The organism is Streptomyces sp. NPDC096013, assembly GCF_044763565.1.
In the GTDB taxonomy this organism is placed as follows: Bacteria; Actinomycetota; Actinomycetes; order Streptomycetales; family Streptomycetaceae; genus Streptomyces.
Genome location: NZ_JBIWGK010000010.1, coordinates 298,650 through 339,576 on the forward strand (window position 1 = coordinate 298,650; position 40,927 = coordinate 339,576).

Below are 40,927 nucleotides of genomic sequence, written 5' to 3' on the forward strand. Positions count from 1 at the left end.
GGGAACTGGGGGCCTTTCTTTTTTAGTGAGGGGCCTATGCAGACGAAGCTGATGACGGTGGATGACGTGGCCGACTGCCTGACAAACCCCGGTCGTGGGTGTACGGCAATTGGCGGCGGGAGAAGATCCCGTTTCGCAAGGTTGGCCAGGCACTCAGATGCAGGCTGAATGACCTATGAAGATGATTGATTCGATTTTCGCGACGTGCCGTGAACCGTGGACATACCCCCGTGGCCACGTCCCGAGCGAAGAACCCTGTTCTTGTTGACGCGCCCAGAGTCGCGACCAACTGAGCCGACCGGACTCGTCATTGTCGAAGGCGTTGAGTCGCTGACTCCGGCGATCCTCGCCGCGTGCAACGACGACAACCCGTATCAGGGATCGTGGGTAGCGCGCTCCGCGCGGGCTCCATGGCGTTGACTCGTCACGGGGCTCGCGCGGGCCGTCTCATGAGAGTGTGGGGAGCTGTGGCCGCAACGCGAATCACCTTCGAAGCCCTTCCGCCTGCCGCGCTTTCGGCGGTTGAGAAGCTAACCGGTCCAGTACTCAAGACCGAGACCGTAAGCCAGGGATTCAACAGCGAACTCGCCGCGCGTGTATTCACCGACTCCGGGTCGTGCTTCGTCAAAGGACTTCGCACTGACCACAGGTGGATTTGGACTCAGCGCCGCGAAGCTGAGGTGAACCCGTTCCTTCACGGAATCGCCCCCGGCTTGCTCTGGCAGATCGAAGAAGCTGGTTGGGTACTCCTCGGGTTCGAGAACCTGCAAGGCCGCCACGCCGACTACACGGCCGGATCACCAGACCTGCCGAAGGTTGCCGACTTGCTTCGCCGACTCGGCCAAGCCACCTGCCCCGAAATCCAGTTGAGGCAGGCAGAGCAACGTCTTCAGGTGTACGCGGCCAAACCGTCAGACCTTGATTACTTCGCCGGTCACTCACTGCTTCACACAGACCTGAACGACCACAACGTCATCGTCAACGACTCCGCGTATCTCGTCGACTGGGCATGGGCAACGCGTGGAGCCGCATGGCTTGACGCCGGGTATTGGGTCGTGTGGCTCATGGCTGCCGGACGCCACGAACCGGAGTCGGCGGAACAGTGGGCTCGTGAGATCCCCTCTTGGCGCGTCGCTCCCACGGAGGGAGTTACCGCCTTCGCTCAGGCGACCGCGAACGTGTGGGAAGAAATCGCCGGGGATGACCCGGACGAATGGACAGGGCGCATGCTCCGAGCGTCCCGTCTCTGGGCCAGGTTCCGACAGCGGAGCTAGCCTCTCAACTGCCCTGTCCTGGACATCCTGGGTAACCCCCTGCCGGAGGGGGTGTTAGCACAGGTCCAAGCCATATCACCTGTAGAGCACCCAGATCTACGAGGGCACGAACCAGGTCCAGCGCATCGTGATGGCGCGGAACCTGCCGTAGCGGCATGTGAGCCGGCATGGCGAAGGGGGCCCTTGTCCAAGGGCCCCCTTCGCCATGCGACCGGTCGGGTCAGTTGCCCGAGACCGTCACCTTCTGGTCGTTGTTCAGCTCGTTCACCAGTGTCTTCACCTTCGCCTTGTCCCAGACGAGGTTGCCGCCGACCGAGCCGGAGATCGGCATGTTCATGGAGGTGCCGTCGCCGCCGCTGACGCCCTTCATGGCCCAGAACATGGACGCGAGGTCCCACAGGGACATGCCCTTGTCGACCGAGAGGGAGTCGAGGCCTGCGCCCAGCGTCGGGTAGAGCTTGAAGGGGTTCATGAGGGTGCCCGGGGTGGCCACCTGGTGGGCCAGGGCCGACAGGAACTTCTGCTGGTTCTTCGTGCGCTGGAGGTCGGACGCCGCGAACGCGTGCCGGGTGCGGACGAAGGCCAGGGCCTCCTCGCCGTTCAGGGTCTGCTTGCCGGCCTTGAAGTTCGCGCCCGAGTACGAGTCCTTGAAGCCCTTGTCGATGTCGATGGTGACCCCGCCGACCGCGTCCACGATGTCCGCGAAGCCGTTGAAGCCGATCTCGACGTAGTGGTCGATGTGCAGGCCCATGTTGTACTCGACGGTCCGCACGAGCAGCGTCGGGCCGTCCTCCGCGTACGCCGCGTTGAGCTTCGTCTGCCGGCCCGTGTTCTGGTACGTCTTGCCCGAGGTCGAGCCCACGTACGACGGGATCGTGACGTTCGAGTCGCGGGGCAGCGAGATCAGGGTGTCGCCGCTGCTGCCCACGTGCAGGATCATCATCGAGTCCGTGCGCTTGCCCTCGGCGGAGCCGGTGTGCAGCTTCTTCTTCTCGGCCGCGCTCAGCCCCTCGCGGCTGTCGGACCCGACGATCAGGTAGTTCGTGCCGTCGCCGCCCGACGGCCGGTCGATCACCTTCGACAGGTCGACGTCCCGGTTCAGCTTGGAGTCGGCCCAGAAGTACGTGCCCACGGTCGTCACGATCAGCACGGTGACCACGGTGATCGCGGTCCACTTGATCCGCCGGCGCCAGTTCGGCGCGCGCCGCGGACCGCGCCCGCCGTCCGGCCCCTCCGGACCGCCGGGGCCGCCACCGCCGTAGACCTGGCCGGTGTTGTAGCCGCTGTCGTACCCGTTGTCGTAGCCGCCCTGGCCGTTCTGGTCGTCATAGCCCTGGCCGCCCGTGTACGACGGCTGCGGCGGGACTCCGGCGCCGTACGGCGGGGCCTGCGGGCCGCGTCGTACCTGGCGCATCACACGTGCGCTCTCCGGCTGTGCGTTCGCGCTCCCGCGTCCGTACTCATTGCCGCGGTTGCCGCCGGACCATCCCTCGGGCCAATCGTTCATGGGGCCCAGTGTGCAGGTTGCGGCCATGTCCTTTACAAGGGTCGTAGGAAAATCAGGGCACTGCTGTTGCGAAGCCAACACAAAGTCCGCAGATGTCGCCCCGGCATAAGGTGAGGACCATGACAGACCTGCCGGGCAAGCCGACGTCCGCCTCCCGGACCACCCTCAGCCACATCATGACCAACGCGGACACGAACCTTCTGGGGACCGTGCACGGCGGGGTCATCATGAAGCTGGTCGACGACGCGGCGGGCGCCGTCGCCGGCCGGCACAGCGGTGGTCCGGCCGTGACCGCGTCGATGGACGAGATGGCGTTTCTGGAACCGGTCCGCGTCGGCGACCTCGTCCATGTGAAGGCGCAGGTCAACTGGACCGGCCGCAGCTCCATGGAGGTCGGCGTGCGGGTCCTGGCCGAGCGTTGGAACGAGTCGACCCCAGCCACCCAGGTCGGCTCCGCCTACCTCGTCTTCGCCGCCGTGGACGCCGACGGCAAGCCCCGCGCGGTACCCCCGGTCCTCCCTGAGACGGAGCGCGACGAGCGCCGCTACCAGGAGGCCCAGATCCGCCGCACCCACCGCCTGGCCCGCCGCCGCGCGATCATGGAACTGCGCGAGAAGCGGGCCGCGGAGGGCCTCGACGACTGAGATCCGCCCCTCGGGGCTGTTACAGAACGCCCCACTTCATCAAGAAGGCCCCGTCCCGCTACGAACACCCCACCTCGTCCCCGGACACCACCCCGAACTCACCCTGCTGCGCATCCGTCGCCCGCACCCGCGTGACCTGCTTGAAGTCACTCCCGGCGATCACCTTCAGCACCGGCCCCTGCCCTGTCACCGCGCGCAGCTCGCTCCCGGGGAGCGCCGCCGCGAGCGACTTCGCGGACCGGTCCCAGCGGGGGTCGTAGGACACCACCGTGCGTCGTACGGCGTGGTCGGCCGCGCTCGTCGGCAACCGCGTCGTACGGAAGCCGGTCGCCGCCAGCGCCGCGTCCACGCGCTTGCCGAGACCGCCGGTCGCCGTGCCGTTCTCCACCTGGACCTGGATCTGCTGCGGGGCCACGTCCACCTTCACGGAGTTGGCGCGCGCCGGCTTGTGCACCGCCAGGGGCTTGTCGTCCCGCAGGGCCTGGAAGAGCTTCGCCGCCTTCGCCTGGTCCCATTTCAGGGTGGAGCCGATGCCCTTCACGACGAAGCCCATCTGTCCGATCGGCACGGTGGTGAACTCGGAGGACGACGGGGAGAAGTTGCGCATCGCCCGGCCCAGGTCGAGCAGTTCGTCGGTGCCGAATCCCTTGTCCGCGCGGACCGAGCCGAGCACCGCGCGGGTCACGTCACGGAACTTCAGCGGGTTCAGCAGCACCCCGGACGAGGTGGCCTGGTCGATCAGCGCCGCCAGGAAACGCTGCTGGCGCTTCATCCGGCCGAGGTCGGAGGCCCCGTCGACGTGCCGCGAGCGGACGTACTGGAGGGCCTGCCCGCCCATCAGGGTGTGCGTGCCGGCGGGCAGGTCGAGACCCGTGTACGAGTCCTTCAGGGGCTCGGCGGTGCAGATCCTGACCCCGCCCAGCACGTCGACCGTCTTCATGAAGCTGGTGAAGTCGACCTCCAGATAGTGGTCGATCTTCACGTGCGTCATGGACTCGACGGTCCGCACGGTGAGGCTGGGGCCGCCCTCCGCGTACGCCGCGTTGAGCTTGATGGGGTGCGGGCCGTGCTGCTCGCCGGTGGTCTGGTCGGTGTGCGGGGGCGTCTCGGCGTAGGAGTCGCGGGGCAGGCTGACGACGCTGGCGTGCTCCCGGTCCTCCGAGATGTGCACGATCATGATGGTGTCGGTGCAGTGACAGGGCGCGCCGCCCAGGTGGTACTGGCGCCGCTCCGTCTCGGTGATCTTGTCGCGGCCGTCGGTGCCGACGAGCAGGACATTCATGCCGTTGCCCGCGCGCGGCCGGTTCTTCATGTCCTTGAAGGGGTCGACGCGGGCGATGTCCGCGTCGAGGCTGGTGACGACCGCGTGCCCGATCCCGGCGGAGGCGAGCACGACCACGGACAGCGTGGTCGCCGCCCGCATGGCCCAGCGCGGCTTCTTCGGTCGTACGGGGGGCCGTGGGGGCCGCCGCGGTGGACGGGCGGCGGGGGAGCGGCGAGGCGGCGTGGGCATGGGGGACACCTCCGCGAGGGCCGTACGTGGGATCGTGAGCACCGTAGGCCGATACGATCTGATACCACCGCAGCCGCCCGGGCGGGGCGCGTCCGTGTCCCCCGTTCGCGGTAACGTGAGCCCCCTATGAACGCCATTCCCGACGTGCGACTCCCCGCCGTTTCTGTGATCATGCCCGTCCTCGACGAGGAACGGCATCTGCGCGGAGCCGTCCAAGCGATCCTCGCGCAGGAGTACGCCGGCGAGATGGAGGTCGTCATCGCCCTCGGTCCCTCCAAGGACCGCACGGACGAGATCGCGGCCCAGCTCGTCTCGGAAGACCCGCGCGTGCACACCGTCCCGAACCCCACCGGCCGCACGCCCGCCGCCCTCAACGCCGCGATCAAGGCCTCCCGCCATCCGATCGTCGTCCGCGTCGACGGCCACGGCATCCTCTCGCCGAACTACATCGCCACCGCCGTACGCCTCCTGGAGGAGACCGGCGCGCAGAACGTCGGCGGCATCATGCACGCCGAGGGCGAGAACGCCTGGGAGGACGCGGTCGCCGCCGCGATGACCTCGAAGATCGGCGTGGGCAACGCGGCCTTCCACACGGGAGGCGAGGCGGGCTCCGCCGAGACGGTCTACCTCGGGGTGTTCCGCCGCGAGGCCCTTGAGCAACAGGGCGGCTACAACGAGGAGTTCATCCGCGCCCAGGACTGGGAGCTGAACTTCCGCATCCGCGAGGCCGGCGGCCTGATCTGGTTCTCACCGGAGCTGCGGGTGTCGTACCGCCCCCGCCCGTCGGTGAAGGCGCTTGCCAAGCAGTACAAGGACTACGGCCGCTGGCGGCACGTCGTCGCCCGCTACCACGAGGGCTCCATCAACCTCCGCTACCTCGCCCCGCCGACCGCCGTCTGCGCGATAGCGGCCGGCATCGTGGTGGGCGCGGCCCTCACCCCCTGGGGCTTCCTGGTCCCCGGCGGCTACCTCGCGGCGATCGCCCTCGGCTCCCTCCCCGCGGGCAAGGGCCTCTCGCTCAAGGCCCGCCTCCAGATCCCGGTGGCCCTCGCCACCATGCACATGTCCTGGGGCTACGGCTTCCTCACCAGCCCCAAGTCCCTTGCCCGCAGGGTGATCGCGTCCCGGCGGCCCGCGGTGCTCAGCCCGTCCAGCAGCTGAGCACCGCCGCACACGACGACCCGGACTACCAGACGTAGTTCGGGTCGACGTGCATGCAGGCCGTGGTGTCGGAGCCGTTGAGGGCGTCCGCCGACGCCGGGGTCCTGTCGTCCGCCGCCGCGGCCTTGTACTTGGTGCCGTCGGCCCAGTCCGCGCCGACGACCAGGGTGACCCCGGAGACGCTGGTGGACTTCTTCACCGCGCTCGTCGGGATGCCGAGGGCCTTGGCGACCCGCTGGGCGTCGCCCTCCAGGTCGGCGCTCGGATAGCGGATCACCGTCTTGGCCTCGCTGGGGGCCGAAGAGGAGTCGGCCACCGCCTCCTTGAAGCCCTTGCCGACGAGGAGCGCGGCCACCGAGGTCGCCCGCCCGCGCACCGCGCCCGTCGCGTCGGTGCGGGTGCCGTTCTCCACCTGTACGGCGATCTTGTCGTCGGCGGCGGCCGGATCGGTGGACGCCTTCGCCGCCGCGGCCTTCTTCTTGTCCTTGCCGTCCAGCGCGATGTCCTCGCGGACCAGCCGGAACAGCTGCTCGGCGTCGGCCGGCTTGGGCACCACCCGACCGCTGCTGCCCGCGTACTCCCACGGCATCGTCGTCATGGTGATGCGGTTCGTCGGAACCTTCCTCAGTTCCTTGCTCAGGTCGTACAGCTTGGCGACCGTCCCCAGGCCGTTGTCGACCGTGATCGCCTTCGTGGCCGTCTCGGCGAGGCCGCGCAGCTCCGTCGGGTTGCTCAGCGTCGCGTTCTCCCGCAGCTGCCGGACCATCGAGTTCATGTACTGGTGCTGCGCCTTGGTGCGGGCGATGTCGGTGTCGTCCTCGAAGCCGTAGCGCGTACGCAGCCACTGCAAGGCCTGCTGGCCCTTCACGGACGTCGTGCCCTTCTTCAGCTTCAGGCCGGAGCCCTTGCCTGCGGAGGTGTGCGAGTAGATGTTGGCGTCCACGCAGACCGGCACCCCGCCGATCGCGTCCGCCATCGACACGACACCCGCGAAGTCGACCATCATGAAGTGGTCGATGTGGATGTCGGTCAGCTTCTCCCAGGTCGCCACCGTGCAGCCGGGTCCGCCGCGGCCCAGTGAGTCGTTCGTGATGACGTCCGTCTCGGCCGCGTAGGTCTTGCCTGTGTGCGGGTCCGTGCACTTGGGGATGTCCGTCAGGGTGTCGCGCGGCATGCTCACCACCGACATGTTGGAACGGTCCGCCGAGACGTGCAGCAGCATCTGTACGTCGGCGCGGGGCGCGGTGTTGAACGTGTCCTTCGCGCCGCCGAGCTTCTGGTTCTCCGCGGAGTCCCGCGCGTCCGAACCGATCAGCAGGATGTTCAGCGGCTTCTGTCCGGCCGCGTTGGCCCGGGACTCGGCCGCCCTGTCCTTCTCGTCCCCGAGGTTCAGGGGGTCTTTCTTTATGTTGTGGTTGAGGTGCTGGTAGTACAGGTATCCGGCGCCGGCCGTCCCGAGTATGACCACCGCGAGCACGATCGCCGACCACCGCAACGCCCGTCGCCTACGGCCCTTGCGTCTGCCGCCGTCCCCGCCCCCGTCCGACGCGCCCGCGCCCTTCCCGGCCTCCGGTCTTCTGCCGTCCGCCGGCGTGAGCGACATCGTGTCCTCGACGGCCGGCACCTCCCCACGCACGCTGCTCTGCGTCACGTCCCCACCCCTCCCACCCCGCGCCCTGACACACGGGTCCGCCCCGCGTCCTGTTAGACGCGGAACGGACCCGTGTGGTCACTTACTTGGCGCACTCAACCTTGTCCGCCGTGGACTTCTGTACCCCCTCCGGCGTCGAACCCGCGGTCGAGGTGAGGGGGACGCCGGCTCCCTTGAAGTCCTTGCCCAGGGTCAGCGTCATCGCCGGCAGCCCCTGGGAGTTCTGCACACTCTTGCCCGGCTTCATCGCGGACCCCGAGAGACCCATGATGTCGGCGAGCCTGCGAGCCTGGTCCGCCTGGTCGGGCGCGTACTCAAGGGTCGTCTTCGCGAGCACCGCCGGAGCGTTGCCCGCGTTCTCGGACTTGAGCACGCCCTCATCATTCTGCAGCCACGTGAGAGTTTCCTGTGCGCTGCCGGCGTCGGCCCCTCCGTTGAGGATCCGCACCCGCACCGCGGAGGCGGCGGACTTGGTGCCCTTGAGGCGGGCGGCCACGGCGGCCTTCTCCTTCGCGGCCTGCTGCTTGACGGCGGTGAACGAGGTGTCGCTCTTGATCAGCGAGAAGACCTGCGGGGCGGTCGAGTTGTTGAGGACGACCGTCACCGGGGTCTTCTCCGCCGGGTTGTCGACGACCGGCACGGTGGTGAAGGTCAGGTTCTTCGGGTTGAGCTTGCCCAGCTCCAGACCGAGGTCCTTCAGCTTGCCGATGGAGTCGAGGTTGTCGTCGACGGTCAGCGCCTTGGTGCCGGTCTCCGCCAGCTTCAGCATCTTCGCGGGATTGGTGAGCGTGGAGTTGGACTTCAGCTTCCGCATCAGCGCGCTCAGGAACTGCTGCTGGAGCGTGATCCGGCTCAGGTCGCCGCCGAAGCCGACCGAGTGCCGGGTGCGCACGAACGCCAGTGCCTGCTCGCCGGAGATGTTGTGCGTGCCCTTGGACAGCTTCAGGTGCGAGTCGGAGTCGTCGATGTCCTTGGCCAGACAGACCTCGACGCCGCCGACCGCGTCCGTGAGCGTCTTCACTGCGTTGAAGTCGGCCACCATGAAGTCGTCGGGCTGGATGCCGGTCAGCTCGGTGACCGTCCGCAGTGTGCAGCTCGGCGTCCGGCCGTCCTGTCCGAGGCTCGTGTTGAAGCGGACGCTCGTCGTCCCCGGGATGACCTTCGACGAGCCGTCCGACTGGGTCGTAGGACAGTCCGGGACGTCGGTGATCAGGTCGCGGGGGATGCTGAGCGCCGTCGCGTTGGAGCGGTCCTTGGAGACGTGCAGCAGGATCGTGGTGTCCGCGTGGCCGACGCTGCCGGCGTCGCCGTAGCCCTCGTTGCCCGCGCCGGTGCGCTTGTCGGTGCCGATCACCAGCAGGTTGATGGCCTTGCCCTTGCTGAAGCCACCGGTGCTCGCGCCGTCGTCGGAGACGGCCGTGATGTTGTCGTTGAGGTGCTTGATGTAGAGGTAGCCGGCCGCGGAGACGGCGACCAGCACGAAGGCCAGCCCGCCGCCGGTCCACATCAGGACCTTCTTGCCCTTGGCCTTCTTCACCGGGCGGCGACCGCGCCGGGCCGGTGGCTCCTCGGGCGCGCCCCGCCGTCTGCGCGGCGGCGGCACCTCGCGCCCCGGACTCTTCGGGACCGTCTCCCGCTCCGGCGCCGCCACACTGCGGTTCTGCGCAGTGGCTCTACGGGGCCCCGGCACCGCTGACTGCGGTGTGGAAGGAGTCAGTCGCAGTTCGTATTCACCAGTGTTCGGATTGAGTACCCACTGGTCTGCGGGGTCGATGTTGTCCGCCCGCCCACGGCCTTGCGCGTCCACGGTTTACCGAATCCTCCGTCGGGGCCACGCGGCGCCTTCCCCCTCCAGGCGCTCGGGTCTCGTACAACCGGTGCGCAAGCACACCGGGGCGCTCACACTATCCGTCCAGTTGAGCGGCAAGTGACTGCGGTGACAAATTCCACGTCCCTACAACCGGTCAATCCGTCCTATTTTTCGGAACAAAAGTTCGTCGAGCCGGTGATCGCCTTACCCGCAGGTGTCCTCGGCGGCGGTGTTCCCGCGGAACGTCGGCGCGGGCGTGGCCCCCGAACCCGGCGCCGTAATACGGGCGTTTGCGGCGGAATCCCGCGGACCCTCCGACGGGTCCGCACGCGTCACCGCGACGGCCCGGTCCGCCCGCAGCAGGGCGAACAGCTTTTCGGCCTCGGGTTCCACGAGCTGGTCGCGATTGGCGTTGTAGACGTACGACTCCCGGGGAACGGTGAGGAACCGCACATGTTCGGTGGGGATGTTCCGCACGCCGCGCACCAGTTCGTACAGACCGCGCAGAGACGCCAGCCCCGGATCGGTCGTCAGCGACGACGTCGCCGCGTCCAGCACGGGATACAGCTTCGCCGGATTGAACAGCACGTCGTCGCTCCGCACCTTGTTGACGAGCGCGCCCAGGAACCCCTGCTGACGGTCCATCCGATCGGTGTCACTGCCGTTCCCGAGCGACTTCCGCGCCCGCACGTACCCGAGCGCCTGCTCGCCGTCGAGCGTCACCCGCCCGGCAGGCAGCTTCAACCGGGCCGCCTTGTCCCGGACCGGCCTCTTGAGGCAGACCTGCACCCCGTCGACGGCGTCGACCATGTCCTTGAACCCATGGAAGTCCACCACCATGTGATGGTCGATCCGCACGTTCGTCAGCTTCTCCACGGTCCGGATCGTGCATCCCGAACCCCCCACCTGGAACGCGTAGTTGAACATCGCGAACATCGGCTCGGTCCGCGTCCCGTCCGGCCGCAGACACCCCGGTACGTCCACCATCAGGTCCCGCGGCAACGACACGGCGGTGGCGCTGCGCCGGTCGGCCGCCAGATGCAACAGGATCGTCGTGTCCGACCGCTCGGTCCCCGAGTCCCGCCCGTACTCCGCGTTCCCGTCCCCTGACCGCGAGTCGGACCCGATCAGCAGGATGTTCTGCGCGCCCTTCACCAGGGCGGTGGGCCGCTCCTTCTCGTACCGGGCGAGCTCGGCGGCGGCGGCGTTGTCGGCCGTGATGTTCGAGTCGAGCTTCGCGTAGAGCCCCCAGCCGACCCCGGCGGCCCCCACCAGCAGCACGGCGACCCCGCCCGCGCCCCACCGCACCCATCGGCGCCGCCGCCGCCGGATGAGCCCCGCCCCGGACGCGGAGGCCCCCGCACCCGGCCCGAGAACGCCTCCTGCGGTGTCGTCCAACACGTGCGGTTCCACCCCTCATGGTCGTAAGAGCGTGTGGTCCTGCGTGTGCCTCTGCGTGTGGTTCTGCTCTTACGACCATGGCGTGGATGGGGTGGGGAGGCGGCCGTTGCTGACCCGTTCGGGTGACCCCCGCCGCCCCCTCAGAGGCGCGAGACGGTCACCCGCTCACTCTCGACCCGCTTGGCCAGGACCCCTTCGCCCGCCTGATCGAGATTCCGGCACAACACCACGGACCCCCCGGAGGCGAGCGGCCCGAACAGCCCCGCGCTCAACCCCTCCCACGAGTCGTACGGCAGCCCCGACAGCACCCGGCCCCCCGCATCGGCACCTTCGTCGGCGAGAGCCCGCTCGACCACCTCCGCCCCCGTGAGCTCCCGCCCACCGACGGCCAACGCCGGCTCCCCGGGGTCCACCGGCGAGAACGGCACAAACCGGTCCCCCTGCCCCGGCACCTCGACGGCGTAGTCCACGAACCCGGCCGGAGTCTGCGGAAACCTCCCCCCGAGCGGCCGCAACGCCAGCGCGACCCGCTCCCCGCCACAGGCCCGAGCCGCCTCCAACGACTCCGGCCCGCTCACCACCACGTCGGCGACGCCGGGGTCGCCCCCCACGTCGGCGACAACCCCCACGGACGAACACGCCAGCAGCCACACCGCCGTCTGCCAGTGCGCCGGCAACAACAAGGAGACCCGGTCACCGGGCCCCGCCCCGAGATCCCCTTGAAGGAGGTTCGCGGTCTTGGCCACCCAATTGGCGAAGGTGGCCACGGACAATTCGACCCGTTCTCCCGTGGCGTCGTCGTAGAAGGTCACCAGGGGGCGGCCGGGGTCCGCGGCGAGCGCGGAACGCAGCAGGTCGGCAGGGGTGCGATCGATGGCGTTCACCCGCGCAAGCGTACGGGGGCGCCGGTCGGCGTCCACTCCCGCACCGGACGCCGGACCACCGGTTCGGACGAACCGCAGCCGACGGTCCGTCAATTCCCGGATGGACAGATATGTATGACTATGTCCAGGATCAGGGGCATGCGTGGATTCCTTGCTTCCTCGATCGGCGTCACCTGCGCGGCCACACTGGCCCTCCCGCTCACCCTGCCCGCGTCCGCGGCACCGTCCGCGGCACAGGCACCGGCCCCCGCGACGCAGTCGACGAGCGGCGCGAGATCCGCGGCGACGACCGGCGACCGGGCCCTCCCCGCCCTCCCCGGCAGCACCCAGTCACTGCCCCTCGCCCCCCGCGTCGGCGACCGCACCTTCGGCGCCGCCCCCGAACAGGGCCTGACCCGCGGCGATGTGCACCGCTTCTCCCTCGTCGGCGTCATCTGGGACGACCCCGACACCGAACTGCGCGGCAGCGTCCAGGTCCGCACCCGGTCCACCGCCACCGGCGCCTGGTCCGGCTGGCAGGACGTCGACACCCACAACGACGACCACGGCGCCGACCCCGGCACGCCCGAACGCACCTCCGGCCACGTCCACGGCTCCACCGCCCCGCTGTGGGTGGGCGACTCGGACGGAGTGGACGTACGCGTAAGAGCGGACAGGGCGGCGACACGGACCGTAGGGAAGACGGACGAACAACCGTCTCCACTCCCCGCCGGCCTGCACCTGGAACTGGTCGACCCGGGCGCCGCGGAACCCCCGCCCGCGGGCGCGCCGACGACCACGAACCGAGTCGCGGCCCCCCGAACCGCCACCGAACTCCCGGCCCTCACCAAGCAGGCCACCGAACGCGAACTGGTCGGCCTGGGCCGCAAGGCGGAGCCGTACATCGGGCCGCGCCCGCGCATCGTCACCCGGCACGGCTGGGGCGCCGACGAGGAGCTGCGGGAGCAGGGGTTCGTGTACACGAAGCAGGTCAAGGCGGCTTTCGTGCACCACACCGCCACGGGCAACAACTACCGCTGCTCGCAAGCGCCTTCCGTCATTCGCGGTATCTACCGCTACCACGTCGAGAGCAGCGGCTGGCGTGACATCGGCTACAACTTCCTCATCGACAAGTGCGGAACCATCTACGAGGGCCGGGCCGGGGGAGTGGCGAAGGCCGTCCTGGGCGCCCACACCCTCGGTTTCAACACCAACAGCACGGGGATCGCGGTCCTCGGAACCTTCGGCAGCACCAAACCGTCCTCGGCGGCGGTGACCGCCATCGCCCGTCTCACCGCATGGAAGCTCGGACTCTACGGCGGCAATCCGCGCGGCAAGACATACCTGAAGTCCGGTGGTGGCAATCTCTACCGAAAAGGAAAGAACGTACGACTCAATGTGATCTCCGGCCATCGGGACGGGTTCGCCACGGACTGCCCAGGAAGGCAGCTCTACGGCAAGCTCGGCTCGGCCCGCTCCACATCGGCCCGGTACCAGGGCCGCTGACCGGGGCAGGGGGTGCCGGGGAAGGGTCTGCGGGACAGGTGCACGGTCCGCATACACTGGCCGGCCGAAAAAACAGTTCGGCCGGTCCCGGCAGGAAGCAGAGACGACAGGTGACAGAAGCGATCCTCCTGGTCGGCGGCAAGGGCACCCGGTTGCGCCCGCTCACGGTGCACACCCCCAAGCCGATGGTCAGGGCGGCGGGGGTGCCGTTCCTCACGCATCAGCTGGCGCGAGCGAGAGCGGCGGGCGTCGACCACATCGTCCTGGCCACTTCCTATCTGGCGGAGGTGTTCGAACCGCACTTCGGTGACGGTTCGTCCCTGGGCCTCCACATCGAGTACGTCACGGAGGACGAGCCCCTCGGCACGGGCGGCGCCATCCGCAACGTCGCCTCGCGGCTCCACTCCGGCCCCGAGGACCCGGTCCTGATCTTCAACGGCGACATCCTCACCGGCCTGAACATCCGAGCCCTGGTCGACACCCACGAGACGACGGGCGCGGACGTCTCCCTCCACCTCACGAAGGTCACGGACCCGCGCGCGTACGGCCTGGTCCCCACGGACGGGACGGGCCGCGTCCTGGCCTTCCTTGAGAAGCCCCAGACCCCCGAGGAGATCGTCACCGACCAGATCAACGCGGGCGCGTACGTCTTCCGCCGCTCGGTCATCGACACGATCCCGACGGGCCGCCCGGTCTCGGTGGAACGCGAGACCTTCCCCGACCTGCTCTCGGCAGGAGCCCACCTCCAGGGCCTGGTGGACTCGACGTACTGGCTGGACCTCGGCACCCCGGCGGCCTTCGTCCGAGGCTCCGCGGACCTGGTCCTCGGCCGAGCCCCGTCCCCCGCGATCCCGGGCCGCTGCGGAGACCGCCTGGTCCTCCCCACCGCCCGCGTCGCCCCCGACGCCAAACTGACAGGCGGCACGGTGGTCGGCGAGGGCGCGTTCGTCGCCGAGGGCGCGAGAGTCTTCGGCTCGACCATCCTCCCCGGCGCGATCATCGAACCCGGCGCGGTCATCACCGACTCCCTCATCGGCACCCGAGCCCGCGTCGGCGAACGCTCCGTCCTCACCGGCACGGTGATCGGCGACGGCGCGATCATCGGCGCCGACAACGAACTCCGCGACGGAATGCGGGTCTGGTGCGATGCGCGGATTCCGGCGGGGGCGGTGCGGTTCTCTTCTGATCAGTGAGGGGGTGCCGGGGCGGGGGCCGGGGGAGGCTGCCGGGCGTAGTGGGCTGGGTGGACCGGGGCGGTAGTGCGGCGCTTGTTGGCGTGCCGGGTGGGGCGGCGGTGCGGTTCTTTGCCGGGAGCGGTGGGGTGCCGATGGCCCTTTCCTGCGTGCCGGGACGGTAGCGCGGTGCTTCTTTGCGTGCCGGGTCGAGTAGCCGTGCGGTTCTTGGCCTGAGGGGTCGGGTGCCGGGGCGCTTTCCCGTGTGCCGGGCCGGTGGCGTTGCACTTCGTGCCGTGCCGGGTCGGGGTGGCCGTGGGTTTCTGCGTTTGCCGAGTCGGTGGTGCGCTTCTTGGCCACCGACTCGGGCGCCGGTGCACACCTTGGCGTTGCGGGTCGGGCGCCGGTGCACTCGTTGGCGTTCCGGGCGGGCTCCGCTGCGCTCCTTGGCGTACCGGGTCGGCAGGTCGTGTGTTTCCAGGTCCATCGAGTCGGGCGTCGGTGTACTTCCAGGCCCACCGAGTCGGTAGTACGGCACTTCTTGGCCAACCCAATCGGGTGGTGGGTGGGCACAGGCCTGGGGGTCTGGGGGCGGAGCCCCCAGGGACGGTGACCGGAGCCCCGGCAACCAAAGCCCCCGGTAACCGAAGCCCACCCCCGCCGACCGAGACCCCGGGCAACCAACGCCCCCGGAACCTCACGACGCCCCCGGAATTTCACAACGCCCCGATGTCACCCCGAGGCATCTTCGGCGCCCGCCTCGCCGGCGTACGCCCGCTCAACAAGATCAACCGCGCCGCCCGATGCCGCTGCCCCGCATACGGCTCCAGCAACGACAACATCACCGAGTCATCCGCGTCCCGGTCCCCGGCCAACGCCCACCCCACGATCCCCGGCAGATGCAGATCCCCCACGGTCACCGCATCCGCCGCCCCATGACTCCGCTGCACGGTCTCCGCGGACGTCCACACCCCCACCCCCGGCACGACCTCCAGCCGAGCCCGCGCATCCTCCGCGGACATCGCCCCCGCCTGCTCCAGCCGCGCAGCGACCCGTACGGCCCGCAGAATCGTGGACGCCCGTTTGTCGTCGACCCCGGCCCGATGCCACTCCCAGGACGGAATCAGCGCCCACGCCCGCGGCGCCGGCATCACCCACATCCGCCCGTTCACGGGCCCGGGCGCCGGCACCCCGAACTTCCGTACGAGCAACCGCCAGGCCCGATACGCCTCGTCGGTGGTCACCTTCTGCTCCAGCACCGACGGAATCAACGACTCCAGCACCAGCCCGGTCCGCGTCAGCCGCAACCCCGGCCGCCGATGCCGAGTGACCGCCAGCAGCCGGTGCCGTGGCACGAACGCGTCAGGATCATCGGCGGCGCCCAGCATCTCCGGCAACCGTTCCAACAGCCACTTCGCCCCCGGCCCCCAGGCCTCCCCGCGCACCGCACCCCCGTGCGCGGACACCCGCAGGGTCCCCGGCCCGACCGGCGTGAGACTGGCCCGCCAGACGGCCCCGTCCGCCGTAGCCCGAAACGTGGGGTCCCCGGGCCCCCGCCGCAACGGCCCCAGCACCAGCCCGAGATCAAGCACCCCGTCAGGCACCCACTCCCGAACCAGCCCGCCTTCGGCACCTTGCCGAGGCACACCCGCGGGCACGACAACTTCCCCACCCCGCACAGTCGTACGAGTGGGCCCAGGGGAAAAACGTCCGGCCACAGTGATCTTCCAGTGGTGATGCGAGCTACCTGAAGGGTGCCAGGAGCCTAGAGGCAAGAGGCCCTTCAGGGGGCGGGGACTGTGTCACTCATGCGGCGCCGGGGCTGTGTCCTCATGCGGCGCCACGCGGGGCTGCGTCACTCATGCACCTCCGCCGCGCGGGCGCGACCAGCCCCTCCCACCCGCACTCGCATACGACGTCCCCCACACCGGCGATTCACCGCACCTCAATGAACGCCCCCGCATCCCGCTCGCCCCGAGCCGCAGGCGAAGCGGCCGGATGCCCCACAGCCACCGCCCCCATCGGATCCCACTCCGGCGGCAAGCCCAACACCTCCCGCACGACATCCCGGCAGAACATCGTCGAGGACACCCACGCCGACCCCAACCGCTCCCCGGCCAGCGCCACGAGGAAGTTCTGCACCCCCGCCCCGGCGGCCACCACGAACATCTCCCGCTCCGCCCCGTCCCGCCGCGCGTCCCCATACGTGTGCGACCCGTCCATGACGAGACACGGCACCACGAGATACGGCGCCCCGCGCAGCACGTCCCCCCGCCGCACCCGCTTCACGATGGACTCCTCGGACTTCCCGTCCCGCCGCAGATCCGCGATCCACGCGTCCCGCATCGCATCGAGCAACGAGGTCCGGGACTCGGCCGACTCCAGCAGCACGAACCGCCACGGCGTCGTGTGATGCGGCGCCGGCGCGGTCACGGCGGCGGCGACAGCCCGTCGTACGGCACCGGGGTCGACGGGCTCATCGGTGAAGGCCCGCACCGTACGGCGCTGGGTCACCGCCTCCCGTACCGCCTCCGACGTCCCGAGCCGGAACATGTCGTCCCGCCCGCCCCGCACCATGGCCCGCGCCCCGACCCCGTCGTCCTCGGCGGCCACGACATGCGGCAGCCCTCGCACCACGGCGACGGGCAGCCCCGCGGCCTTGCCCTTGACGAGGTCACCGGCGGCGGCGAGTTCGTCGGCCGTGGCCACGACGGTCGCGCTGAGCGGATTGCCGTAGGCATCCGTGCCCCCGCGCAGATCGTCCAGCACGCGCACCCCGGCGGCGCCGATCGCGACGTCCGTGAGCCCCGTGCGCCAGGGTCGTCCGAAGGTGTCGGTGACCACGACGCCGATGGTGACGCCGAGCGCGTCCCGCAGCCCGTCGCGGATCGCGCGCGCGGACGCGTCCGGGTCCTCGGGCAGCAACAGCACGGTCCCGGCAGGGGTGTTGGAGGCGTCGACACCGGCGGCGGCCATGATCAGCCCCTGCCGGTTCTCCACGATCCGCAGGGTCCCGCGCCGCGCCACGACCCGTACGGTCTCGGCGTCGATCGCGGCCTCCCGGTCGGCCGCCTCGACGATCCGCCCCTCCGCCTTGGACACGATCTTCGAGGTGACCAGCAGCACGTCCCCGTCGATGAGCCCGGGCTCGGCCGCCGCGATCAGCTTGGCCAGGTCGTCCCCGGCCACCACCTCGGGCATCCCGGGCACGGCCCACACCCGGTACCCCTCCACCGGCGCCGCCTCGCTCATGCCGCCCGCACCTCCTCCGCCAGCGCCAGCGCCTCCCGCGCCATCAGCGCGGTCGCCTCGGTGTCGGTCATCATCAGCGGCACGGCCCGGCAGCGGATACCGGCCGCCTCGACGTCCGGTACGGCGGCGGCGTCCACGGTGTCGACGAGCCAGCCGTCGAGCAGCCCCGAGCCGTAGTGCTCGGCGACCGCCGTGGCCGTGGACTCGACGCCCACCGCGGCGAGCACCTTGTCGGCCATCCCGCGCACGGGCGCGTCCCCGACGATGGGGGAGAGGCCGACCACGGGCACCCCGGCCTCGGCGATCGCCTCCCTGATGCCGGGCACCGCGAGGATGGTGCCCACGGAGACGACCGGGTTGGACGGCGGGAAGAGGATGACGTCCGCCTCCGCGATCGCCTCCAGGACCCCGGGCGCGGGCTTGGCCTGCTCGGCCCCGACCGGCACGACGGCCTCGGCGGCGACCGACGCGCGCAGCCGGACCCAGTACTCCTGGAAGTGGATCACCTTGCGCTCGCCGTCCACCTCGACGGCGACATGCGTCTCGACGCGGTCGTCCGTCATGGGGATCAGCCGCACCCCGGGCTTCCACCGGTCGCACAGCGCCTCGGTGACCGCGCTGAGCGGGAAGCCGGCGCCGATCATCTGGGTCCGCACGATGTGCGTGGCGAAGTCCCGGTCGCCGAGCCCGAACCATTCCGGCCCGACGCCGTACGCCCCGAGCTCCTCCTTGAGGTGGAAGGTCTCGTCGGCCCGGCCCCAGCCCTGCTCCTCGTTGATACCGCCGCCGAGCGTGTACATCACCGTGTCGAGGTCCGGGCAGACCTTCAGCCCGAAGAGGTGGATGTCGTCCCCCGTGTTGCCGATCACCGTGATGTCCGCGTCCGGCACGGCCTGCTTGAGACCGCGCAGGAACCGGGCACCACCGATACCGCCTGCCAGAACCACAATGCGCATGCGGACAAGTCTCGCAGGCGGGTCCGACAACGCGGCAGGCAGTCGCCGCATCGGGTCAGGCGGTCACGGCGTCCACCGGTTCGGACCCGGCGCGCGCCGCGCACGCCGTGTGCATCGGCATCTCGGTCAGGCCGGGGAAGTAGACGTGCAGGCTTATGGCCGGTTCGAGGGTGTCGTTGACGACCTCGTGGACGTACCCCGGCGCGAACACCCGCTGCGCGCCCGCCCCCAACGCGCGCGTGCCCCGCTCGGTGCGCTCGGTCAGCGTGCCGTCCAGGACGGTCAGCACACCGGAGGAGGGGCCGTGGTCGTGCAGTCCGCTGCCCTGTCCGGGCACCCAGGACAGCAGCCACACCTCGTAGCCGGGTCCGGTGCTCAGCCGGTGGTACCAGCGGGTCGTCGCGTCGTACTCGACGAGGTGTTCCCACTGGGCGCGGTCGGCGGCGACGGAGCGCGCCAGGCCGACGAACTCGGCCACGGTGGCCGGGTGTTCGCGCGGCGGCTGGAGGAGGTGCGGGACTTCGAGGATGTCGCCGGCGATCTGGAGGTCGCTGTCGCTGTTCATGGGGGTGCGGTGGTTCCTCGGCGTAAGTGAGCAACGGCGGGGGCTGGGTGTCACCAATGAAGAGAGCAGGCAGGGCCGGAGCGCGTGGGCTCAACAGCCGGAACAGCAACAACAGCTACAGCGAGCGTGGGCAGCACCGAGGGACCCGGCTGAGCGGGTCGTGGTGAGTGCCGAGTTCGCGAGCATGCCCACAAGGACAGCGGTTCACACCCGCAGTGTCAACTCGACGCCCGGGATGTGGGACAGGGTTCACCCCATCCGGTCCATCTCCGCGCTGAAAGGTTTGTTCAGGCTCCTACCGGGACACATGGCGCACAACCGGGCGCACACACCCCAGTGGAACGAGATCGAACTCCTGGGCGTCCTCCCCCGTACAGGCTCCATCTCGGGGTAGGCGGTGCTCGGGGGGTCTCCTCTGCCTGTCAAGGTTTATGCCGATTTGAACACTTTCCGCTAGGCCTTGGTTCCGCAGAGTGAATAAGGGACCCAATAGCAGATCTCGGCTTGACTCGCCCGGAGCAGCACACTTGTAATTTCACTCGTGTCGTTTAGCCGACATCGGTAACGGCGGCCACATCACGGGGACGCGAAAGACGGACGAGGGGCGCACATGACCGAGCTGGTGCAGCAACTGCTGGTCGACGACGCGGACGAGGAACTCGGCTGGCAGGAGCGCGCGCTGTGCGCCCAGACCGACCCCGAGTCCTTCTTCCCCGAGAAGGGCGGCTCCACCCGCGAGGCCAAGAAGGTCTGCCTCGCCTGTGAGGTCCGCTCCGAATGCCTCGAGTACGCCCTCGCCAACGACGAACGCTTCGGTATCTGGGGCGGTCTCTCCGAGCGGGAGCGCCGCCGGCTCAAGAAGGCCGCCGTCTGAAGCGGGACGGCGCACCTCGGGACATACCTCGGGACGTACCGAACGGCCCGTCGCAGCTGGGTTATCCACAGGCGGCGGGCCGTCGTCATGCCCAGCCGATAGTGTGGGCGCTCGTCCGAGACGTACCGCTGTCCCCTCGGGACGCGGGCGTCCACCGCAGTCCATCGAACCGGGGCCCGTACCTCGATGTCCGTGCACAGCCACACGGCAGGCCAACACGACGCTGCCACTCCTGAGTTCCCGCGTCACGTGGTGACCGCGGTGCTCGTCTCCCACGACGGCGCCCGCTGGCTGCCCGACGCGCTCGCCGGGCTGCTCGGCCAGGAGCGCCCCGTGCAGAGCGTCATGGCCGCCGACACCGGCAGCGCCGACGAGTCCGCCCAGCTGGTCACCGACGCCCTCGGCGCCGACCGCGTGCTCCACCTCGCCCGGCGCACCGGCTTCGGCCAGGCCGTCGAGGAGGCCAACCGCACGTCGCCCCTGCTGACCCCGGACGAGCTGCCGTACCTCAAGCGCCCCAGCGGCTGGGACCCCGTCACGCGCACATGGCGCGACGACGCCTACGACCTGCCCGAGCTCCCGTACGGCGAACCCGTCCAGTGGCTCTGGCTGCTGCACGACGACTCCGCACCGGAACCCGACGCCCTGGCCCAGCTGTTGCGAGTCGTGGACCAGGAGTACGAACTGGGCCGCGAGGACGTCGCCGTCGTAGGCCCCAAGCTGCGCGGCTGGTACGACCGGCGGCAGCTGCTGGAGGTCGGCGTCACCATCGCCCACTCCGGCCGCCGCTGGACCGGCCTCGACCGCCGCGAACAGGACCAGGGCCAGCACGACCACGTACGGCCCGTGCTGTCCGTGTCCACCGCCGGCATGCTGATCCGGCGCGACATCTTCGACGAACTCGGCGGCTTCGACCGCCGGCTGCCCCTGATGCGTGACGACGTCGACCTGTGCTGGCGCGCCACCGCCGCCGGCCACCGCGTCCTGGTCGCCCCCGAGGCGGTCGTACGGCACGCCGAGGCGGCCTCCCGCGAGCGCCGCGCGGTCGACTGCGCGGGCCGCACCGTCGCCTCCCCGCACAAGGTCGACAAGGCCGGCGCGGTCTACACCCTGCTCGTCAACAGCCGTACGGCCGTGCTGCCCTGGGTCCTCTTCAGGGTCGTCATCGGCACACTGCTGCGGACCGTCGCCAACCTCGTCGGCAAGGTCCCCGGACAGGCCCTCGACGAGATCCGCGGCCTCCTGGGCACCCTGCTGCGCCCCGAGCGAATCCTCGCCGGACGGCGCAGGCGCGCCGGAGCCCAGATCGACAAGGCCGAACTGAGGCCCCTGTTCCCGCCGCCCGGCGCGACCGTCCGCGCCACCTTCGAACAGGTCGCCGGAAGCTTCGCCGACACCTCCGACCCCGAGATCACCTCCGGAGCCGGCCGGCACGGCGGCGCCGTCGAGTCGGGACCCGGCGGCGACGACGCGGACTTCCTGGAGATCGAGCAGTTCGCGCGCGTGAAGCGCATCGCCCGCAAGCCCGGCCCGGTGCTCTTCCTGGTGCTGCTGCTCGTCTCGCTCGTCGCCTGCCGCGACCTGCTCGGCGGCGGCGCCCTCACCGGCGGCGCGCTGCTGCCCGCCCCGGGCGACTCCAGCGAGCTGTGGTCCCGCTTCCTCGACTCCTGGCACCCGGTCGGCGCCGGCGGCACCCCGTCCGCGCCGCCGTACCTCGCGCTCGTCGCGATGCTCTCCTCGCTGCTCTTCGGCTCCACCGGCGTCGCGGTCACGGTCCTGCTGGTCGCCTCGGTCCCGCTGGCCGGGTTCACCGCCTACTTCGCGTCCCGCCCGCTCGTCGAGTCGCGGCTCCTGCGCGCGTGGGCGGCCGTCGTCTACGCCTTCCTGCCCGCCGCCACCGGCGCCCTCGCGGGCGGCCGCATCGGCACCGCCGTCCTCGCCGTGCTGCTCCCGCTGACGGCCCGCGCGGGCATCGCGGCCAGCGGCCTCACGCACTCCTCCGGAGCCCGCGGCAGCTGGCGCGCCACCTGGGCGTACGCCCTGCTCCTGACGGTCACCACCGCCTTCACGCCGATCATCTGGCCCATCACGCTCCTCCTGGGCGTCGCCCTGCTGGCCGTGCGCCGCGGCGACCTCGTCGGCTACGCCCCGCGCTTCCTGGCCCAGTTCGGCACCCCGCTGCTGGTCCTGGCGCCCTGGTCGCTGACCCTGCTCCCGTTCGGCTTCTTCCAGCAGGCCGGCATCGAGTTCGGCTCGGGGTCCGCGTCGCCCCTCGACCTGCTCGGCGCCAGCCCGGGCGGCCCCGGCACGGTCAGCGGCCTGATGCTCGTGGGCATCGTCCTGGCCGCCCTCGCCGCCCTGCTGCGCAGCGAGCGCCAGTTCGGCATCCGGACGGCCTGGGGCGTCGCCCTGGTGGGCCTCGTCTTCGCCGTCCTGTCCAACAGCTCCACCTGGGCCGGCCCCGCGACCCTCGTCTACGGCCTCGCTCTCCTCGCCGCCGCCGCGCTCGGCGCCGACGGGGCACGCGCGCGTGTCGCCGAGCAGAGCTTCGGCTGGCGCCAGCCGGTGGCCGTGCTGATCGCCTTCGCCTCGGCGGCGGGCCCGCTGCTCATCGCCGCCGGCTGGATGATCCGCGGCGCCGACGGCCCCCTGGAGCGCCACGACCCGACCCAGGTGCCCGCGTTCGTCGCCGAGGAGAGCGGCACCCGGGACCAGGCCCGCACGCTGGTCCTCGACAGCGACTCCGCCGCGCACGTCGGCTATGTGCTGGTGCGCGGCTCCGGCGCCCGCATGGGAGACGGCGAGTTCGCCGCCGCCGACGGCGAGAACACCAAGCTGGACAAGGTCGTCGCCAACCTCGTCGCCGGCTCCGGCGCCGACCAGGCCGACGAACTCGGCGGCTTCGCCGTGCGCTACGTCCTCGTCCACAAGGGCGCGCCCCGCGAGATCAGCCGCGTCCTGGACGCCACCCCCGGCCTCAGCAGGCTCAGCCAGGCCGACGGCAGCGCCCTGTGGCGGGTGAACGCGCAGGTCTCCCGCGCGGCGATCGTCGCCGGGTCCGCCGCCCCCAAGCCCGTCGCCGCCGGACCCGTCGACATCCACACCACCATCCCGTCCGGCACGACCGGCCGCGTGCTGCGCCTGGCCGACTCCGCCGCCGCGGGCTGGACGGCCACCCTGGACGGCAAGCCGCTCACCCGCACCACGGTCGACGGCTGGGCCCAGGGTTTCCAACTCCCCGACTCCGGCGGCAGACTGGACGTCACCTACGACGACCCGATCGGGCACACCGCCTGGCTGTGGGCCCAGGGCGCGCTCGCCCTCGTCCTAGTCGTGCTGGCCCTCCCGGGCCGCCGCCGTGACGTCGACGACGACCTCCCCGAGGAGGAGCTGATCCCCGCCCAGGCCGTCGCCGGCGAGGGCCGCAGGGCCCGCCGCCTGCGCGCCCAGGCCGAGGCCGATGCCGACTCCACCGACCGGACCGACGACCCCGCGGACACCGGGCAGTTCGACGCGTTCGCCGCGGGCGCCACACCTCCTCCGGAGGAGGAGGCCGTCGCCGCGATCCCGCAGCAGCAGTCCTACGGCGAGTGGGACGCGGCGAGCTACGCGGGCGCCGAGTACGGCACCTACGGCGGCGAGCAGTACCAGGCCGACCAGCAGCAGTACCCGGCGGGCGGCTACGACCAGTCGTACCAGGCGGACCCCTACCAGGGCGGTCAGTACGACCCGTACGCCTACGGCGAGCAGCCCCCGGCCCCGGCCTACGACCCGACGTACGACCAGGGTTACGACCAGAACCAGGGCTACGACCCGACCTACGACCCGGCGTACGACCCGAACTACAACCCTGACCAGCAGCATCCGCACGGCAGTGAGCGCCCCGACGGGAGCCAGCAGTGAACCGCCCCGCCCTCTCCCTCCTCGCCGGCGTGGTCGCGCTCGCCGCCGTCACCGGGTTCGCCGAGATGAAGGCACCGGCCGCGTCCGGCGCCGCCACCTCCACGTCGGCCGCCGTGCTGCCCGTGGAGCGCACCAGCCTGCTCTGCCCGGCGCCGAGCACCTCCGACCTCGCCGACACGTCGTACACGTCCTTCACGCCCGTCACCGAGGGCACGGACAGCAGCGGCAAGGCCGGGCTCCAGTCCGTCACCGAGGAGTCGGGCGACGGCACGAGCAGCAAGAAGAAGCCCGCCAAGCCCGTCCTGGAGCCCAAGGCCCCCGGCACCCCGGCCACCGGCGACAGCTCGGGCGCCGACGCGCCCGCCCTGCTCGGCACCGCCGAGGGCAAGTACGCGCCCGGCTGGACCGTCCAGGAGACCACCGAGGTCGCCGCGGGCAACGGCCGCGGCCTCCAGGGCGTCAACTGCACCGCCCCGGACACCGAGTTCTGGTTCCCGGGCGCCGCCACCGCCGCGGGCCGCACCGACTACGTGCACCTCACCAACCCGGACGACTCCGCCGCCGTCGTCGACATCCAGCTCTACGGCAAGGACGGCGACCTCAAGTCGACGGTGGGGGAGGGCATCACGGTCGAGCCGCACGCCAGCGAGCCGATCCTGCTGTCCACGCTCACCGACGACCAGGAGACCGACCTGACGGTGCACGTGAGCGTGCGCAGCGGCCGGGTCGGCGCGTCCGTGCAGGCCCTCGACTCCAAGCTCGGCGGCGACTGGCTGGCCGCCGCCACCGACCCGGCGGGCAGCCTGGTCATGCCGGGCATCCCGAAGGACGCCACCTCCGTGCGCCTGATCGCCTTCACACCGGGCGACTCGGACGCCGACCTGAAGGTGCGGCTGTCCTCACCCACGGGGATGATCACGCCGGCCGGACACGAGACCGTGCACGTCAAGGCGGGCATGACGACCGCCGTCGACCTCGGCGACGTCACACGCGGCGACCCGGGCTCCCTGGTCCTGACCCCGACCGACCAGTCCGTGCCGGTCGTCGCCGCCCTGAAGGTCGTACGCGGCAAGGGCGGCAAGCAGGAGACGGCGTTCATCCCGGCGACGAGCCCGGTCGGCAAGCGCGCCACGTCCGCCGACAACAGCGCCAAGGGCTCCACGCTGTCCCTGGTCGCCCCCACCCGCACCGCCACGGTCAAGGTCACCGCGTCCGCGGGCAGCGGCGGCGGTACGCCCGTCTCGAAGACGTACACGATCAAGGCCGGCACCACCGAGGACGTCGAACTCCCGGTCCCCGCGGGCCTGAAGGGCACCTACGCCCTGACCCTCGAACCGCAGTCGGGCGGCCCGGTGTACGCGGCCCGCACGCTGTCGGCGACCGAGGAGGGCGTACCGGGCTTCACGATCCAGACGCTCCCCGACGACCGGGGGACGGTGTCGGTACCCCGGACGGACGAGGACCTGTCGGTGCTCCAGAAGTAGCGGCACGGAGCACACGCGCGTGGGGAGGCTAGTCCTCCCCGTAGCGCGGATCGACCGTCTCCGGGGTGAGCCCCAGCAGTTCGGCGACCTGCTCCACGACGATCTCGTGGACGAGGGCGGCCCGTTCGTCGCGCCCCTTGGTGCGGATCTCGACCGGGCGCCGGTAGATCACCACGCGCGCGGGCTGCCCCTCACGGGCGGCGATCGTGCCCCCCAGGGGCACCGACTCGTCGTTCCAGCCCTCGCCGGGGCCACCCAGTCGAGGGACTTCCAGGACCAAGAAATCGATGTCGGCCAACTGCGGCCAGCGTCGCTCCAGGCGCTCCACGGAGTCCTGCACCAGATCGGCGAACGCCTCGGCCCGGCTCGCGGCGAGCGGGACCTGCGGCGGTGCGATCGGGCCGCGCATGCCCCGGCCGTGACGATCGCGGCGGCGGGGCCCGGGTCCGGCGGCGGAGGGCGGTACGGGGGTGTCCATCACCGGTGAAGCGTAGTCCCCGCCGGGTCCGCCCGCCCGCCTCCACCCGCCGTCGGACGCTCTGTGGGGCATGTCGCCGGATGACCATTCCAGCCAAGGTTGGGCTCGATTCCGTATGTCTCCGAGACCGTCGCTCTCAAGGCAATTGACGGTGTTTGTGCCGAGTGATGACCGGGTCCGGCCCCGTCCGAGATCCCGAGAGGTGGAGTCCGCGCAGGTCAGGGGCGTGTTGCCGGTGGGGTGTGTGGGGCGTCTCACAGCCCGACACGGTGGGGTGACCTGGGGGAGAGTCGTCGCGGCCCGCTCAAGAGTGCGGTACCGTCCAACGTCGTGAGCCCTGTACGTCGCTGTTCGCGCACCGCTTGCGGCCGCCCCGCCGTCGCGACGCTGACGTACGTCTACGCCGACTCGACCGCGGTCCTCGGCCCGCTCGCCACCTACGCCGAACCCCACTGCTACGACCTGTGCGCCGAGCACTCCGAGCGCCTCACCGCGCCCCGTGGCTGGGAAGTCGTCCGCCTCCTCGACAGCTCCGCTCCGGCGCGCCCGAGCGGTGACGACCTGGAGGCGCTCGCCAACGCCGTCCGCGAGGCGGCCCGCCCCCAGGAGCGCGCGGCCGAGGCCGGCGGCGGAGGCGGCGCCCGCACGGCGGACCCCATGGAGGTCGCCCGCCGCGGCCACCTGCGGGTCCTGCGCTCCCCGGACAACTGACCGCGCCGGTCCGCGAGTTCGTTCAACGATCCCTTCGTTCACGTCGTTTCAGCGAGGCGTTCGTTCAACGACGCCGATGATCAGCGAGGCGTTCGTTCAACGATTCCCCACCCAACTCGCCGACGCCGCCGCCTCGATCGCAGGTAAGAGTCTGTGGACGGCTCGGTTACCGCACGTCGTGATGTGGGTGCCGACGGGTAGTTTGGGGCGACCGATGGAACTTTCTGGAGGGTTGGCCGTGTCTGCTGATCTGTCACAGCTCGTGAAGGCGTACGACGTACGGGGCGTCGTCCCGGACCAGTGGGACGAGTCGTTGGCCGAGCTGTTCGGAGCGGCCTTCGTCCAGGTGACCGGCGCGAGCGCGATCGTGACCGGACATGACATGCGGCCCTCGTCCCCGGGCCTGTCCGCGGCCTTCGCGCGCGGGGCGGCGGCGCGCGGCGTCGACGTGACCGAGATCGGCCTGTGCTCGACGGACCAGCTGTACTACGCGTCGGGCGCGTTCGACCTCCCGGGCGCCATGTTCACGGCCTCGCACAACCCCGCGAAGTACAACGGCATCAAGATGTGCCGGGCGGGAGCGGCCCCCGTGGGCCAGGACACCGGCCTCGCGGAGATCCGCCAACTCGTCGAGTCCTGGCTGGACTCGGACGCCCCGGAGGTCTCAGGGCCGACGGGAACGATCACCCGGCGGGACACGTTGGAGGACTACGCGGCGCACCTCCGCGGCCTCGTCGACCTGACCTCGATCCGCCCCCTGAAGGTCGTCGTCGACGCGGGCAACGGCATGGGCGGTCACACCGTCCCGACCGTCTTCGCCGGCCTGCCGCTCACCCTGGTCCCGATGTACTTCGAGCTGGACGGCACGTTCCCGAACCACGAGGCCAACCCGCTCGACCCGGCCAACATCGTCGACCTCCAGGCGCGCGTCCGCGAGGAGGGCGCCGACCTCGGCATCGCCTTCGACGGCGACGCGGACCGCTGCTTCGTCGTCGACGAGCACGGCGACCCGGTCTCCCCGTCCGCGATCACCGCCCTGGTGGCCTCCCGCGAGCTGGCGAGGAACGGCGGCACGGGCGTGATCATCCACAATCTGATCACCTCCTGGTCGGTCCCCGAGGTCGTCAAGGAGAACGGCGGCACACCGGTCCGCACGCGCGTGGGCCACTCCTTCATCAAGGCCGAGATGGCGAAGGCCGGCGCGATCTTCGGCGGCGAGCACTCCGCGCACTACTACTTCAAGGACTTCTGGAACGCCGACACGGGCATGCTGGCCGCCCTCCACGTCCTCGCCGCGCTCGGCGGCCAGGACGGCCCGCTCTCCGCCCTCGTGGCCCAGTACGACCGCTACGTCGGCTCCGGCGAGATCAACTCCACGGTCGACGACCAGCAGGCCCGCCTCGCCGCGATCCGCGGCGTCTACGGAAACCAGTCCGACCTCACCCTCGACGACCTCGACGGCCTCACCGTCTCCTCCGCCGACTGGTGGTTCAACGTCCGCCCGTCCAACACGGAACCCCTGCTCCGGCTCAACGCGGAGGCACGGGACGAGGCGACGATGACGAAGGTGCGGGATGAGGTGCTGGGGATCATCAGGGGGTGATCGCGGACGGCAGGTCCCTAGGCGCCGGTCGATGTCCCAGCCCGTCCGGCGCCTGAGGACGAGACCGTCCAGGCCGAAGGGGCCCGAGGGGCGCGCCCCCAGAGCCCGGCTGCCCCAACCCCCGCGCTCACTCACCACCGGCGGTAACCTGACCAGGCACATCCGCACGCCGTCGTAGACACTCGCCCTCGGAGGGAACCCATGCCGCTCGAAGCCGGCCTCCTGGAGATCCTGGCCTGCCCGGCCTGCCACGCCCCCCTCAAGGAGCAGGACACCGAGCTGATCTGCACCGGCGAGGACTGCGGCCTGGCCTACCCCGTCCGGGACGGCATCCCCGTCCTCCTCGTCGACGAGGCCCGCCACCCCGCGTAACCGACGACGACGCGTTCGGAGGCTGCCGCCCATGCTCGACGAATCGCTGCTCGACACCCCTGAGGCACTGGCCGAGGCCGACCGCCGAGCCCTGCTCCGCGGTGCCGCCGAAGCCGGTGCGAGGGTGCGTACCGCCGCCCGGCACGCCGCCGAGGCAGGCGTCCACGACCTGAAACCGGACGGCCGCCCCCGCGCCATCCTGATCGCCGGCCCCGGCGCCGCCGCGACCTGCGTCGCCGACCTGCTCGGCACCCTCGCCGGCGCCGGCAGCCCCGTCGCCCGCCTCGCGCCCACCGGCGTCGCCCCCGCGGCAGGCGCCCTGCGCTGGGAACTCCCGGGCTGGGCGGGCTCGGTGGACCTCCTGCTGATCACCACCCCGGACGGTAGCGAACCCGGCCTGTCCCTCCTCGCCGAGCAGGCCTACCGCCGCGGCTGCACCGTCGTCGCCGTGGCCCCGAGCCGCAGCCCCCTCACCGAGGCGGTGGACGGCGCCCACGGCCTCTTCGTACCGATGGCGACCGCACCGTACGAACACGACGAACCCCTCGCCGCCTCCGCCCCCGGAGTCCTCTGGGCGCTGCTCACCCCGCTGCTCGCGATCCTGGACCGCACCGGGCTGCTCAGCGCGCCCCCGGAGGCCCTGGAGAAGGTCGCCGACCGGCTCGACCAGGTCGCCGAGCGCTGCGGGCCCGCCATCGCGACGTACAGCAACCCGGCCAAGACCCTGGCCTCCGAACTCGCCGACTCGCTCCCGGTGATCTGGACGGAGGGCACGTCGGCCGGTCCGGCGGGCCGCCGATTCGCCGCAGCGCTCGCGGAGCTGGCCGGCCGCCCCGCGCTCGTCTCCGAGCTGCCCGAGGCGCTCGCCGAGCACAACGCCCTGCTGGCCGGACCGCTCGCCGCGAGCGCCGACCCCGACGACTTCTTCCGCGACCGCGTGGAGGAGGCACCCGCGCTGCACGCACGCGTGGTGCTGCTCCGGGACCGCCCGATCGGCGGCCTCTCCGCCGCGCCCACCGCCCGTGACCTGGCCCTCAGCCACGACACGCCGATCAGCGAGCTGGAGCCGGAAGAGGGCGGCGAGCTGGAGACCCTCGCGGAACTGATCGCCATGACGGATTTCGCCGCCGTTTACCTGGCGCTCGCCTCGGGCGCCTGATCTTGTCGTCGAAGCCCTGACCGCCGTACACCGACGTACGTGGCGCGAATCCGCGTCATACCCAGGTCGTACGCAGAGAGAACCGGTAGAGACCCGCATGGACCGCCTCGACAACACCGTCCGCCCCTACGCCTGGGGTTCCACCACCGCCATCCCCGAGCTGCTCGGCGTCGAGCCCAGCGGTGAACCGCAGGCGGAGATGTGGATGGGGGCCCACCCGGGCGCACCCTCGCGCACCGCGCGCGGGACCCTCGTCGAGGTCATCGAGGCAGCTCCGGAGCGGGAGTTGGGCGACAAGGCGGTCGCGAAGTTCGGCCCCCGGCTGCCCTTCCTGCTGAAGATCCTCGCCGCCGGCGCCCCCCTCTCCCTCCAGGTGCACCCCAACCTGGAGCAGGCCAAGGAGGGTTACGCCGACGAGGAGCGCCGGGGCATCCCCGTGGACGCCCCGCACCGCAACTACAAGGACGCCAACCACAAGCCCGAACTGATCTGCGCGCTCACGGAGTTCGACGGCCTGTGCGGCTTCCGCGACCCGCTGCGCGCCGCCGACCTGCTCGCCGGCCTCGGCGTCGACTCCCTGAAGCCCTACGTCGACCTCCTCCACGCACACCCCGAGGAAGCCGCCCTGCGCGAGGTCCTCACGGCGATCCTCACCGCCGACCCCGAGGAGATGCGCCACACGGTCACCGCGGCGGCGACCGCCTGCACCCGCCTCGGCGGCGAGTACGAGCCCTACGCCGACATCGCCCACCACTACCCGGGCGACCCCGGCGTGATCGCGGCCATGCTCCTGAACCACGTCCGACTCCAGCCCGGCGAGGCCCTGTTCCTCGGCGCCGGCATCCCGCACGCCTACCTCAACGGCCTCGGCGTCGAGATCATGGCCAACTCCGACAACGTTCTGCGCTGCGGCCTCACCCCCAAGCACGTCGACGTCCCCGAACTCCTGCGCATCGTCAACTTCGAGGCGAGTGACCCCGGAGTACTGCGCCCCGAGGCGTCCCCGGACGGCGAGGAGGTCTACGAGACCCCCATCGACGAGTTCCGGCTGTCCCGGTACGTCCTCCCCGAGGGCACCGGCGCCCACGACCTCACCCTCGACACCCCGCAGATCCTGCTGTGCACCGCCGGTTCGGTGAAGGCGGGGGAGTTCGAACTCGGACCCGGCCAGTCGGTGTTCGTCCCGGCGGGCGACCCGGCCGAGGTGTCCGGCGTGGGGACCCTGTTCCGGGCCACTGTGATCGTATGACCGGGCCTGTGGATACCTGACGCGCCGTCGCCGGGCAGGGCTGCAAGAATGACTCACCGGCAAAGGGCGGGCAAAGACGTTGGACGGCCCATCCGGGGCAGACGTCCGATGGAGACGTACGAAGGCGAAGGGACACCGCGAACACATGAGCGCGTCAGGCGGCACCAGGGCGATCGTGGCGGCACTCGGCGCCAACCTCGCGATCGCGGCATCGAAGTTCGTCGCGTTCGCCTTCAGCGGCTCGTCCTCGATGCTCGCCGAGGGCGTCCACTCCCTCGCCGACTCCGGCAACCAGGCACTGCTCCTGATCGGCGGTAAGAAGGCCCAGCGCGAGGCCACCCCCCAACACCCCTTCGGCTACGGCCGCGAGCGCTACATCTACGCCTTCCTCGTCTCCATCGTCCTCTTCTCCGTCGGCGGCATGTTCGCCGTCTACGAGGGCTACGAGAAGATCAAGCACCCGCACGAACTGGAGCACTGGTACTGGCCGGTGGGCGTCCTGCTCTTCGCGATCATCGCCGAGGGCTTCTCGTTCCGCACGGCCATCAAGGAGTCGAACGAACTGCGGGGCACGCACTCCTGGTCCCAGTTCATCCGCCGCGCCAAGGCCCCCGAGCTGCCGGTCGTCCTCCTGGAGGACTTCGGCGCGCTCATCGGTCTGGTCCTCGCCCTCGGCGGCGTCGGCATGGCCCTGCTCACCGGCGACGGCGTCTGGGACGGCATCGGCACCCTCTGCATCGGCATCCTGCTCATCCTGATCGCCCTCGTGCTGGCCGCCGAGACGAAGTCCCTGCTGCTCGGCGAGTCCGCCGGCCTCGAAGACGTCCAGAAGATCGAGGCCGCCGTCGTCGACGGCCACACGGTCACCGGCATCATCCACATGCGCACGCTCCACCTCGGCCCCGAGGAACTGCTCGTCGCCGCCAAGATCGCCGTCCAGCACGACGACACGGCCGCCGAGGTCGCCACCGCGATCAACGCCGCCGAAGCCCGCATCCGCGAGGCCGTCCCGATCGCCCGGGTCATCTACCTCGAACCCGACATCTACAGCGAGTCCGAAGCCACCAAGGGCCCGGACCGCGAAGCCACCCCCGGAGGCCCGGCCCAGCACCCCGCCGAGCACTGACTCCGTTCACCGCTACGGCAGCGGGGCCCGCCGAGACGTCAGCCGGGCCCCGCCGCCCCGGCTAGACCCGCTGCACGGGCCACGGCGCCACCGGCACCGCCCGCTGCCGCCGCCGTACGACGAACGCGGCGATCCCCAGGCCGATCCCGACCAGCGCGAGCAGGACTCCGCCGATGACGGCCCCGCCGATGCCGGAGGCGACCGTACGGTCGTCGGTCACCCGGCCCCGCACGGCGGATTCGGCCACGGTGCCGTCGTGGTCGCTCGCGAAGAAACGTGAGTCCATCGAGTCCGCCCGGTTGTCACCGAGCAGGAACAGCCGCCCCTTCGGGACCGTCACGTCGTACGTCTTGTGCACGCCGTCGACATCGCCCTGCTTCACATAGGGCTCCGCCAGCGGCTTGCCGTTCACGGTGATCCGCGCGGCCGTGCCCGAACCCGTGCAGCACACCACGCGGTCCCCGCCCACCCCGACGACCCGCTGCATCACGCTCGCGCTGGACCCGTAGCGGTCCGGCGCCGAGAACAGCACGACGTCACCGCGGTGCACGTCACCGCCGTCGAGCTGCTCGTAGATGATCCGGTCACCCGGCTTGTACGTCGGCGTCATGCTCTGACTGCTGATGGTGGAGCTGCCGTAGGAACTCCGCCCGTACGCGAACGCGCCGACCGTCAACGCCACCCCCAACAGCCCCACCACGACAGCCGCGACCCCCAGTCCCCGCCCCTTGCCCGACATCGTTTCCCTCCCCATGCGGCACTTCCGCGGGGGCGAGGGTAGCGGGCGTCCGTGAACGGTCGGTGCGGGCCCACGCCCCACGAGAGGCACGAATCCGCACCGGCTGCGACCCCTCCGCGGACAGACCACAGGCACTCGGCGGCCCGGGCCCTGATCATCGCCGCAGACAGGCGTGCCAGGTCCAGCCTTTGCGACACGATCCGCCGGAAGGGTCCGGTCCTAACCGACCTCGCTCAGCACACCGAGCACCGCAGACTCGTCCTCGGCCGCCGACAACCGCTCCCGGAACCCGGCATCCGTCAACTTCCGTGACAGCAGCGCCAGAATCCGCAGATGCTCGTCCCCGGCCGCCGCCTCCGGCACGGCGATCATGAACACCAGCCGGGCCTTCGTACCGTCCAGGGAGCCCCACTCGACCCCCTCCGCCGACCGCGCGAACCCGACGACCGGCGCACTCACCGCATCCGTCTTGGCATGCGGAATCGCGATCTCCTCCCCGAGCCCGGTCGTCCCCTGCGCCTCCCGCCGCAACGCGGTCGCCACCAACTCCTCGACGTCCACGACCTTCCCGGTCCGCGCCAGGAGCCCGGCCATCTCCCGGATCACACCCTCCTTGCCGTCCGCGTCGAGCCGCACCTTGACGGTCTGCGCGATGAGATAGCCGGAGAGGACTTCCGGGACATCGTCAGGGAGAGCCTCGGGGGAAATTCCGGGGTGGATCTCCGGGTCGGGAATCGCGGCGGGGGAGCGGGAGGCGGAGCCGGAACCAGAATCGGAACCGGGGGTGCCTTCGGCGTCGGCCGAGCCGGAGTTGACCGAGTCGGCATCGGTGGTCGAGCCTGCGTCGGCCGAGTCGCCGTAGGCCAGGTCGGCCTTGGCCAGGTCAGTGTCGGCCAAGCCCGAGCCGGCCGAACCGGAGTCGATCAGCCCCGAGTTGCCCAGCCCCGAGTCGGCCCAGTCATCGCCCACCCGGGCCCCAACGCCAGCCGCAGGCCCCGCACTTGACCTGTCCGACCTGCCCGACCCGCCCGTACTGACCACACCGCCCGCAGCCGTGCCCCCACGCGAAGCCCGCTCCGCTACGACGACCCCGGCGCCCGGCACTCCGGACCCGCCCCGGGACCCGACCCCGGCCCCGACCGCTGCCCCGACCAACGCAAGCTGCTCAGGTTCGCCCGTGCCATCCCCGTGGTCGGGGGACCCGCGCCGTTTCCGCTCACTCACGTCGACCAGCGCGACCGTCGTCACCGCGGTGACCGCCGTACCGATCGCGACCGCCACGAAGAACATCGGTACGCCGCTCACCGCGCCCAGCACCGCCACGATCGGTCCGCCATGCGGCACCGCGTCCTTCACCCCGGCGAGCCCGGCGACCGCACCGGCGACCGCGCCGCCCAGCATGTTGGCGGGGATGACCTGCGCGGGCCGGGCCGCCGCGAACGGGATCGCGCCCTCGGAGATGCCGAAGCAGCCCATGAACAGCGAGGCCAGACCGGTCTCCCGCTCCTGCTCGGTGTAGAGGCGCCGCCGCATCAACGTGGCCAGGCCCTGGCCGAGCGGCATCACCGGGATCGCGGCGGCGCACATTCCCATCACGGACTGGTTGCCGGTCGCGATGAGCCCCGCGCCGAAGAGGAACGCCGTCTTGTTGACCGGCCCGCCCATGTCGAACGCGATCATCAGCCCCAGGATCGTGCCGAGCAGGATCGCGCTGGTGCCGGTCATCCCACCGAGCCAGCTGGTGAGGTGCTCGAACACCCACGAGATCGGCTTCCCGATGACGTAGATGAAGAACAGCCCCAGCGCCGTCGTCGCCACGATCGGGATCACGATGATCGGCATGATCGGCTGGACGAACTTCGGGACCTGGACCTTCTTGATCCACAGCACCAGATACCCGGCGAGGAACCCGGTCACGATCGCCCCGATGAATCCGGCGCCGGCCTTCGAGTCGTACAGCGAACCGGTGTTGGCGATCCAGCCGCCGATCATGCCCGGCACGAGCGCGGGGCGGTCGCCGATCGCGTAGGCGATGTAGCCGGACAGGATCGGCACCATCAGCGTGAAACCGATCACGCCGATGTTGTTCACGTCCATCCAGAAGGAGCCCTTCGGGATGACCAGACCGCCCGAGGGGTCCGGGTGGCCGCCGAGCGACAGCGAGACCGCGATCAGCAGCCCGCCGACCACGACGAACGGGATCATGTAACTGACCCCGTTCATCAGCGCCTTGTACGCGACGCTCCGCTCCCTGCCGCCCGGCGCCGCAGCCGCCGCGGCCGTACCGCCCGCCGTGTGCACGGGCGCCGACCGCACCTGCTCGATCAGCCGCTCGGGATGCCTGATGCCCTCGGCGACCCCGACCACGAGGACCCGCTTGCCGGCGAAACGGCTCAGGTCCACGTCCTTGTCGGCGGCGACGATCACACCGTCCGCGGTGCTGACATCGTTGTCATCGAGGACGTTTTCAGCCCCGATGGAACCCTGCGTCTCCACCTTCATGTCGATACCGCGGCTCGCGGCGGCCTGCGCGAGCTTCTCCGCGGCCATGTACGTGTGGGCGATGCCGGTCGGGCACGCGGTCACCGCGAGCAGCTTCAACCGCTGCCGCTCGCCTTCGCCGCGGCCCGTGGGGGGAGGGCCGGCCGTACTCGTCACGTCGTTCTCCTAACACCTTCGTCGCGCGGAACGCCGTCCCGGACGTCCCGCAAGATCGACCAGAGACTCCTGATCTCCGTGCATCCTGCAACATCCGACGCCCGACCCAAAGACACGGAAGTCCCAGGTCGCCGTCGTCCACTCCGCTCCGCCCACCGCGTTCGGGCATCGTGTCGCAGCTCCCCCGGAAACCCGATCCGACACCTGGCGTCCGCTCGAGTTCGGCTTGATCCGTCCGGAGGCGGGCTGGGGGCGGTCGGGTCCACCGGTGTAGCTTGGGTGAGAGCCAGACGTCGCTGCTGATGGCGGTCGGGCGGTCCCACCGCGGACCGACCGAGGGAGAGAGGGCCTCCGACGGACTGCGCTGCGCGTACGCGGGCATTCCTGTGCCCTCCTCCGGGCACCCCTGTGTCCGCCGCCGCGCAGACCAGCCGTTCCCACCTCGCCCCAACCCCGAGGAGCACATCTCCATGACGACTGTCGACAACCGACAGGACTTCAAGGTCGCCGATCTCTCCCTGGCCGAGTTCGGCCGCAAGGAGATCACCCTCGCCGAGCACGAGATGCCCGGCCTGATGTCCATCCGCCGCGAGTTCGCCGAGGCCCAGCCGCTGGCCGGCGCCCGGATCATGGGCTCGCTGCACATGACCGTGCAGACCGCCGTCCTGATCGAGACCCTGGTCGCCCTCGGCGCCGAGGTCCGCTGGGTGTCCTGCAACATCTTCTCCACCCAGGACCACGCGGCCGCCGCCATCGCCGTCGGCCCGAACGGTACGCCCGAGAACCCCCAGGGCATCCCGGTCTTCGCCTGGAAGGGCGAGACCCTGGAGGAGTACTGGTGGTGCACGGAGCAGGCGCTGACCTGGCCGAACACCCCCACCGGCGGCCCGAACATGATCCTGGACGACGGCGGCGACGCCACCCTCCTCGTCCACAAGGGCGTCGAGTACGAGAAGGCCGGCAAGGTCCCCTCGCCCGACACCGCCGAGAACGACGAGCACCGCGTCATTCTCGAACTCCTCAACCGCACCATCTCCGACGGCTCGCAGAAGTGGACCCAACTCGCCTCGGAGATCCGCGGCGTGACCGAGGAGACCACGACCGGCGTGCACCGTCTCTACGAGATGCACCGTGACGGCACCCTCCTGTTCCCGGCGATCAACGTGAACGACGCCGTCACCAAGTCGAAGTTCGACAACAAGTACGGCTGCCGCCACTCCCTGATCGACGGCATCAACCGCGCCACCGACGTCCTCATCGGCGGCAAGACCGCGGTCGTCTGCGGCTACGGCGACGTGGGCAAGGGCTGCGCGGAGTCCCTGCGCGGACAGGGCGCCCGCGTGATCATCACCGAGATCGACCCGATCTGCGCGCTCCAGGCGGCGATGGACGGCTACCAGGTCACGACGCTGGACGAGGTCATCGACAAGGCCGACATCTTCGTCACCACGACCGGCAACAAGGACATCATCATGGCCGCGGACATGGCCAAGATGAAGCACCAGGCGATCGTCGGCAACATCGGCCACTTCGACAACGAGATCGACATGGCCGGCCTCGCGCAGATCCCGGGCATCGTCAAGGACGAGGTCAAGCCGCAGGTCCACACCTGGACGTTCCCCGACGGCAAGGTCCTCATCGTGCTGTCCGAGGGCCGCCTGCTGAACCTGGGCAACGCCACGGGCCACCCCTCGTTCGTGATGTCCAACTCCTTCGCGGACCAGACCCTGGCCCAGATCGAGCTGTTCACCAAGCCCGAGGAGTACCCGACCGACGTCTACGTGCTGCCCAAGCACCTCGACGAGAAGGTCGCCCGCCTCCACCTGGACGCGCTCGGCGTGAAGCTGACCACGCTCCGCCCCGAGCAGGCCGCGTACATCGGCGTCGAGGTCGACGGCCCGTACAAGTCGGACCACTACCGCTACTGAGCCGGCGACCCCGCCGGCTGTGACCCCGCCCGCTGTGTCCGCGTCCGTGCACTGACGCGGCCTCAGCGGCAGGGACTCAGCAGCAGATCCTCCGAGGCAGGCCCCCGCACCCCCGTGCCGGGGGCCTGCCCCTTTGGTTCCGTCGGCCCGACCGGCCCGTCAAGACCCAGGACCCCGATGCCCCGCGGCCGTTATTCGCTCCACGATCCGCACGATCACACCCCCCTCGCTGACGAACACTTCCAGTGCGCCCCCGGCCCGTCCGGCTGGCGTTATGTCTCCCAGCTCACCGCCCCCTCCGGCGATCACAGCGGCTCCGTCGACCTCACACTCGACGAACTCGGCCGCCCCATCCGGCTGGAACTCCACGCGGCGAGCTGGCAGGTGCGCGGCGCCGCTCTCGACGGCGTCACCTGGGTCCGCACCGACCCCACCGGCACCGATGCCACCGAAGGCAATGTCCGCGCGCACGCCTTCACCGGCACCTCCCCCGCGTTCCTCATCGCCACCACCCGTCTCCTGCGCCTCACCCCTTCCACGTCCGCGACCCGCGTCCGCCTGGTCAGCCTCACGGAACCGGTCCTCGCCCCCCGCACCGTGGACCAGTCCTGGGCCTTGCTGAAAAGAGAAACACACGGCACTGACAACGGCCCCCTGACCGTGGACGAATACCAGGTCACAGCCCTGGACACGGGCGAGCAGCACGCCGTGCACATCGCCGGGGACGTGGTCCTCGCGGCACCCGGCATCGAGCTGGAGGAACTGGAGTCGCCGCCCTCCGTCTTCGGCTGAGCGGCGATGTTCAGGGCCGGTTGCCGCGACGCGGCTGAGCTGCGTCAGGCGGGCGGCGCGAACCCGGTGGAGGGACGAGGCTCGGCGGGCGCCGGGTTCTGCGGCGCCGACGGCTCGGGGCTGGTTACGGTTCGACCGGCTTCCGGAGCCGCCGCAGGGTCACGCCGGACCGGAGGAGTGGCGCCGTACCCCTGCTGCTGCGGAGCCGGCGACGGCGGGAGCGCCGAGTGGCCGAAGGCTCCCGGCACACGCGCTCCGGGCCTGACCCCGCCGCCGGGTGTGGGCCCGCCGTTCCCGAAGGCCCGCCGCACATCCCGCGCCTGCCGCTCCTGCACCACAGCCGCCAGATACGCGGCCGGCGGCACCCCCTGCGGAGCCGGAGCCCCCGTACGCGCCACGAGGTCCGCCGCGAGCCGCTCGGCCATGGCCCAGCCGACCTGCGGATCCAGCTGCTGCATCCGCGTCAGGTACTGCCGGATCGCCAGCCACAGCCCATCGGGAACGGCGGACAGATCGAGCTCCGCGAAACGCCCCGTCAACCACGGCGGCGGCGGAGGCACGAACGCCGTCTGCCCGGCGGACACCCTTTCCCGTACGACCAGAGTGCCCGCGAACACATCGCCGAGCCGTCGGCCACGCGCCGAGACGAGCGAGGCGATACAGGCGACGACCCCGAACGTCATCAGGATCTCGATCACCCCGATCGCGCCGCGCACCAGCGCGTGCCGGAACCGGATCGGCCCGCCGTCGTCCCGCACCACGCGCAAACCGAGCGCCAGCTTCCCCAGCGAGCGCCCGTGGCTCAGCGTCTCCACCGCTATGGGCCCGCCGACCAGCACCAGCACGAAGGCCGCGATCGACAGCGCGATCTGCGCAGCGTCGTCCAAAGATCCCGCGGAAAAGATCAGCACCACGGTGACGCCGGTGTAGGCGGCGATGGCCACGATCAGATCGAGCAGCACCGCCAGCGCCCTGCTGGGCAGTCTCGCGGGGCGCAACTCCAGCGCCACCGCCTCGCCCGTCACCAGCTCACTCACGCCTGCCGCCCTTCCCCTGCCCTGCCCCTGGAACAGCCAGTCTGCCAAGCTGAGGGCACATCGTGCCCCAGTACGACAAGCTGATCCCAGGATCAGTGGTCGACGAGCAGCCGAGGAGCAGGCAACCAGATGGACCTCGACGTCTTCGTCTCGGCCCACAGAGCCGAGTGGGACCGCCTCGACGCGCTGCTCCGCCGCAGGCGTCGCCTCAACGGCGCCGAGGCCGACGAACTCGTCGCGCTGTACCAGCGCACGGCCACCCATCTCTCCCTGATCCAGTCGAGCGCCCCGGACCCCCAGCTCACCGGCCGGCTCAGCCAACTGGTGGCCCGCGCGCGTAGTGCGGTCACAGGAACCCGTCGCGCCTCCTGGCGCGATGTCACACGCTTCCTGGGACACAGTTTTCCGGCCGCGGTCTACAGAGCACGCCATTGGTGGGTCCCTACGGCTTTGCTGTCGACCGTGGTGGCGATCCTCCTGGGCTGGTGGATAGGCACCCACCCCGAGGTGCAGTCCTCCATCGCGGCCCCGAGCCAACTGCGGGAACTCACCCGCCCCGGTGGCGAGTACGAGACCTACTACTCCAGCCACCCGGCGGCGGCCTTCGCCGCACAGGTCTGGACGAACAACGCACAGGCCGCCGCGATGTGCCTGGTCCTGGGCGTCTTCCTGGGCCTGCCTGTCCTCTGGATCCTCTTCCAGAACATGCTCAACCTGGGAGTCGGCATCGGCCTGATGTCGTCCGCGGGCCGCCTCGACACGTTCCTCGGCCTGATCCTCCCGCACGGCCTGCTCGAACTCACGGCGGTCTTCGTGGCGGCCGGCACCGGGATGCGCCTGGGGTGGACCCTCATCGACCCCGGTCCACGCTCCCGACGTACAGCGCTCGCCGAAGAGGGCCGAGCAGCCGTTGGCATGGCCATTGGCTTGGCCCTGGTCCTGTTCATCTCGGGCGCCATCGAAGGCTTCATCACCCCGTCGGGCCTCCCCACCTGGGCCCGCATCGGCATCGGCATCCTCGCCGAAGGAGCGTTCCTGACGTACGTCTACGTCCTGGGCGGTCGCGCCGTACGCGCCGGGGACACGGGCGACGTCGAAGAGGCCGAGCGCAGCTCCCTGGTGCCCACAGCCGCCTGATGTGCGGTCACTCCCGCTGAGCTGCTAGTCTCCTCTTCGCCCCACAGGAGCCGTTGACACGGACCGGTCGGGGAGGTAGATTCGAACAGTTGCCTAGAACTGGATCTGGTCCGGTCGGTGACAGTGAGTGTCTGTCTGCTTCTGGAAACTTCGATTTCAAAGAAGCCGCACTCCCGATGAATCGGAAAAGAACGGCCGGTCAATCCGGTCCGGAACTTCTGATAAAGTCGGAACCGCCGGAAAGGGAAACGCGAAAGCGGAAACCTGGAAAGCACCGAGGAAATCGGAACCGGAAACGGTCTGATAAAGTCGGAAACGCAAGACCGAAGGGAAAAGCCCGGAGGAAAGCCCGAGAGGGTGAGTACAAAGGAAGCGTCCGTTCCTTGAGAACTCAACAGCGTG

Annotated in this window: 32 protein-coding genes; 17 read left to right on the forward strand and 15 right to left on the reverse strand. The window is 70.7% G+C overall.

Annotation, left to right across the window (positions count from 1 at the left end; genetic code table 11):
* The first annotated feature begins 467 nt into the window (after positions 1 to 467).
* On the forward strand, positions 468 to 1,274 hold the full coding sequence (locus ACIRB1_RS31280; RefSeq protein WP_403467743.1) for an aminoglycoside phosphotransferase: 807 nt from the start codon (positions 468 to 470) through the stop codon (positions 1,272 to 1,274).
* 220 nt (positions 1,275 to 1,494) lie between these two features.
* Here ACIRB1_RS31280 and ACIRB1_RS31285 read toward each other — a convergent pair whose 3' ends face one another.
* Positions 1,495 to 2,781, reverse strand: a complete 1,287-nt coding sequence (locus ACIRB1_RS31285) for an LCP family protein (protein ID WP_352184916.1) — start codon at positions 2,779 to 2,781, stop codon at positions 1,495 to 1,497.
* A gap of 92 nt (positions 2,782 to 2,873) precedes the next feature.
* Here ACIRB1_RS31285 and ACIRB1_RS31290 point away from each other — a divergent pair, with 92 nt between their 5' ends.
* Entirely contained in the window at positions 2,874 to 3,425 is a 552-nt protein-coding gene (locus ACIRB1_RS31290) for an acyl-CoA thioesterase (RefSeq protein WP_328831033.1), read from the forward strand.
* A 58-nt stretch (positions 3,426 to 3,483) separates the two neighbouring features.
* On the opposite strand, the gene ACIRB1_RS31295 is transcribed toward ACIRB1_RS31290, so the two are convergent.
* The gene (locus ACIRB1_RS31295; RefSeq protein WP_352184917.1) at positions 3,484 to 4,938 is read right to left on the reverse strand and encodes an LCP family protein; all 1,455 of its coding nucleotides are present in this window, start codon (positions 4,936 to 4,938) and stop codon (positions 3,484 to 3,486) included.
* 126 nt (positions 4,939 to 5,064) lie between these two features.
* Here ACIRB1_RS31295 and ACIRB1_RS31300 point away from each other — a divergent pair, with 126 nt between their 5' ends.
* Positions 5,065 to 6,099 (forward strand): glycosyltransferase family 2 protein, encoded by a 1,035-nt coding sequence (locus ACIRB1_RS31300; RefSeq protein WP_352184918.1) that lies wholly within the window; start codon positions 5,065 to 5,067, stop codon positions 6,097 to 6,099.
* 25 nt (positions 6,100 to 6,124) lie between these two features.
* Here the strand turns inward: ACIRB1_RS31300 and ACIRB1_RS31305 are convergent, their stop codons facing one another.
* The 4 genes from ACIRB1_RS31305 to ACIRB1_RS31320 all read right to left on the reverse strand — a co-directional run bounded on the left by ACIRB1_RS31305 (position 6,125) and on the right by ACIRB1_RS31320 (position 11,845).
* The gene (locus ACIRB1_RS31305) at positions 6,125 to 7,702 is read right to left on the reverse strand and encodes an LCP family protein (protein WP_403467759.1); all 1,578 of its coding nucleotides are present in this window, start codon (positions 7,700 to 7,702) and stop codon (positions 6,125 to 6,127) included.
* Positions 7,703 to 7,832: 130 nt separating this feature from the next.
* Positions 7,833 to 9,557: an LCP family protein gene (locus tag ACIRB1_RS31310; RefSeq protein WP_352184919.1), complete on the reverse strand. Its 1,725-nt coding sequence runs from the start codon at positions 9,555 to 9,557 to the stop codon at positions 7,833 to 7,835.
* A gap of 207 nt (positions 9,558 to 9,764) precedes the next feature.
* On the reverse strand, positions 9,765 to 10,958 hold the full coding sequence (locus ACIRB1_RS31315) for an LCP family protein (protein WP_352184931.1): 1,194 nt from the start codon (positions 10,956 to 10,958) through the stop codon (positions 9,765 to 9,767).
* A gap of 143 nt (positions 10,959 to 11,101) precedes the next feature.
* Complete coding sequence (locus ACIRB1_RS31320; protein WP_352184920.1) at positions 11,102 to 11,845, reverse strand: TIGR03089 family protein; 744 nt, start codon at positions 11,843 to 11,845, stop codon at positions 11,102 to 11,104.
* Positions 11,846 to 11,983: 138 nt separating this feature from the next.
* Here ACIRB1_RS31320 and ACIRB1_RS31325 point away from each other — a divergent pair, with 138 nt between their 5' ends.
* A complete protein-coding gene (locus ACIRB1_RS31325; RefSeq protein WP_403467744.1) occupies positions 11,984 to 13,330 on the forward strand; it encodes a peptidoglycan recognition protein in 1,347 nt (448 codons plus the stop codon).
* A gap of 110 nt (positions 13,331 to 13,440) precedes the next feature.
* A complete protein-coding gene (locus ACIRB1_RS31330) occupies positions 13,441 to 14,523 on the forward strand; it encodes an NDP-sugar synthase (RefSeq protein ID WP_352184922.1) in 1,083 nt (360 codons plus the stop codon).
* Positions 14,524 to 15,218: 695 nt separating this feature from the next.
* Here ACIRB1_RS31330 and ACIRB1_RS31335 read toward each other — a convergent pair.
* The 4 genes from ACIRB1_RS31335 to ACIRB1_RS31350 all read right to left on the reverse strand — a co-directional run bounded on the left by ACIRB1_RS31335 (position 15,219) and on the right by ACIRB1_RS31350 (position 19,275).
* Positions 15,219 to 16,220, reverse strand: a complete 1,002-nt coding sequence (locus tag ACIRB1_RS31335; RefSeq protein WP_352186056.1) for a DNA-3-methyladenine glycosylase 2 family protein — start codon at positions 16,218 to 16,220, stop codon at positions 15,219 to 15,221.
* A gap of 217 nt (positions 16,221 to 16,437) precedes the next feature.
* Positions 16,438 to 17,754, reverse strand: a complete 1,317-nt coding sequence (locus ACIRB1_RS31340) for a coenzyme F420-0:L-glutamate ligase (protein WP_403467745.1) — start codon at positions 17,752 to 17,754, stop codon at positions 16,438 to 16,440.
* Positions 17,751 to 18,710, reverse strand: coding sequence for a 2-phospho-L-lactate transferase (gene cofD, locus ACIRB1_RS31345; protein ID WP_403467746.1), 960 nt, complete (start codon positions 18,708 to 18,710; stop codon positions 17,751 to 17,753). The genes ACIRB1_RS31340 and cofD overlap by 4 nt, the downstream gene beginning before the upstream one ends.
* Before the next feature lie 55 nt (positions 18,711 to 18,765).
* Positions 18,766 to 19,275, reverse strand: a complete 510-nt coding sequence (locus ACIRB1_RS31350; protein ID WP_403467747.1) for a cysteine dioxygenase — start codon at positions 19,273 to 19,275, stop codon at positions 18,766 to 18,768.
* Between the two features lie 610 nt (positions 19,276 to 19,885).
* Here ACIRB1_RS31350 and ACIRB1_RS31355 point away from each other — a divergent pair.
* The 3 genes from ACIRB1_RS31355 (at position 19,886) to ACIRB1_RS31365 (ending at position 25,536) form a co-directional block, all read left to right on the forward strand.
* Entirely contained in the window at positions 19,886 to 20,149 is a 264-nt protein-coding gene (locus ACIRB1_RS31355) for a WhiB family transcriptional regulator (protein WP_003975777.1), read from the forward strand.
* 186 nt (positions 20,150 to 20,335) lie between these two features.
* Positions 20,336 to 24,052, forward strand: a complete 3,717-nt coding sequence (locus ACIRB1_RS31360; RefSeq protein ID WP_403467748.1) for a glycosyltransferase — start codon at positions 20,336 to 20,338, stop codon at positions 24,050 to 24,052.
* A complete protein-coding gene (locus ACIRB1_RS31365; RefSeq protein ID WP_403467749.1) occupies positions 24,049 to 25,536 on the forward strand; it encodes a DUF5719 family protein in 1,488 nt (495 codons plus the stop codon). Before ACIRB1_RS31360 ends, ACIRB1_RS31365 begins: the two co-directional genes overlap by 4 nt.
* Positions 25,537 to 25,564: 28 nt before the next feature.
* On the opposite strand, the gene ACIRB1_RS31370 is transcribed toward ACIRB1_RS31365, so the two are convergent.
* On the reverse strand, positions 25,565 to 26,014 hold the full coding sequence (locus ACIRB1_RS31370; protein ID WP_352186057.1) for a metallopeptidase family protein: 450 nt from the start codon (positions 26,012 to 26,014) through the stop codon (positions 25,565 to 25,567).
* Positions 26,015 to 26,344: 330 nt separating this feature from the next.
* On the opposite strand from ACIRB1_RS31370, the gene ACIRB1_RS31375 reads away from it, so the two are divergent.
* The 6 genes from ACIRB1_RS31375 (at position 26,345) to ACIRB1_RS31400 (ending at position 32,234) form a co-directional block, all read left to right on the forward strand.
* On the forward strand, positions 26,345 to 26,725 hold the full coding sequence (locus tag ACIRB1_RS31375) for a DUF3499 domain-containing protein (RefSeq protein WP_329554580.1): 381 nt from the start codon (positions 26,345 to 26,347) through the stop codon (positions 26,723 to 26,725).
* A 238-nt stretch (positions 26,726 to 26,963) separates the two neighbouring features.
* Positions 26,964 to 28,328 (forward strand): phosphomannomutase/phosphoglucomutase, encoded by a 1,365-nt coding sequence (locus ACIRB1_RS31380; RefSeq protein ID WP_352186051.1) that lies wholly within the window; start codon positions 26,964 to 26,966, stop codon positions 28,326 to 28,328.
* A gap of 201 nt (positions 28,329 to 28,529) precedes the next feature.
* The gene (locus tag ACIRB1_RS31385; protein WP_019072213.1) at positions 28,530 to 28,700 is read left to right on the forward strand and encodes a Trm112 family protein; all 171 of its coding nucleotides are present in this window, start codon (positions 28,530 to 28,532) and stop codon (positions 28,698 to 28,700) included.
* A 31-nt stretch (positions 28,701 to 28,731) separates the two neighbouring features.
* The gene (locus tag ACIRB1_RS31390) at positions 28,732 to 29,859 is read left to right on the forward strand and encodes an SIS domain-containing protein (protein WP_352186050.1); all 1,128 of its coding nucleotides are present in this window, start codon (positions 28,732 to 28,734) and stop codon (positions 29,857 to 29,859) included.
* Positions 29,860 to 29,956: 97 nt separating this feature from the next.
* Positions 29,957 to 31,108 (forward strand): mannose-6-phosphate isomerase, class I, encoded by a 1,152-nt coding sequence (gene manA / locus ACIRB1_RS31395; RefSeq protein WP_352186049.1) that lies wholly within the window; start codon positions 29,957 to 29,959, stop codon positions 31,106 to 31,108.
* 145 nt (positions 31,109 to 31,253) lie between these two features.
* Entirely contained in the window at positions 31,254 to 32,234 is a 981-nt protein-coding gene (locus ACIRB1_RS31400) for a cation diffusion facilitator family transporter (protein ID WP_403467750.1), read from the forward strand.
* A gap of 61 nt (positions 32,235 to 32,295) precedes the next feature.
* On the opposite strand, the gene lepB is transcribed toward ACIRB1_RS31400, so the two are convergent.
* Positions 32,296 to 32,973 carry a signal peptidase I gene (gene lepB / locus ACIRB1_RS31405; protein ID WP_403467751.1) on the reverse strand — a complete coding sequence of 226 codons (678 nt, stop codon included), beginning with the start codon at positions 32,971 to 32,973 and terminating at the stop codon, positions 32,296 to 32,298.
* Between the two features lie 219 nt (positions 32,974 to 33,192).
* Positions 33,193 to 35,631 carry a fructose-specific PTS transporter subunit EIIC gene (locus tag ACIRB1_RS31410; RefSeq protein WP_403467752.1) on the reverse strand — a complete coding sequence of 813 codons (2,439 nt, stop codon included), beginning with the start codon at positions 35,629 to 35,631 and terminating at the stop codon, positions 33,193 to 33,195.
* Between the two features lie 470 nt (positions 35,632 to 36,101).
* On the opposite strand from ACIRB1_RS31410, the gene ahcY reads away from it, so the two are divergent.
* The gene (gene ahcY, locus ACIRB1_RS31415; RefSeq protein WP_352186045.1) at positions 36,102 to 37,559 is read left to right on the forward strand and encodes an adenosylhomocysteinase; all 1,458 of its coding nucleotides are present in this window, start codon (positions 36,102 to 36,104) and stop codon (positions 37,557 to 37,559) included.
* 177 nt (positions 37,560 to 37,736) lie between these two features.
* A complete protein-coding gene (locus ACIRB1_RS31420) occupies positions 37,737 to 38,351 on the forward strand; it encodes a hypothetical protein (protein WP_352186044.1) in 615 nt (204 codons plus the stop codon).
* 44 nt (positions 38,352 to 38,395) lie between these two features.
* Here ACIRB1_RS31420 and ACIRB1_RS31425 read toward each other — a convergent pair whose 3' ends face one another.
* A complete protein-coding gene (locus ACIRB1_RS31425; protein ID WP_403467753.1) occupies positions 38,396 to 39,388 on the reverse strand; it encodes an RDD family protein in 993 nt (330 codons plus the stop codon).
* Positions 39,389 to 39,517: 129 nt separating this feature from the next.
* Between ACIRB1_RS31425 and ACIRB1_RS31430 the strand changes: the two genes are divergently transcribed.
* A complete protein-coding gene (locus ACIRB1_RS31430) occupies positions 39,518 to 40,525 on the forward strand; it encodes a stage II sporulation protein M (protein WP_403467754.1) in 1,008 nt (335 codons plus the stop codon).
* Between the two features lie 156 nt (positions 40,526 to 40,681).
* On the opposite strand, the gene ACIRB1_RS31435 is transcribed toward ACIRB1_RS31430, so the two are convergent.
* Positions 40,682 to 40,927, reverse strand: a 246-nt coding sequence (locus tag ACIRB1_RS31435; RefSeq protein WP_403467755.1) for a hypothetical protein, incomplete at its 5' end; no start/stop codon positions are given.

What these genes read in the sequence shown, in the direction of transcription:
- ACIRB1_RS31285 (WP_352184916.1), bottom strand. Translation starts at nt 2,781, where the DNA reads ATGAACGATTGGCCCGAGGGATGGTCCGGCGGCAACCGCGGCAATGAG.
- ACIRB1_RS31290 (WP_328831033.1), top strand. Translation starts at nt 2,874, where the DNA reads ATGTCGCCCCGGCATAAGGTGAGGACCATGACAGACCTGCCGGGCAAG.
- ACIRB1_RS31295 (WP_352184917.1), bottom strand. Translation starts at nt 4,938, where the DNA reads ATGCCCACGCCGCCTCGCCGCTCCCCCGCCGCCCGTCCACCGCGGCGG.
- ACIRB1_RS31300 (WP_352184918.1), top strand. Translation starts at nt 5,065, where the DNA reads ATGAACGCCATTCCCGACGTGCGACTCCCCGCCGTTTCTGTGATCATG.
- ACIRB1_RS31305 (WP_403467759.1), bottom strand. Translation starts at nt 7,702, where the DNA reads ATGTCGCTCACGCCGGCGGACGGCAGAAGACCGGAGGCCGGGAAGGGC.
- ACIRB1_RS31325 (WP_403467744.1), top strand. Translation starts at nt 11,984, where the DNA reads ATGCGTGGATTCCTTGCTTCCTCGATCGGCGTCACCTGCGCGGCCACA.
- ACIRB1_RS31340 (WP_403467745.1), bottom strand. Translation starts at nt 17,754, where the DNA reads ATGAGCGAGGCGGCGCCGGTGGAGGGGTACCGGGTGTGGGCCGTGCCC.
- cofD (WP_403467746.1), bottom strand. Translation starts at nt 18,710, where the DNA reads ATGCGCATTGTGGTTCTGGCAGGCGGTATCGGTGGTGCCCGGTTCCTG.
- ACIRB1_RS31350 (WP_403467747.1), bottom strand. Translation starts at nt 19,275, where the DNA reads ATGAACAGCGACAGCGACCTCCAGATCGCCGGCGACATCCTCGAAGTC.
- ACIRB1_RS31355 (WP_003975777.1), top strand. Translation starts at nt 19,886, where the DNA reads ATGACCGAGCTGGTGCAGCAACTGCTGGTCGACGACGCGGACGAGGAA.
- ACIRB1_RS31360 (WP_403467748.1), top strand. Translation starts at nt 20,336, where the DNA reads ATGTCCGTGCACAGCCACACGGCAGGCCAACACGACGCTGCCACTCCT.
- ACIRB1_RS31370 (WP_352186057.1), bottom strand. Translation starts at nt 26,014, where the DNA reads ATGGACACCCCCGTACCGCCCTCCGCCGCCGGACCCGGGCCCCGCCGC.
- ACIRB1_RS31385 (WP_019072213.1), top strand. Translation starts at nt 28,530, where the DNA reads ATGCCGCTCGAAGCCGGCCTCCTGGAGATCCTGGCCTGCCCGGCCTGC.
- ACIRB1_RS31390 (WP_352186050.1), top strand. Translation starts at nt 28,732, where the DNA reads ATGCTCGACGAATCGCTGCTCGACACCCCTGAGGCACTGGCCGAGGCC.
- manA (WP_352186049.1), top strand. Translation starts at nt 29,957, where the DNA reads ATGGACCGCCTCGACAACACCGTCCGCCCCTACGCCTGGGGTTCCACC.
- ACIRB1_RS31400 (WP_403467750.1), top strand. Translation starts at nt 31,254, where the DNA reads ATGAGCGCGTCAGGCGGCACCAGGGCGATCGTGGCGGCACTCGGCGCC.
- lepB (WP_403467751.1), bottom strand. Translation starts at nt 32,973, where the DNA reads ATGTCGGGCAAGGGGCGGGGACTGGGGGTCGCGGCTGTCGTGGTGGGG.
- ahcY (WP_352186045.1), top strand. Translation starts at nt 36,102, where the DNA reads ATGACGACTGTCGACAACCGACAGGACTTCAAGGTCGCCGATCTCTCC.
- ACIRB1_RS31420 (WP_352186044.1), top strand. Translation starts at nt 37,737, where the DNA reads ATGCCCCGCGGCCGTTATTCGCTCCACGATCCGCACGATCACACCCCC.
- ACIRB1_RS31430 (WP_403467754.1), top strand. Translation starts at nt 39,518, where the DNA reads ATGGACCTCGACGTCTTCGTCTCGGCCCACAGAGCCGAGTGGGACCGC.